Annotated in this window: 55 protein-coding genes and 2 pseudogenes; 27 read left to right on the forward strand and 30 right to left on the reverse strand. The window is 59.2% G+C overall.

All coding sequences use genetic code 11. The features are described from left to right. Window positions 1-120, forward strand: a 120-nt coding sequence (locus tag F8N43_RS26535; protein ID WP_150654586.1) for an NAD(P)(+) transhydrogenase (Re/Si-specific) subunit beta, incomplete at its 5' end; no start/stop codon positions are given. 82 nt (window positions 121-202) lie between these two features. Here F8N43_RS26535 and F8N43_RS26540 read toward each other — a convergent pair. From F8N43_RS26540 to F8N43_RS26565, 6 genes and pseudogenes are all read right to left on the reverse strand, one after another. Beyond that, entirely contained in the window at window positions 203-1306 is a 1104-nt protein-coding gene (locus tag F8N43_RS26540; RefSeq protein ID WP_150654587.1) for a GlxA family transcriptional regulator, read from the reverse strand. A gap of 613 nt (window positions 1307-1919) precedes the next feature. Beyond that, window positions 1920-2225 carry a winged helix-turn-helix transcriptional regulator gene (locus tag F8N43_RS26545; RefSeq protein ID WP_224787859.1) on the reverse strand — a complete coding sequence of 102 codons (306 nt, stop codon included), beginning with the start codon at window positions 2223-2225 and terminating at the stop codon, window positions 1920-1922. A 345-nt stretch (window positions 2226-2570) separates the two neighbouring features. Continuing rightward, window positions 2571-3638, reverse strand: coding sequence for an alkene reductase (locus tag F8N43_RS26550; RefSeq protein WP_150638974.1), 1068 nt, complete (start codon window positions 3636-3638; stop codon window positions 2571-2573). A 579-nt stretch (window positions 3639-4217) separates the two neighbouring features. Then, window positions 4218-4601: a winged helix-turn-helix transcriptional regulator gene (locus F8N43_RS26555; RefSeq protein WP_150638973.1), complete on the reverse strand. Its 384-nt coding sequence runs from the start codon at window positions 4599-4601 to the stop codon at window positions 4218-4220. Window positions 4602-4718: 117 nt separating this feature from the next. Further along, window positions 4719-4945: pseudogene (locus F8N43_RS29635) on the reverse strand (integrase); the annotation flags it as partial. A 328-nt stretch (window positions 4946-5273) separates the two neighbouring features. Beyond that, a complete protein-coding gene (locus F8N43_RS26565; protein ID WP_191630155.1) occupies window positions 5274-6161 on the reverse strand; it encodes a LysR family transcriptional regulator in 888 nt (295 codons plus the stop codon). Window positions 6162-6295: 134 nt separating this feature from the next. On the opposite strand from F8N43_RS26565, the gene F8N43_RS26570 reads away from it, so the two are divergent. Next, on the forward strand, window positions 6296-7042 hold the full coding sequence (locus F8N43_RS26570; protein WP_150638971.1) for an SDR family oxidoreductase: 747 nt from the start codon (window positions 6296-6298) through the stop codon (window positions 7040-7042). 81 nt (window positions 7043-7123) lie between these two features. Then, complete coding sequence (locus tag F8N43_RS26575; protein WP_150638970.1) at window positions 7124-7798, forward strand: glutathione S-transferase family protein; 675 nt, start codon at window positions 7124-7126, stop codon at window positions 7796-7798. A gap of 298 nt (window positions 7799-8096) precedes the next feature. Here the strand turns inward: F8N43_RS26575 and F8N43_RS29375 are convergent, their stop codons facing one another. From F8N43_RS29375 to F8N43_RS26595, 5 genes are all read right to left on the reverse strand, one after another. Continuing rightward, window positions 8097-8273: a hypothetical protein gene (locus tag F8N43_RS29375; RefSeq protein WP_191630156.1), complete on the reverse strand. Its 177-nt coding sequence runs from the start codon at window positions 8271-8273 to the stop codon at window positions 8097-8099. Then, window positions 8270-9268, reverse strand: a complete 999-nt coding sequence (locus tag F8N43_RS26580; protein WP_150638969.1) for an NADP-dependent oxidoreductase — start codon at window positions 9266-9268, stop codon at window positions 8270-8272. The genes F8N43_RS29375 and F8N43_RS26580 overlap by 4 nt, the downstream gene beginning before the upstream one ends. A 69-nt stretch (window positions 9269-9337) precedes the next feature. Then, a complete protein-coding gene (locus F8N43_RS26585) occupies window positions 9338-10207 on the reverse strand; it encodes an alpha/beta fold hydrolase (RefSeq protein ID WP_150638968.1) in 870 nt (289 codons plus the stop codon). An 84-nt stretch (window positions 10208-10291) separates the two neighbouring features. Then, window positions 10292-11080 carry an SDR family NAD(P)-dependent oxidoreductase gene (locus tag F8N43_RS26590; RefSeq protein ID WP_150638967.1) on the reverse strand — a complete coding sequence of 263 codons (789 nt, stop codon included), beginning with the start codon at window positions 11078-11080 and terminating at the stop codon, window positions 10292-10294. Window positions 11081-11134: 54 nt separating this feature from the next. Then, the gene (locus tag F8N43_RS26595; RefSeq protein ID WP_150654589.1) at window positions 11135-12235 is read right to left on the reverse strand and encodes an alkene reductase; all 1101 of its coding nucleotides are present in this window, start codon (window positions 12233-12235) and stop codon (window positions 11135-11137) included. Window positions 12236-12384: 149 nt separating this feature from the next. Between F8N43_RS26595 and F8N43_RS26600 the strand changes: the two genes are divergently transcribed. After that, window positions 12385-12972 carry a TetR/AcrR family transcriptional regulator gene (locus F8N43_RS26600; protein ID WP_191630158.1) on the forward strand — a complete coding sequence of 196 codons (588 nt, stop codon included), beginning with the start codon at window positions 12385-12387 and terminating at the stop codon, window positions 12970-12972. A 305-nt stretch (window positions 12973-13277) separates the two neighbouring features. Here F8N43_RS26600 and F8N43_RS26605 read toward each other — a convergent pair whose 3' ends face one another. After that, complete coding sequence (locus F8N43_RS26605; RefSeq protein ID WP_412072604.1) at window positions 13278-14369, reverse strand: methyl-accepting chemotaxis protein; 1092 nt, start codon at window positions 14367-14369, stop codon at window positions 13278-13280. A gap of 207 nt (window positions 14370-14576) precedes the next feature. After that, window positions 14577-14843, reverse strand: a pseudogene (locus tag F8N43_RS30055) (PAS domain-containing protein); the annotation flags it as partial. Window positions 14844-15016: 173 nt separating this feature from the next. Here F8N43_RS30055 and F8N43_RS26610 point away from each other — a divergent pair. The 4 genes from F8N43_RS26610 to F8N43_RS26625 all read left to right on the forward strand — a co-directional run bounded on the left by F8N43_RS26610 (window position 15017) and on the right by F8N43_RS26625 (window position 20296). Beyond that, entirely contained in the window at window positions 15017-16621 is a 1605-nt protein-coding gene (locus F8N43_RS26610; RefSeq protein WP_150633326.1) for a tetratricopeptide repeat-containing response regulator, read from the forward strand. Then, complete coding sequence (locus F8N43_RS26615) at window positions 16618-17310, forward strand: sensor histidine kinase (RefSeq protein WP_150633327.1); 693 nt, start codon at window positions 16618-16620, stop codon at window positions 17308-17310. The genes F8N43_RS26610 and F8N43_RS26615 overlap by 4 nt, the downstream gene beginning before the upstream one ends. A gap of 303 nt (window positions 17311-17613) precedes the next feature. Beyond that, window positions 17614-18855 carry a glutamine synthetase family protein gene (locus F8N43_RS26620; RefSeq protein ID WP_191630159.1) on the forward strand — a complete coding sequence of 414 codons (1242 nt, stop codon included), beginning with the start codon at window positions 17614-17616 and terminating at the stop codon, window positions 18853-18855. Between the two features lie 70 nt (window positions 18856-18925). Further along, window positions 18926-20296 (forward strand): MFS transporter, encoded by a 1371-nt coding sequence (locus tag F8N43_RS26625; protein ID WP_150633329.1) that lies wholly within the window; start codon window positions 18926-18928, stop codon window positions 20294-20296. 64 nt (window positions 20297-20360) lie between these two features. Here F8N43_RS26625 and F8N43_RS26630 read toward each other — a convergent pair whose 3' ends face one another. From F8N43_RS26630 to flgA, 4 genes are all read right to left on the reverse strand, one after another. After that, window positions 20361-21107, reverse strand: a complete 747-nt coding sequence (locus tag F8N43_RS26630) for a flagellar brake protein (RefSeq protein ID WP_150633330.1) — start codon at window positions 21105-21107, stop codon at window positions 20361-20363. A gap of 92 nt (window positions 21108-21199) precedes the next feature. Continuing rightward, window positions 21200-21667 carry a flagella synthesis protein FlgN gene (locus F8N43_RS26635; protein WP_150633331.1) on the reverse strand — a complete coding sequence of 156 codons (468 nt, stop codon included), beginning with the start codon at window positions 21665-21667 and terminating at the stop codon, window positions 21200-21202. A 48-nt stretch (window positions 21668-21715) separates the two neighbouring features. Beyond that, window positions 21716-22042 carry a flagellar biosynthesis anti-sigma factor FlgM gene (gene flgM / locus F8N43_RS26640; RefSeq protein WP_150633332.1) on the reverse strand — a complete coding sequence of 109 codons (327 nt, stop codon included), beginning with the start codon at window positions 22040-22042 and terminating at the stop codon, window positions 21716-21718. 167 nt (window positions 22043-22209) lie between these two features. Beyond that, complete coding sequence (gene flgA, locus F8N43_RS26645) at window positions 22210-22971, reverse strand: flagellar basal body P-ring formation chaperone FlgA (RefSeq protein WP_150633333.1); 762 nt, start codon at window positions 22969-22971, stop codon at window positions 22210-22212. 81 nt (window positions 22972-23052) lie between these two features. On the opposite strand from flgA, the gene F8N43_RS26650 reads away from it, so the two are divergent. From F8N43_RS26650 to flgE, 6 genes are all read left to right on the forward strand, one after another. After that, window positions 23053-23985: a chemotaxis protein CheV gene (locus F8N43_RS26650; RefSeq protein ID WP_150633334.1), complete on the forward strand. Its 933-nt coding sequence runs from the start codon at window positions 23053-23055 to the stop codon at window positions 23983-23985. 46 nt (window positions 23986-24031) lie between these two features. Continuing rightward, window positions 24032-24859, forward strand: a complete 828-nt coding sequence (gene cheR, locus F8N43_RS26655) for a protein-glutamate O-methyltransferase CheR (protein WP_150633335.1) — start codon at window positions 24032-24034, stop codon at window positions 24857-24859. A 366-nt stretch (window positions 24860-25225) separates the two neighbouring features. Further along, window positions 25226-25633 carry a flagellar basal body rod protein FlgB gene (gene flgB / locus F8N43_RS26660; protein ID WP_008029381.1) on the forward strand — a complete coding sequence of 136 codons (408 nt, stop codon included), beginning with the start codon at window positions 25226-25228 and terminating at the stop codon, window positions 25631-25633. A 3-nt stretch (window positions 25634-25636) separates the two neighbouring features. Continuing rightward, entirely contained in the window at window positions 25637-26080 is a 444-nt protein-coding gene (flgC, locus tag F8N43_RS26665; RefSeq protein ID WP_150633336.1) for a flagellar basal body rod protein FlgC, read from the forward strand. Between the two features lie 15 nt (window positions 26081-26095). Continuing rightward, window positions 26096-26830 carry a flagellar hook assembly protein FlgD gene (gene flgD / locus F8N43_RS26670; protein ID WP_150633337.1) on the forward strand — a complete coding sequence of 245 codons (735 nt, stop codon included), beginning with the start codon at window positions 26096-26098 and terminating at the stop codon, window positions 26828-26830. 32 nt (window positions 26831-26862) lie between these two features. Then, window positions 26863-28182 (forward strand): flagellar hook protein FlgE, encoded by a 1320-nt coding sequence (gene flgE, locus F8N43_RS26675; RefSeq protein ID WP_150633338.1) that lies wholly within the window; start codon window positions 26863-26865, stop codon window positions 28180-28182. A gap of 272 nt (window positions 28183-28454) precedes the next feature. Here flgE and F8N43_RS26680 read toward each other — a convergent pair whose 3' ends face one another. Beyond that, entirely contained in the window at window positions 28455-31349 is a 2895-nt protein-coding gene (locus tag F8N43_RS26680; RefSeq protein ID WP_150633339.1) for a ribonucleoside-diphosphate reductase subunit alpha, read from the reverse strand. 733 nt (window positions 31350-32082) lie between these two features. On the opposite strand from F8N43_RS26680, the gene F8N43_RS26685 reads away from it, so the two are divergent. Continuing rightward, entirely contained in the window at window positions 32083-32805 is a 723-nt protein-coding gene (locus tag F8N43_RS26685; protein ID WP_150633340.1) for a response regulator, read from the forward strand. Further along, window positions 32802-34412 carry an ATP-binding protein gene (locus F8N43_RS26690; RefSeq protein ID WP_150636109.1) on the forward strand — a complete coding sequence of 537 codons (1611 nt, stop codon included), beginning with the start codon at window positions 32802-32804 and terminating at the stop codon, window positions 34410-34412. The genes F8N43_RS26685 and F8N43_RS26690 overlap by 4 nt, the downstream gene beginning before the upstream one ends. A gap of 54 nt (window positions 34413-34466) precedes the next feature. On the opposite strand, the gene F8N43_RS26695 is transcribed toward F8N43_RS26690, so the two are convergent. Continuing rightward, entirely contained in the window at window positions 34467-35192 is a 726-nt protein-coding gene (locus F8N43_RS26695) for a 4'-phosphopantetheinyl transferase family protein (protein ID WP_224787860.1), read from the reverse strand. A gap of 168 nt (window positions 35193-35360) precedes the next feature. Then, on the reverse strand, window positions 35361-36152 hold the full coding sequence (locus tag F8N43_RS26700) for a dienelactone hydrolase family protein (protein WP_150636107.1): 792 nt from the start codon (window positions 36150-36152) through the stop codon (window positions 35361-35363). A 142-nt stretch (window positions 36153-36294) separates the two neighbouring features. Here F8N43_RS26700 and F8N43_RS26705 point away from each other — a divergent pair, with 142 nt between their 5' ends. Genes F8N43_RS26705 through F8N43_RS26715 form a run of 3 tightly spaced genes read left to right on the forward strand, consistent with a single transcriptional unit; the run spans window position 36295 to window position 38669 of the window. Next, window positions 36295-36600: a hypothetical protein gene (locus tag F8N43_RS26705; protein ID WP_150633344.1), complete on the forward strand. Its 306-nt coding sequence runs from the start codon at window positions 36295-36297 to the stop codon at window positions 36598-36600. 48 nt (window positions 36601-36648) lie between these two features. Continuing rightward, complete coding sequence (locus tag F8N43_RS26710; protein ID WP_008029360.1) at window positions 36649-37326, forward strand: response regulator; 678 nt, start codon at window positions 36649-36651, stop codon at window positions 37324-37326. Then, the gene (locus F8N43_RS26715) at window positions 37323-38669 is read left to right on the forward strand and encodes an ATP-binding protein (protein ID WP_150636105.1); all 1347 of its coding nucleotides are present in this window, start codon (window positions 37323-37325) and stop codon (window positions 38667-38669) included. The genes F8N43_RS26710 and F8N43_RS26715 overlap by 4 nt, the downstream gene beginning before the upstream one ends. 146 nt (window positions 38670-38815) lie before the next feature. Here the strand turns inward: F8N43_RS26715 and F8N43_RS26720 are convergent, their stop codons facing one another. Next, window positions 38816-39814, reverse strand: coding sequence for an AraC family transcriptional regulator (locus F8N43_RS26720; protein ID WP_150633346.1), 999 nt, complete (start codon window positions 39812-39814; stop codon window positions 38816-38818). 338 nt (window positions 39815-40152) lie between these two features. On the opposite strand from F8N43_RS26720, the gene F8N43_RS26725 reads away from it, so the two are divergent. Then, window positions 40153-41487 carry a dicarboxylate/amino acid:cation symporter gene (locus F8N43_RS26725; RefSeq protein ID WP_150633347.1) on the forward strand — a complete coding sequence of 445 codons (1335 nt, stop codon included), beginning with the start codon at window positions 40153-40155 and terminating at the stop codon, window positions 41485-41487. Window positions 41488-41631: 144 nt separating this feature from the next. Further along, complete coding sequence (locus F8N43_RS26730; RefSeq protein WP_150654592.1) at window positions 41632-42813, forward strand: CaiB/BaiF CoA transferase family protein; 1182 nt, start codon at window positions 41632-41634, stop codon at window positions 42811-42813. 119 nt (window positions 42814-42932) lie between these two features. Here the strand turns inward: F8N43_RS26730 and F8N43_RS26735 are convergent, their stop codons facing one another. Together F8N43_RS26735 and F8N43_RS26740 are read right to left on the reverse strand one after the other, a co-directional pair. Beyond that, the gene (locus F8N43_RS26735; RefSeq protein WP_150633349.1) at window positions 42933-43427 is read right to left on the reverse strand and encodes a SprT family zinc-dependent metalloprotease; all 495 of its coding nucleotides are present in this window, start codon (window positions 43425-43427) and stop codon (window positions 42933-42935) included. Between the two features lie 148 nt (window positions 43428-43575). Beyond that, complete coding sequence (locus F8N43_RS26740) at window positions 43576-44178, reverse strand: Yip1 family protein (RefSeq protein WP_150633350.1); 603 nt, start codon at window positions 44176-44178, stop codon at window positions 43576-43578. 282 nt (window positions 44179-44460) lie between these two features. On the opposite strand from F8N43_RS26740, the gene ttcA reads away from it, so the two are divergent. Next, complete coding sequence (gene ttcA, locus F8N43_RS26745; RefSeq protein ID WP_150636103.1) at window positions 44461-45285, forward strand: tRNA 2-thiocytidine(32) synthetase TtcA; 825 nt, start codon at window positions 44461-44463, stop codon at window positions 45283-45285. A gap of 124 nt (window positions 45286-45409) precedes the next feature. Next, on the forward strand, window positions 45410-46084 hold the full coding sequence (locus F8N43_RS26750) for a DNA-3-methyladenine glycosylase I (RefSeq protein WP_150633352.1): 675 nt from the start codon (window positions 45410-45412) through the stop codon (window positions 46082-46084). Between the two features lie 99 nt (window positions 46085-46183). Here F8N43_RS26750 and F8N43_RS26755 read toward each other — a convergent pair whose 3' ends face one another. From F8N43_RS26755 to arsC, 3 genes are read right to left on the reverse strand one after another with little or no spacing between them, the layout of a single operon-like run. Further along, window positions 46184-46609 (reverse strand): DUF2069 domain-containing protein, encoded by a 426-nt coding sequence (locus F8N43_RS26755; RefSeq protein WP_150636099.1) that lies wholly within the window; start codon window positions 46607-46609, stop codon window positions 46184-46186. A gap of 1 nt (window position 46610) precedes the next feature. Continuing rightward, window positions 46611-47207: an NAD(P)H:quinone oxidoreductase gene (gene wrbA, locus F8N43_RS26760; RefSeq protein WP_150634163.1), complete on the reverse strand. Its 597-nt coding sequence runs from the start codon at window positions 47205-47207 to the stop codon at window positions 46611-46613. Next, the gene (gene arsC, locus F8N43_RS26765) at window positions 47204-47557 is read right to left on the reverse strand and encodes an arsenate reductase (glutaredoxin) (protein WP_150634162.1); all 354 of its coding nucleotides are present in this window, start codon (window positions 47555-47557) and stop codon (window positions 47204-47206) included. Before arsC ends, wrbA begins: the two co-directional genes overlap by 4 nt. Window positions 47558-47671: 114 nt before the next feature. Between arsC and F8N43_RS26770 the strand changes: the two genes are divergently transcribed. After that, window positions 47672-48139, forward strand: a complete 468-nt coding sequence (locus tag F8N43_RS26770) for a TlpA disulfide reductase family protein (protein WP_150634161.1) — start codon at window positions 47672-47674, stop codon at window positions 48137-48139. Window positions 48140-48182: 43 nt separating this feature from the next. On the opposite strand, the gene F8N43_RS26775 is transcribed toward F8N43_RS26770, so the two are convergent. Beyond that, window positions 48183-48587 carry an META domain-containing protein gene (locus tag F8N43_RS26775; RefSeq protein ID WP_150634160.1) on the reverse strand — a complete coding sequence of 135 codons (405 nt, stop codon included), beginning with the start codon at window positions 48585-48587 and terminating at the stop codon, window positions 48183-48185. Beyond that, window positions 48587-49021: a hypothetical protein gene (locus F8N43_RS26780; protein WP_150634159.1), complete on the reverse strand. Its 435-nt coding sequence runs from the start codon at window positions 49019-49021 to the stop codon at window positions 48587-48589. The genes F8N43_RS26775 and F8N43_RS26780 overlap by 1 nt, the downstream gene beginning before the upstream one ends. A 134-nt stretch (window positions 49022-49155) precedes the next feature. Between F8N43_RS26780 and F8N43_RS26785 the strand changes: the two genes are divergently transcribed. Then, the gene (locus F8N43_RS26785; RefSeq protein ID WP_150634158.1) at window positions 49156-49539 is read left to right on the forward strand and encodes a hypothetical protein; all 384 of its coding nucleotides are present in this window, start codon (window positions 49156-49158) and stop codon (window positions 49537-49539) included. Window positions 49540-49544: 5 nt separating this feature from the next. On the opposite strand, the gene F8N43_RS26790 is transcribed toward F8N43_RS26785, so the two are convergent. After that, window positions 49545-50534, reverse strand: coding sequence for a 2-hydroxyacid dehydrogenase (locus F8N43_RS26790; RefSeq protein ID WP_150634157.1), 990 nt, complete (start codon window positions 50532-50534; stop codon window positions 49545-49547). Between the two features lie 100 nt (window positions 50535-50634). Then, window positions 50635-53388, reverse strand: a complete 2754-nt coding sequence (locus tag F8N43_RS26795; RefSeq protein WP_150654593.1) for a response regulator — start codon at window positions 53386-53388, stop codon at window positions 50635-50637. Between the two features lie 214 nt (window positions 53389-53602). On the opposite strand from F8N43_RS26795, the gene F8N43_RS26800 reads away from it, so the two are divergent. Together F8N43_RS26800 and F8N43_RS26805 are read left to right on the forward strand one after the other, a co-directional pair. Then, the gene (locus tag F8N43_RS26800; RefSeq protein WP_150634155.1) at window positions 53603-54325 is read left to right on the forward strand and encodes a response regulator transcription factor; all 723 of its coding nucleotides are present in this window, start codon (window positions 53603-53605) and stop codon (window positions 54323-54325) included. After that, the gene (locus F8N43_RS26805; protein WP_150654594.1) at window positions 54312-55736 is read left to right on the forward strand and encodes a sensor histidine kinase; all 1425 of its coding nucleotides are present in this window, start codon (window positions 54312-54314) and stop codon (window positions 55734-55736) included. The genes F8N43_RS26800 and F8N43_RS26805 overlap by 14 nt, the downstream gene beginning before the upstream one ends. Window positions 55737-55921: the final 185 nt, after the last annotated feature.

Raw genomic sequence — 55921 nt, forward strand, 5'->3', positions numbered from 1 at the left:
CGCTCGATGGCCAGCGGCTATGCCGGTCTGGACAACGAACTGTTCTACCTCGACAAAACCATGATGGTCTTCGGCGACGCCAAGAAAGTCATCGAAGACATGGTCAAAGCCGTCGAGTAAAACCTGCCTCAGCGCAGCACTAAAATGAAGCGCCTTCCCCTATTCTACGAACGTTACGCTTTCGCAGGATAGGGGTGAAAATTTATAGACGAACGCTGGCAAAAGTTGACTCGTTACGTGCCTGGCTCAAAGCTGACATCGAACCGGCCAACGGCGAGAGCACCAATGCTTGCGGCAGCGGTATCATCGCCACCTGCTGCGTGGTATTGGAACCGACGCGCTCGTCACGCGGCGGAATGCCGAAGTATTCGCGGTAGCACTTGGAGAAGTGCGGCGTGGACACGAAGCCACAGATCGACGCCACTTCGATGATCGACATCGGCGTTTGCTTGAGCAACTGTCGCGCACGGACCAGACGCAGTTTCAGGTAGTAACGTGACGGCGAGCAGTGCAGGTACTTCTGGAACAATCGCTCGAGTTGCCGACGGGACACGGCGACGTACACCGCCAGTTCATCGAGGTCGATCGGCTCTTCCAGGTTGGCTTCCATCAACGCGACGATTTCCTGCAACTTCGGCTGATTGGTGCCGAGCATGTGCTTGAGCGGCACGCGCTGGTGATCCTGTTCGTTACGGATGCGCTCGTAGACAAACATTTCCGAGATCGCGGCGGACAGTTCACGCCCGTGATCACGGCTGATCAAGTGCAGCATCATGTCCAGCGGCGCGGTGCCGCCGGAGCTGGTGAAGCGGTTACGGTCGAGGGTGAACAGGCGCGTGCTCATGGCCACGCGCGGGAAAGCTTCCTGCATCGAGGCCAGACATTCCCAGTGCACGCTGCAATCGAAACCGTCCAGCAGGCCGGCGCAGGCCAGGGCCCAGCTGCCGGTGCAGACCGCACCGAGGCGGCAGGCCTTGCGGGCCTGGCTTTGCAACCAGGATACGTGTTCACGGGTAACGGTGCGCTGTATGCCGACTCCACCGCAAACGATGAGCGTGTCCATTGGCGGGGCTTTGTGCATGGAAGCGTCGGGGGTGATTTGCAGGCCATCACTGGCCCAGACCTGGCCGCCATCGACGGTGAGGGTGGTCCAGCGATACAGCTCGCGACCGGACAACTGGTTGGCCATCCGCAGGGGTTCTACAGCGGACGCCAGAGAAATCAGCGTGAAATTGTCCAGCAGCAGAAAGCCGATGGATTGAGGTGCACGGTTCTGGGGTTGGGCCCCGGACTTGAACGACGTCATCGCAGTATCTCCTCACACAAAGCGGGTGAATGGCCTCAGGCAAAGGCTCTTTTTATTCTCCCATCCAAAAGTTGGTGGGTTTGTTCCTATTCAACTTGCAAAGGTCGTACCCGATTACATAGTTTTGAGCGGATCCAAAAACGACATCACCCAATGTCTCTATGCTGAGGGTTTGCAGGGCGAAAGCCCTAAGGAAAACGCCTGAGTTTGTACCTGCGTTCATCAACGTTGTGCACTTTCGAAGCATATACGCGAGAGATATCTATAAACGACAACTTACTTGTCACCGACATCCACATGTCGGTTTTTGAATAAAAATAATGACCAATGCCCCGATTTGGGTTGGCATAAGCGCCATGCGCGATAAAAGTGCTCTATGACCGGGACAATGCGTACCAGTAACCGGACCTAGGCCGATATATGTTGGCGCTGATGCGATTTTGACCCAAGCCGCCGGAAGTCATTGACCCATTCGAATACTCAGCAATCATGACCTTGCGTGGGATTTCAGAGGCTGCACATGGGTCAGCTAAAATCAGTACCCTGGGTCAAAATCGCATCAGCGCCAACACTTTGCACCACATGGTGGATGTCATGACGCCAAAGATTGGTACTAAGTAGCGATTGCCTGCTCGTCGTCGGTCCGGAGCTCGCCCAATACTGAGCGCACCGGACGAGGTGCACCGAGATGCAGGTAACGTAGTTCATCCATAAAGGCACTCCAAAGTGAAGGGCCGCCCTTTTCCAGCACCTCCGCGCGCAAAGATGCTTCCTTGCTCGGATGCGTATGCCGAACACCCCAGGCAGCCACATGCGCGAGCAGAGGCACAAGCTGTATTGCCGCTTCCGTGAGGCTGTAAATTCCTTTCTGCTGATGATTTGGATCCGGACATCTTGTCAGCAGGCCAGAAGCAGTCATTCGTGAATGGCCGTTTTCAACCGAGGCTGTGTAAAAACGTGTTGGAACAGGTATGACGGTCGGCGCCAGAACGAAAATCGCGCTCCTACAAAAATTTCAGGCCTGTTGGCTAGACAAACGCTGACAGATTTTACGTAGCAACGCAGACTTCAAAACGGTGCATTCGTTTTTACACAGCCAGGGCCGACTTCTGCCGATCGGGTAGGCTGGAGTAGGGGCGATTCACTTGGTGCTCTCAACCTCAGCCGTTCGATGAGCCGGCGTTGGTTCGACATCCATGATTGCGCCATGCTCGGTATCGATCAGATAGTTCACCGCCATTGCCCAGCTAAACCTCGTCGACCCCTAGGCCAGCGGCGGGTAGTCGGTATAGCCCTCTTCCGAACCACTGTAAAAAGTGGAGGCATCCGCGGTGGCCAGCGGCGCGTCCAGGAAGAAGCGTTCCGGCAGATCAGGGTTGCTGATGAACAGCGTGCCAAATGTGACTGCATCGGCCAGGCCGGTTTGCAGGGCCTGTTCCGCAGACTTCTGATCATAACCAACATTCAACACGAAAATCCCTGAGAACCGCTTGCGAGCCCCGGGCGCCAAGGGTTTCGCGCCTTCCGGCAGGGTCCCCGGTTCCATGAAATGCAGAATTCCAACGTTTTTCTTTTCCAGCGCCTCTACCGCGTACATGTAGGTCTGCTCGAGATTGGAGTCGCCCATGTCATTGTACGGAATGCGCGGCGACAGCCTGACCGAGATACGGGCCGGTCCGAAGACCTTGATTGCCGCGTCAGTGGCTTCAAGCAAGAACCGCGCCCGCTTCTCAACGGTGCCGCCATACTCGTCGGTGCGTTTGTTTGAGCCGTCTTCCAGAAACTGCGCGGGCAGGTAACCATTGGCACCGTGTACCTCTACACCATCAAAGCCCGCATCTTTCGCGGCCTGTGCAGCTTTTTCGTAGTCCGCAATGGTGGACTTGATTTCATCAATGGTCAGTTCGCGTGGGGTCACCGAGGGTTTGATGCCTTCTGGCGTGAACGCCTGGCTATTGAAGGGAACTGACGATGGCGCGACCGGGAGTTCTCCACCATGAAAATCAGGATGAGATGCTCTCCCGGTATGCCAGAGCTGGGCGAAAATGAGACCACCGGCTTCATGAACTGCCTGGGTTACCTTCTTCCAGCCCGCAATCTGTTCAGGAGTATAGATTCCGGGGGTATTCGTCCAGCCGACGGCCTGGGCGCTGATCTGGGTGCCTTCCGTAAAAATAAGGCCCGCCGATGCGCGCTGTGCGTAATACGTCGCAGTCAATTTGTTGGCCACCTGATCCTTGGATCGACCTCTTGTCATCGGCGCCATGAACACCCGATTCTTGAAAGTGAGTTCTTCGTTGTTCAAGGGGGTTAGAAGCTTAAAATTTTCCATACTTTCCTCAGAATAAATTTTATTGAATGTCCGCCCGCGCTTAACGATTTCTCAAGTGCGGCTTGACCAAAGAAATGCTCCCTGTCGGATGCTCGATTGGCTGGCTACAACCCCCCGGCAAGAGTGGCGAACGAAGGATCCGGTTCGGACCGCTCCCTTCAGTGAGGACAATTGACAAGGTATCAATAATAAACCTAGTGTCAATTAGGCACTATTCGTAGACCTAGTAGGTTTGAGGATACCTACTGTCAGGAAATAGTCGGCGGCGCATGAGCTGTCGAGCCGTCGACAGTGGCCTCGCGCGTAAGAGCAGTGGCGCTCTGCGTTCATGATCGAACAAGCCTGAGCAATCGATGTGAAGATTCGGTTGAAGTAGGTATCGAGATTGACTGCCCGCGCATGAAAGGCAAAAACTAGCGCACTGCCAACAACAAAAAGCGTTGGCAGAGTTCCATGCTTACCAGGTCGCACTGGTTCCACTGAGATCTTCGGTGTTTCTCAAGACATCGGATTACAAGTCCCGAAGCGCAGCATGGGCGGCCGACAACGCGTTCATGTAATCGAGTGAAACAGCCTTCCCTACGTACTTGTCGTTCCGATTGCAGCGGCGTCGAACTTCTGCCGGGCAGCATCAACCTCCGGCATCTTGGCGAGCGTCCATTCATGCAGTGCCCGAAAAGGTTGTTGCAGCGTGCGGCCCAGCGGCGTGACTCGATACTGCACCGCGACTGGCGAAAGCGAAATCACCTCGCGCGATACCAAGCCGTTGCGCTCCAGCCGGCGGAGACATTGAGTTAGCGCTTTCTGGGTGACGCCTTGCAGGCGACGACGGATCGCGTTGAAGCGTTGCGGACCGTCATCAAGCACGGCTAACACCATCATCGACCATTTATCAGCGATCTGGTCGAATAAAGCTCGGCTAGGGCAGTCGGACGAAAAACACAGCGGTTCGAGTTCAAGCATGGCGGTTTCCTTCTATATACCTAGGCGATCTCAGGCGCTAGATTGACGCCAAGTTTACTAGATATACTGAGCCTAAGAACGCTTTCTTCTGTTGTAGTGTTGGCGCTGATTGGAAACCGACACGTGCTCCCCATGACCTATGTCTCGTACTCGTCGCTTGGTTAAGTCACAGGCACGCAGCTTGTGTCGATAGCCAAATTGAACAGCGCCAAATCCCTCGTCTTCTCAGCAAGCTGGAGCCTTACTCGGATGGCCCAGATATCCCTGACTCGGAGCGGAGCTTTCTGTCCAACAAGTATCCCGTTATTCCATGGCTGATGCCGATATTTAGCAATGGTGTTCATGATGGTGTCCTCCACGTGGGTGGAGGACTAGGGTGGATCAGTCGCGCGGCACCGTTGTCGGATTCGGCCAGAAGCGGTCGGTGATCTAAATGAATAAATCTGCCCCCGTTTTCTTAACCGCATGAGATGAGCGTTGCACCTTGATTTAGAGATGCATCAAATCGGCGTTGGCAATAAATCAGGAGACTTGGCGAGGCAAGCCCTGCAGTCCGGCGTCACTACTTAAAGCCCCGTTGACGAGCAAGAGTTGTGAGTGTGCAGCGATTTTCGCCCAAGGGGCCGCCATGCTGATGGTTCTCCGCTCGCACCCTGGCCGTGGCCTAGGAGGCTATTTAGGTCGCTCATGGAATGCAGCAAAAATATCCGCCATAAAATCCATGAAAACGATGGCTCGCTGGGGCAGCAGCCGATTCGCTAAGTATACGATTTGGATCGGAACGGGTGGCGCCACGTATTCGTTAAGCAGTAATTGAAGATTGCCACTTCTCAGCCCTTCCTCATATAGCCATTGAGGCCCCTGCGCGATTCCCAATCCTGCATTGACGTACTCACGTATCGCCTCAGGGGAGTTGACACGCAGTCGTCCGGAGATCGGGACATCACTATCCTTAAACCGCCAGTTGGTTCCAGTGGATAGCAGGGTATAAATGAGGCAGTCGTGTTCCTTAAGGTCATCAGGCGAAGAGGGAGATCCATGTTTCTCTAGGTACGCACGGCTGGCAACGCACACACGCTCGAACCAGGCTAGTGGCCGGGCTCGCATTGCACTGTCCTCCAGGTGCCCAATACGAATCGCGAGTTCTGCGCCCTCGTCGACTAAATTGACGTAGCGATCATTGATTTGAAGATCGAGCGACAGTTCGGGATAACGCCCTAGAAAGCTCGCGACGTGCGGTACGATGAAGGTGTGAGCCAATGCGGTCGGGCAAGCGACGCGCAATAACCCAGACGGCGTTACGTTCCCTCTCAGTGAGGACTCTGACTGTTCCACTGAGTCCAGAATACGCCGCGCATCTGCGTAGTACCGTTCACCCTCGGGCGTGAGCATCAGCTTTCGCGTGGATCGGTGAAGCAGCCTGGTTTGCAAATGGTTTTCAAGAGCAGCGACGTAACGACTGACGTTCGGTTGCCCTAGTCCTAGATCACGCCCCGCAGCAGAAAAACTACCTGTCTCGACAGCGCGTACAAAACAGCTCATCAGCAACAACCGATCCATCACGCTCCTTTTCATGCAGATTTCGCATGAGATCTATTCTATTTGCCCATCTTATCAGTGCACTGACATGAATACATAGTTGCTCTCAGAAGGTCAGTCGTCCGGCTGGCCGCCCCGAAAGAGAGGAAATTTACATGTCCCGTTTACAAGGCAAGCGTACCCTCATCACTGGCGGTACGAGCGGCATCGGTCTGGAGACCGCCAAGCAATTTCTCGCCGAAGGCGCACGCGTGATCGTCACAGGCGTTAATCCTGAGTCCATGGCAAATGCTCAAGCTATTTTAGGTAGCGAAGTCCTGGTGCTGCGAGCCGACTCAGCTAGTGTCGCAGCCCAGAAGGAGCTGGCGCAGGCTGTTCAGTCTCATTACGGGCAGCTCGACGTTGCTTTCCTCAATGCAGGCGTATCCGTCTGGAGGCCAATCGAAGACTGGAACGAGGAGATGTTCGATCGCTCCTTCAACATCAATGTCAAAGGCCCTTACTTCCTTCTGCAAGCACTGCTGCCGACTTTCTCTAATCCTGCATCGGTCGTTCTTAACACCTCGGTAAGTGCGCACCTGGGCGCCGCGCGTTCATCCATTTATGCCGCAACAAAGGCTGCCTTTCTGAACATGTCGAAAACGCTCTCTAGCGAGCTTCTACCGCGTGGTGTTCGAGTAAATGCGGTCAGTCCTGGTCCGATCGACACGCCGCTGTACGACAAGGCGGGTATACCCGATGCCTACCGCGAGCAGGTCAATAAAGATATTGCTGCGACTATCCCATTTGGCCGTTTTGGCACGCCTGAAGAAGTAGCTAAGGCGGTGCTGTACCTCGCGTCGGACGAGTCTCGTTGGACGTTGGGAACAGAAATTATTGTTGATGGTGGTCGCTCGCTTTAACGAGATAGGCACGCCTTCGAGTCTGTACATCCCGCTTCCTGCCCGGAAGCGGGAGTTGTCGAAATAACAGTGGGTATTCAAATGTCGCAATCACAGCTCACGCTCGTTAGCCACGAGCTTTGTCCGTTTGTTCAGCGAGTGGCAATTTTACTCCTCGAAAAAGGGGCTCCATTTCAACGGGTTGATGTGGATTTGAAGGACAGGCCCAGCTGGTTTCTGGTCATGTCGCCAACGGGCAAAGTCCCGCTTCTTATGGTGCAAAAAGGCGATGAGGAAGCGACCGTACTTTTCGAGAGCGTCGCTATCTGTGAATACATCGAACAGGTGTATCCGGAGCCCGCTCTGCACCCGAAAGATGCGATTTCCCGTGCTCAACACCGTGCATGGATCGAATTCGCCACTGGTATGCTTGCTGATGCATGGGGATATTTGAACGCAACGGATCAGCAGACAGCGCTTGCTAAGTCTTCAGCGCTGAGGGGAAAGCTGGAGAGGCTTGGCGGTGAAAAGATGGAGGGGCCGTACTTCGCTGGCGAAACGTTCAGTATGGTGGATATTGCTGTAGCCCCAGTTTTCCGCTATTTCGACATACTGGGATTCGAACAAAGTCATTCATTGTTTGATGGACTTGGTCGCATTGCCGAGTGGCGTCATGCACTGGCCAATCGCGCTAGCGTTCAAGCGGCTGTCGCCGAGAATTATGCAGACCGGTTACGCAAACATCTGCTGGAGGTGAAGGCCATTTTAGTCAGATGAGTCATAAATATGAGTCCAGTCTCTCGTATGGCGGGACTTAGCCTGGTGCGACGGTGGAGTTGGGTCTCCTTTGCGAATTTGCAGGAGGCCCGCTTTCCTATTCTTCAGGAAAGTGCCTATGCAACGGATAGCGATCTGAGCTTTCGTTGGCGCTCCATATCCGCTTTTGGCCGTTTTCTGCCTGTCACAAGGGGCAGAAGCAGTCATCCGAGACTGCCACTCTCAGATAGCGAGTTGGCGTTTGCGGTAGTTGGAGCTAGCCATGCTCGCCCCCCCCATCCATGCAACCCGTTTCGTCCTACTGCTCCAGCATCAAACTGCGCCAAACGATCACTGGCGGTTCAACAGATACAACTTCCGGTTGCAACTCTTCCTGTTTCTGCAACTCTGGCGGAGTCACCACGGATGATGGCTGCTGATGCGGAAAAAGTTGCGCGGCCTCTGCGGTCGACTCATCGATAGGCAGCGTAGTCATTTGATCGTCACAACGACCTTGCCCTTGGCTCGTCCCTGCTCGACGTACTTCAATGCCTCTCCCGTTGATTCAAAGGTGAAGGAGCGGTCAACCACAGGTTTGATGATTCCGGCCTCAATGAGCGCGGTGATTTGTTGCAGTTGGGCGCCATTGGCCCGCATGAACACGAACGTGTAGCTGACGTCCTGCTTGCGTGCCTTGCGCCGAATACCGAGGCTCAGCAGGCGCATGACTTGCTTCAATGGCCAGGACAACCCTTGCTCCTGCGCGAACTGCGCAGTGGGTGGCCCTGAGATGGAAATGAGTTGGCCACCGGGCTTGAGGACCTTGAGTGACTTCTCCAGTACGTCCGCGCCGAGGCTGTTCAACACCACGTCGTAGTCGTGCAAGACACTTTCGAAGTTCTGCTGTGTGTAGTCGATCACCAGATCGGCCCCCAGCGCCTTCACCCATTCGACATTCGCGGTGCTGGTGGTGGTCGCGACAAAGGCGCCGAGGTGTTTGGCAAGTTGGATGGCGAGGGTGCCGACACCGCCGGAGCCGGCATGGATCAGCACTTTCTGGCCCTTTTTCAGTTGGGCGGTTTCGACCAGCACTTGCCAGGCGGTCAGTGCGACCAAGGGGATGGACGCAGCTTGTGCCATGTTGGTATTGGCAGGTTTCAGGGCGATCGCGTTTTCGTTCACGGCGATCAATTGGGCGAACGTCCCGATCCGCGCTTCGGGCGGGCGAGCGTAAACTTCGTCTCCCTGTTTGAACCGCTTCACTTGCGAGCCAACCTCAACCACCACGCCCGCCAGGTCATTGCCCAGTACTAGCGGAAATGAATAGGGCAGGATCAGTTTGAATTCGCCTTTGCGGATCTTCGAGTCCAGCAGGTTGACGCTGCTGGCGTGCACCTCAATCAAGACGTCGTGAGCACCCACCGCGGGGGCGGGCGCTTCGCCAATGCGCCCGGTGTTCTTGCCATAGCGATCAATTAAAAATGCCTTCATCGTTGTGCGGCTCTTGTCGGTTGGAATGAGGGGGGGGCGGAGCGTTTGCGGCGTTAATGTGCCGTGTTGTCAGGCATCAAGGAACGCCAGTGCCTTGGTCACAAAGTCAACGTAGTGCTGGAAAATGCCGCCGTGCCCGGCATCTTCATAAATGACCAGTTGCGCGTTGGGGATGCGGTTAGCCAGCGCAATCGAGTTAACGCTGGGCACCATGATGTCGTTGTCGCCGTTGACGATCAGCGTCGGCGTCCGCAAGCGCCTGAGGTTTTGGGGTGCCTGTTTGCCCCACGCGGTGATGGCTTTCAACTGCCGTAGGAAAGCTCTGGGCGTCGGGCCTTTGTCCCGATTTTTTTTGCGCTCTTTCAAGCGTTGCAAAAACAGCGATGCGGTTCGACGGCCATTGGGCGTCGAAGTAAAGAATAGGTAGAACTTGGGATCACGCAAGGTCAGCAAGCCTTTGAGCATCAATGGCCACGTCACCGAGCCGACCTTGTCGATACCGGTCCCGCCGGCCGGCCCGGTGCCGACGAGAATCAAGCGGCGCACCAATTCGGGCGCCTTCAGGGCAATGTCTTGAGCGACGAAACCGCCGAGTGAAAAACCGAGCACATCGACGGTCTCGAAACCCAGCGCGCGTATCAGTTGAATGGCATCGTCTGCCATTTCGCCGACCGTCAGTGGCGCGGTTCCACCGGAGCCGCCGATGCCGCGATAGTCGGTGGCAATGACGCGTCGTGTTTGTGCCAGGCCATCGATGATCCGGGGGTCGAAGTTGTCCAGCACCGCGCCCCAATGATTGAACAGTACGAGGGGCACGCCGGTCTTGAGGCCGATGTCGCGATAGGCGAAGGGAATGCCGTTGACCCGGATCGACTGATTCGTTGCGTTGACGAACGGCGTCTGCGAGCCCGCGGGGTTATTTGTTTTCGTGGGGGTCATGTCCACTCCGAACAAAGGCACGTAGTCGATGCAGTGCCTTGGGCACCTGCATCGAAACTTGCACGGGTGTTCGCTACAAAATGATCACTGTTGGGTCTGGTAGCGCTGGGCAACCGCAGACTGGCGGATTTGCTGCAGCAGGCCCTGACGTGCGGTCTGCAGGCCATCCCAGCGTTCAGCTTCATGCAGAGGCGGGATAGTCACCGGCTCACGCCGATCAAAACCGACCAGTGCGGCATCCACCAGATCGCTCACTTCCATGATTTCGTTCAAGGTGTTGATGTCGACGCCGGAGCGATCCCAGATCTCCGTGCGGGTGGCGGCCGGCAGCACGGCCTGCACGTAAACGCCCAGGGGCGAAAGTTCCAGGCTCAGGCCTTGGGAAAGGAACAGCACAAACGCCTTGGTCGCACCGTAGACCGACATGCCGAACTCCGGCGCCAGACCCACCACCGAACCGATATTGATGATCGCACCGTCGCCTGCTTTGGCCAGGCGTGGAGCGATGGCGCTGGCGAGCCGCACCAGCGCCGTGGTGTTGAGGGCGACCAGTTGCGCAACGCTGTCGGTGCTTTGGTCGATGAAGTTGCCGGACAGAGCGGCGCCGGCGTTATTGACGAGAATGCCGATACGGGCGTCGTCGCGCAGGCGTACTTCAACGGTTGTCAGATCGCCGAGGTGGGTTAGATCCGCCGGAATCACATCGACGGCGACGCCGTGTTCGCTGCGCAATCGGGCTGCAAGTGCGTCAAGGCGTGCCTGGTCGCGGGCGACCACGACCAGATCGTGGCCGCGTTGCGCGAAGCGCTCTGCGTAGACGGCGCCGATGCCAGTGGAGGCGCCAGTGATGAGAACGGTAGGGCGAGTGCTCATGGGGTCATCTCTCTTTCAGGATGTGTGAAAACAGAAAGCGCGGTCACTGATTGCTCAGCTTGCGGTGGCGCTCGATTCAGCCAACGTCGGGTAGTCGATGTAGCCTGCCGAGCCGCCGCCATAGAGGGTGGCGGGATTGAAGGCGGACAACGGCGCGCCGCTCTTGAGGCGCTCCACCAGATCCGGGTTGCCAATGAACGGGCGACCGAACGCAATCAGATCGGCCTGGTCTTCGGCGAGCCGCGAAATCGCCAGGTCCAGGTCATAGCCGTTGTTGGCGATGTAGGTATGTTTGAAGCGCTGGCGCAGGGCGCCGAAATCGAATGGCGCCACGTCACGCGGGCCGCCGGTCGCGCCTTCGACCACGTGCAGATAAACGACGCCGAGGGCGTCGAGTTGATCGACGACGTAATCGAATTGCGCCTGCGGATCACTGCTGGAAACGCCATTGGCCGGCGACACCGGCGACAAGCGCACACCGGTGCGATCCGCGCCGATTTCATTGACGACGGTGGCCGTTACTTCGAGCAACAGACGAGCACGATTTTCAATCGAGCCGCCGTAAGCATCGGTACGCAAGTTGGCGCTGTCCTTGAGGAATTGATCCAGCAAATAGCCGTTCGCGCCGTGAATCTCCACGCCATCGAACCCGGCGGTGACGGCGTTTGCCGCGGCCTGGCGGAAATCGGAGACGATCCCCGGTAGTTCGCTGATATCCAGTGCGCGCGGCTCGGAGACATCTTCAAAGCGGTTGTTGACGAACACTTTGGTGGCGGCGCGCAACGCAGAAGGGGCCACGGGAGCGGCGCCGCTTTCTTGCAGATCAACGTGCGACACACGGCCGACATGCCAAAGTTGCAGGAAGATTTTTCCGCCCTTGGTGTGGACGGCATCGGTCACTTTGCGCCAGCCATCTATCTGCGCCTGCGTGTAGATTCCGGGGGTGTCCTGATAGCCCTGGCCCTGTTGGGAAATCTGCGTGGCTTCGCTGATCAGCAAGCCTGCGCTTGCGCGTTGGCTGTAATAGGTGGCCGCGAACTCGCTTGGCACAAAGCCTTCGCCTGCCCGGTTGCGTGTCAGTGGCGCGAGGACGACACGGTTCGACAGCGTGAGAGCGCCAAGCGTGTAAGGGGTGAACAGATTCTGGTCGGTCATTTGGTCATTCTTCCGTGCCCGTTGATGGAGATCGGTTGTGCGTGCAATTAGGATGATGATCGAAATCTAAACTGTCAACAATTTTGATTATGATCAACATCTATGTATCATTGGCGCATGATTTCCCAGTGGACCATGAGGTATTGCACGTGAGAGTGACCAAAGCCCAGGCGCAGGCCAATCGGGAGCACATCGTTGAGACGGCCTCTGAGCTGTTCCGTGAGCGCGGCTTCGACGGCGTCGGTGTGTCGGATCTCATGGCGGCTGCCGGTTTCACTCACGGAGGTTTCTACAAGCATTTCGGTTCGAAGGCCGACCTGATGGCCGAAGCCTCGGCCAGCGGCCTTTTCAAATCGTTGGAAGGTGCTGAATCGCTCGATATTCCGGGCTTCATCGACGTCTATGTGACGAGGGAACATCGGGACGGACGTGGCAGCGGTTGCACCATGGCCGCGTTGTGTGGCGACGCGGCGCGTCAATCGGATGATTTGAAAGCGACGTTTGCCGAAGGGATCGAGCACACTCTGCAAACACTAGGGGACAAATATCCGACCAGGCCGGATGCCGCTTCAGGTGAGGGGAGAAAGAAAATGATCGACCTGTTGTCTCGTGCTGTCGGTGCGATTATTTTGTCGCGTGCCTGCCCGGATGATTCCGCACTGGCGGATGAGATCCTTGAGGTGTGCCGCGCTGAAATGTTTGCTTCGTTGTCGGTCAATGAAGTGGAAGCGGTGTAGAGGGGCGGTTCATTCAAAGCGTGTTTTTCGGTAGAACTTCGCTTTTGATGCTCGGATCCGAAAGTCAACTTTGGCAAAAGCAGCGGTTCATGAACGGCTACTTTTGGCCGGTCGCTGACTGTCATCATCGGTTGAATTAACAACCCAAAGCGGACTCGCCACGAAGCCTTAAATTCAAGCAGTTCTTGGCTCTTCGCGGTCAATGCGAAGCGCGCCAATTGCTCCCTCCGCCTCACCGTTAGATTTGATTAGTGCCTGGTATTTAAAGCCCCCCCTTGAGCGCGTTTTTTTAGAAAATTGATGGGTTATCGGTTAAATCGCTCGACCAATGAATACTGAGTTTTAGCGGTTTGGGTCAGTTCTTTGCTCAGTTCTGCCGAATGCCTGGCCTGTTCAGACGTCTGATCCGCCAGGTTGGCAATGGTCGTGATATTGCGGCTGATTTCCTCGGCCACGGCGGTTTGCTCTTCGGTCGCAGCGGCAATCTGTGTCGTCATGTCCGTGATGTTCGCCACCGCTTCACTGATCCCGACTAATGCATTATCTGCCTCAAGCACCCATGCCACACCTTCTTCGGCTTGGCGTTGACCGCTTTCCATGGATTTCACCGCATTGTTGGACGAGACCTGCAGCTTGGAAATCAGCTCATGGATTTGCGTCGTGGACTCCGTCGTGCGCTGCGCCAACTGGCGCACTTCATCGGCGACCACCGCAAAGCCTCGACCCATGTCGCCCGCCCGCGCGGCTTCGATGGCGGCGTTCAGCGCCAGCAGGTTGGTCTGGTCGGCAATGCCCTTGATCACATCGACTACCGTGCCGATTTCATTGCTGTCCTTGGCCAGTTGCGCGACTGTCAGCCCGGTTTCACCCACCACCACCGAGAGGCGCTGAATGGCTTCGCGGGTGTCCCGGGCCACGTCGCGTCCGCGTCCGGTCAACACATTGGCTTCCTGAGTAGCGTCGGCGGTTCGCTGGACGTGGCTGGCGACTTCCTGTGTAGTGGCCGCCATCTGATTGACCGCTGCCGACACCTGCTCGGTCTCGACCCGTTGGCGCTCAAGTCCACGGGAACTGTCGGTGGCGAGCCCGTCGGACCGGCCGGCCAGGCCGGTCAGTTGCTCTGCCGTATCCTGCAGCCGGGTGAGGCACGTCTTGAGCCGAGACGCCTGGCTGACAAACGCCGTTTCTAGGCGTGCCTGTGGGCCACGTTCGTCGCTGTACATTTTGGCTAGCAACGCGTCACAGGTTGAGGCCTCAGCTATTTCCAGCAGATGCAGCGCGCCACGGTTCTGCCGACTCGACACCCACAGTCCGAGCGGCACCGATACCCCGACAGCCAGGCTGATCGCCTCCGACATGCCGAGGAACACGCCACCCAATGCACCCACCAGGCCCATAGTCAACACCGGCAGCCAGGCGAGCAGGGCGGGTTGCCATTGATCACTGACCGGGACGGCCGACTTGCCCAGGCTGATGCGTTTATAGAGGGCTTCGGCGCGACGGATCTGTTCCGCCGTCGGCTTGACCCTGACCGATTCATAGCCCACAACCTCACGCCCCTCGAAAATCGGCGTGACGTAGGCGTTGACCCAGTAGTGGTCGCCGTTTTTCGAGCGATTCTTGACGATGCCCATCCACGGCTTGCCAAGCTTGAGCGCGCCCCACATATGGGCAAAGACGGCGGAGGGCACGTCGGGGTGACGAACGATGTTTTGAGGCGCACCGATCAGGTCGGACTTGTTGAAACCGCTGATCTCGACGAAGGCGTCATTGCAGTACGTGATGACTCCACGCGCATCCGTTGTCGAGATGAGCTTTTGTTGAGCCCCAAGGGCAATCTCGCGCTGCGTAACCGGCTGGTTGTTTCTCATCTGTATTGCTCCTATGCCCTAAGTAGGGGCATCGGCTGCAATATGAGAAAGGTTAATCTGAAATTTGCGCTGCCAGTACGCAAATGCATGCCCATTTCTTCAAGCAAATGCCCCTGCTGGCCGATAACCCGGACAGTCATGATCTTCTTCTTAAAATTGTCTGGAAATCTTCGATGCTGTCGTATCACCAAAAGCGTTTTCTGATCGTCGATGATTTCTCGGATTTTCGCAGTTCCGTCAGGTCCATGCTGCGTGAGCTGGGCGTCAAGGATGTGGACACCGCGGACACGGGTGAGCAGGCGCTGCGCATGTGTTCGCAGAAGTCCTACGATTTCATCCTGCAGGATTTTCACCTCGGCGATGGCAAGAAGAACGGTCAGCAGGTCCTCGAAGACCTGATGATCGAGAAGCTGATCAGTCATGAAGCCGTGTTCGTCATGGTCACCGCCGAGACCAGCCAGGCGATGGTGCTCAGTGCCCTGGAACACGAGCCCGATGCGTACCTGACCAAGCCGTTCAACCGTTCCGGCCTGGCTCAGCGCCTGGAGCGTCTGGAGCAGCGCAAGACCTTGCTCAAGCCGATCCTGCAGGCGCTCGATCGCGGTAAACCGGTTGAAGTGCTCAATGCCTGCATCGCTTTGTGCAAGCAGGACATCCGCTACTCGCCGCTGTGCCTGCGCTACCGCGCCGATGCCTTGCGCGACTTGAATCAGAACGAGGCGCTGGAGCGACTCTACGACGGCATCATTGCCGACCGGCCTTTGCCATGGGCGTTTGCCGGGCTGGGCCAGTTACTGTTCAAGAGGGGGCAGGTCAGCCAGGCCAAGGGCGTCTACGAAAAAGCCTTGAAAGTGTTCCCGATGATGCCGGCGCTCTATGACGGCATGGCTGACGTGCTGGTCGCCGAAGGCGACACCAAGGCTGCGCAGCGGGTGTTGGAGGAGGCGATTCGTTTGTCGCCGCTGGCCGTGCGCAGGCAAGCGTTGCTGGGCAAGTTGGCGATGACCAACGAAGATTTCGACACCGCGTCCAAAGCCTATCGTCAGGCCGTCAGCCAGGGCGCCCAATCCCGTTTCAAGGACGCCGAAAGCAACCTCGGCCTCGCCCATGCGTTGATCAGCAAGGGCAGCGAAAAGGGCCTGGATACCCGGACCCGGCTGGAAATCAACACCACGCTGAGTGCCGTGGCCAAGGAAAACCCTTCCGACCCGGGCCTGCAGATTCGTGCACGGCTGATGAAGGCCACCAGCCTGTTGCTCAACGACGCCGAAACTGCGGAAAAGCTCACCGAGCAAGCGATGTTGCGCCTCGATGGCATGGAGCAGTTCATGAGTGCCGAAGCGGCACTGTTGGTGGCCAAGCAACTGCAAATGCTCGGTCAGGCTGACGCCGGTGCTTCGATGCTGAAAAACTGCGCGGAAATCTATGGCGACGATCCGGCGGTGATGCAGGGCATCGCCAAACTGACCGACGACCCGAGCATCCTCAACTCCGGCAACGATGCGGCGGAGCTCAACCGTCAAGGCGTGCGGGTGTACAAGACCGGCAACCTGGTGGAGGCGCGGGCGGTGTTCCGTAAAGCCCTGGCGTTGCAACCGAAGAACATCAGTATTGCGTTGAACATGGCGCAATCGCTACTGCATGGCACCGATACCAGCGTGCCGTCGGCGGAGCTTGAAGAATGTCGCGCCTGCCTGAAAACGGTCGGCCTGATGCCCGACACCGATGCGCGGTATGCGCGTTATCAGAAACTGAAAATCAAGGCGTTCAGCGGATGAGCCAAGACAACCCGACACTGGATTTCTCCACGGTGATTGCTTCCACCGTGCACGACATGAAGAACTCTCTGGCGATGCTGATGCAGGCGCACAGCCAATGGCTGGCGCGCTTGCCCGACCCGGCGCGGCACACCCCGGAGCAGGGCGTGATCGAGTTCGAGTTCGCTCACCTCAACGGCATGCTGGTGCAGTTGCTGGGGCTGTACAAACTCGGCGTCAACCAGATGCCGTTGCAGCCCGCTTACCATGAACTGGATGACTTCATCGAAGCGCAATTGGCCTGCCATCAGGACGTGTTCGCCAGTCGCGGCATCATGGCGACTTACGAAGTGGACCCGCTGAGCCCGTTGGGTTTCTTCGACCGCGAGCTGATTGCATCGGTGCTGGCCAACAGCATTAACAACGCCATCCGTTACGCTCGTAACGCATTGTTGATCACGGTGAGCGACGAGGCCGGGCAACTGGTGCTGACCATCAACGATGATGGCGAGGGTTACCCGGCCGAGATGATCGAGCGTCAGGCCGATTACGTGCAGGGCATTAACCACAGCAGCGGCAGCACCGGCCTGGGTCTGTATTTCGCCGGTCGGATTGCTGCGTTGCATCAGCGCAACGGTATCGGTGGGCACACTGAAATCAGCAACGGCGGCCCGTTGGGCGGTGGCGTGTTCAGCCTCTATCTTCCCTGAGCGCAAGAATCCTGTGGGAGCTGGCGTGCCAGCGATGGCGTCCAGAAGATCGACGCAGAATCCAAAGGCCCCATCGCTGGCAAGCCAGCTCCCACAGAGGGCGAAGTTATTTGTAGGTTGAGTGCTTGATATTCCGAACACGCGGTGCCTATTTTGTACGGGTCGCCGTTCGCGGCTTGCACAACTACAAAGGATTGCGTCATGACAACCGATGGCCAGCGCTCACTCGCACAGCGACTGACGGGCATTGATGAGATTGAGTGTGTTACGCCGGACCTGAACGGCGTGCCCCGTGGCAAGGTTATGACGGCCGAAGGCTTTCTCGAGGGGCGGCGTTTGCAGATGGCGCGGGGTGTGCTGCTGCAATGCATCATGGGCGGATATCCGCCAGCGCGCTTTTACGGCAGCGATGACGGCGATCTGGCGCTGGTGCCTGATCCTGCGCAGATCCACCGCTTGCCCTGGAGCACGCAGCCGCGGGCCTTGGCCATTTGCGATGCCGACGAACTGACGGGCGAAGTCTCCTGTCTGTCGACTCGCAGTCAACTCAAGGCAGTTATCGCGCGTTACGCCGCCCTGGGGCTGGCGCCGGTGGTGGCCACCGAGCTGGAGTTTTTCGTCTTCGCACCCAACACCGATCCGACGCAACCGTTCCAGCCGCCGGTGGGCCTGGACGGTCGACGCGAGGACGGTCATTCGGCGTTCAGTGTCAGTTCCAATAACGGCTTGCGGCCGTTCTTCAGTGAAGTCTATGAATGCATGGCGGCCCTCGGTCTGCCGCGCGATACGTTCATGCACGAAATGGGCGTCACTCAGTTCGAGATCAACCTGTTGCACGGTGATCCATTGCTGCTGGCTGACCAGACCTTATTGTTCAAGCATCTGCTTAAAGAAGTGGCGCTCAAACATGGGCTGACAGTGGTCTGCATGGCCAAGCCGCTGGCACACACGCCAGGCAGTTCGATGCACATTCATCAAAGCATCGTCGAGATCGGCAGCGGGCGTAACGTGTTCAGCGACGCGGCCGGCGAACCGACGGCGACCTTCCGTCACTTCATTGGCGGCCAGCAGGCTGGCATGGCGGATTTCACCGCGTTGTTCGCGCCGAACGTGAATTCCTATCAGCGCTTGTGCCATCCGTTCGCATCACCGAACAATGCCTGTTGGTCCCACGACAATCGCGCGGCCGGTTTGCGTATTCCCGCCAGTTCGCCGGCCGCTCGTCGGGTCGAGAACCGCTTGCCGGGGGCGGATGCCAATCCGTATCTGGCGATCGCCGCGAGTCTGGCAGCAGGGTTGTATGGCATTGAAAACCAGTTGGAGCCGAGCGAAGCGATTCAGGGCGAATTCGAGGTGCCGGATAATCTTTCGTTGCCGTGTACCTTGCATGCCGCACTCGAGCGTCTGAAACGTAGCCAATTGGCGAAGGAACTGTTCGGCAAGGAGTTCATCGAAGGCTACGTCGCTTCGAAGACCATGGAGTTGACCAGCTTCTTTGATGAAATTACACCCTGGGAACGCCGTGTTTTAGCCGCCCAGGCCTGACGAACCTTCGTCTTCGGGCTATCTTTTCGGATAGCCCGTTTCTCACCGCAAGGAGCCGCTCGGAACGCCGATGCGCCAAATCTGGAAACCCTTTCGAGCGCTGTATTTTGCCTCGCTGATGATGTTGATCGGCTCCGGCTTGCTGAGTACTTACCTGGGCTTGCGCCTGGCGGCCGACCATGTCGACAGCCTGTGGGTCGGTGCGTTGATGGCGGCCAACTATTTCGGCCTGGTGCTGGGGGGCAAGATCGGTCACCGGTTGATTGCCCGGGTCGGGCATATCCGTGCCTATTCGGCCTGCGCCGGGATTGTCGGCGCCGCAGTGTTGGGCCACGGTCTGGTGGACTGGCTGCCGGCGTGGTTATTCCTGCGGGTCATCGTCGGTCTCGGCATGATGTGCCAGTACATGGTCATCGAAAGCTGGCTCAATGAGCAGGCCGAAGCCTCGCAGCGCGGGGCGGTGTTCAGCGGTTACATGATCGCTTCTTATCTTGGCCTGGTGCTGGGGCAATTGATTCTGGTCATGCACCCGGGCCTCGGTCTGGAGCTGTTGATGCTGGTCGCCCTGTGCTTTGCCCTGTGCCTGGTGCCGGTGGCCCTGACGCGGCGGATTCACCCGGCGCCCCTGCACCCGGCGCCGATGGAGCCGCGGTTCTTTATCAAGCGCGTGCCGCAGTCATTGAGCACGGTGCTGGGGGCGGGGCTGATCATCGGTTCGTTCTACGGTTTGGCGCCGTTGTATGCCTCGCAGCAAGGGTTGTCCACGGAGCAGGTCGGTCTGTTCATGGGTAGCTGTATTTTTGCCGGCCTGCTGGTGCAGTGGCCGCTGGGCTGGTTGTCCGACCGTTATGACCGGGCGCTGTTGATCCGCTGTTTTGCGCTGGTGCTGGCCGTTGGCGCGTTGCCGCTGGCGGTCATGAAACAGGTGCCGCTGGAGGTGTTGTTCATCACCGGTTTTATCTGCTCGCTGGTGAAGTTCTGCCTGTACCCGCTGGCGGTCGCGTTTTCCAATGACCACGTCGAGGCTGACCGGCGGGTGTCACTGACGGCGATGTTGCTGGTGACCTACGGCGTCGGTGCGAGTATCGGGCCGTTGGTTGCCGGGGTACTGATGAAGATGTTCGGCAGTCAGATGCTCTATGCCTTCTTCAGTTTCTTCGCGTTGGTGCTTGTGTGGCGGATCCGCCCGAAAGCGGTGACCAATCTGCATCAGGTCGACGATGCGCCGCTGCATCACGTCGCCATGCCGGACAGCATGTCGAGTTCGCCGCTGGTGGCTTGCCTTGATCCGCGGGTCGATGAACAAGTGGTGCAGGACCAGATGCAAACCCCGGTCAATCCTGATGCCGCTCCTGAACCGGAGGCCGAGACACCCGCCACTCCACCTGCGGAGGACCCTGACTCGGGCCGCGAGCAAAGCTTCACCGAGGCCAGGCCTTAAAACCCAGGCATAAAAAAACGGGCAGTCACCGCAAGGGACTGCCCGTTTTTCATGCCGATTCGAATTACAGGTCGTCTTTGTCGAAGCGTCGTGCTTCGCGCTGAAGCTGATAGACGAACCGCTCGACCTGGCGCTGCACCAGGCCACTCATGTTGTGAAAGCGGATGCCGGCGAAGGTGGTGGAGATTCTTTCTTCAAAGTGCAGGTAACGCAGTTCGACCGGCGCCGTCATTTTGCCAAAAGGCAGGGCGGCGGAGAAGCGGTCGTAGACCTGGCCCAGTTGCAGGCTTTCGGTGATGTCACCTTCAAAGCGCAACTTGCAGCCCGTGGCAGAGATGTCCAGCAGCTTGCCGCTGATCGGCGCCTTGAGCTTTTCACCGTCGAGATCGACGTTGACCAGTTGAGCCAGCTTCAAGGCTGCGCGAAAAGCGTTGCGACGCTGGTGATAAACCACTTCATCTGGCAGCGGGCCACGATAGCAGCGGCTGTCACCGGACTCGTCGATGGTCAGTTGACCGTTGCTTTCCCAGGCTATGCGCACGCCTTCGTGAAAGCCTTCGACCTTGAATGGTTCGCCGGCCAGCATGAAGCGTTCACCGTCACGCGGGATCATTTCGTCGAGCGCAATGGTACCGCGCTCGCGGTCCACGTCCACCAGATAGCTCTGGAAGCGCTGGGTGCGCTCGTGGAACGTGATAATCAGCGGATCATGGCTGTCTTGTAGTTGGCGCAGGTTGCCGGAGATTTCCAACGGTGTGGTAAGCACCTTGGGTGGCTGCGGGGCATCTTCCGCGTTTAAGGCATTGGACACGGTTCATCAATCTCCAGACAAAATATGACTACGGCTGGCCATTATATTGCCAGCATGTTGCTAGTCTTGATAGGGCGTGGTCATTTGCGGGCTCAAGCCTGACTGAGCGGGCGCGGCTTCGCAAGCTTGGCGGTTGATCCGCGGGCATCATAAAGCGCTGGCGGTTCACCGCCGGTGAGGATTTTCAGCTGATTGGCCGTGGCGGCCTGCTGGACCAGGATTGACTGGCCATTATTGGCGTTCGCCGCCTGGCATTGAGCCAGTAGATCGGTCAGCACATCGCTTTGGGCCAGCAACTGCTCGCCAATGCTCGAGTGGCTGGCTAATTGCTCCAGGCCGTCGCGATTGGTGGGCAGGTTGAGGCTGGCGAGGATTTCACTGCGCTTGCGGCCATGCTGTTCAAGCAGAATGATCAATGCCTGTTTCTGCGCCAGAATTTCTTCGAGCAGTGGCATGTCGCGACCGTGCAAGGCGAGGGACTCGGTTTGCAGTAACTCGAGCAAGTGTTGCGCCGGAGCAAAATCGTCGGTGATCAGTTGCAGTAAATTAGTGTCGTGCATGGCTGGCCTTGGGTTTTAAGCGTCCAAAAGCCTGGCGCGGGCCGTGGCCTAGCGCTGGGCTTCGAAGTTGAGCAGTTTGCTGGCTACACGGTTGCTGTCGACTTTATAGCTGCCATCGGCAATCGCTGCTTTCAACTCGGCCACGCGGGCTTTGTCGACGGCAGGCTGATCGCGCAGCTTGTCAGTGACCTGTTGCAACTGTTGAGCCTCATGGCTGAGGTGTACCGATTCCCCGCTTTTGACGGCAGTGGCCTGTTCGGCCGGGGTAGTCAGCGGCGCGGATTTGCCGGCTTCGGCGGTTTCCTTGGCAACGCTGGTACGTGTACTGCCCGTAAGTGACGAGGAGCTGTTCAAACGGCTGAAATCGATGACCATGGTAAAAAACCTCTGAGTATTTGGACGCTTGCCATGTTTTCGGCTCTCCCTGTGAAAACTTTAGACTCATTTATCAAATGAGCCCGCATGCGCCAGCACTTCTCCTGCATGCGGCACAGTTTAGGGAACAGCCTCGGCCAACGCCACATCTTCACGAACAGAGAATCCTACATGGACACTTCCACCTGACCCGGCGCGGTCACTTGCGCCTTGATGACCCTTCTCGAATTGAGGTTTTTCACGCGTATCTGCTCGGCCATGCCGCCATTGGACAGGGCCTCGCCGGGCATTCGCACGCTGAGCGTACCACTGCGAGCGGTAATCACCACCTGATCGCCTTTGCGAATGACTTCCGCCTGTTCGAGATGGACGAGGGTAATTACCTGATCGGTGACCATTGGTCGGGTAAGTCGTTGGCCGATCGCCTGGTCGACAGACGTGAGGTAGCCCTGGCCAAGCAGGCTGATGTCGCGCTCGCGCAACATCACGTCATCGGGCTCGACAATCCCGGTGCGGCGCAGGGGCCGGGTGACGGTCACAACATCGCGAAACAGGCGGACTTGAGCGGGTACGAAGACCGTCCAGGGTGATGAGCCCTCGCAGCGAACCTTGACCGTTACCCGTCCCAGCGGCTTGGCCGGGCTCTCGAGGCTGGCTGTCAATTCCTTGTCGCACATGGGCATGCGCAGACGCGAGTCGAGCTGGTTTACCTGGATTTCGTAGCGACCTTCCGTTTGACTGGTAGCCAGGTAGTCTTCTACGGTGAATTCAAGAAAGCCCTGGGTGACGCCGATAAGCATGTCAGGCAAGGTAACCGCGTCAGCAAGGGCAGGGCTGCCAGCGTTGAACAGGCAAACGGCCGGCACCGCACAGAGCAATCTGCGGAAGAAGGATGTCAGGCGTCGGAAAAATGTCGGTTCTGTGTTCATAAGAGTTAAAAAGCAAGCGCCGTGCCGTTTAGTGATGAATGTGCGTCGCAACACACTTAGCGTTGGTGTAGGAGTCTGGGCATGGCTGGTGTAATGGATTCGGTAAACCAGCGCACGCAACTGGTAGGGCAGAATCGCCTGGAGCTGTTGTTGTTCCGTCTCGACGGCCAGCAGCTGTACGGGATCAACGTGTTCAAGGTTCGCGAGGTGCTGCAATGCCCCAAGCTGACCCTGATGCCCAAGTCCAGTCCTGTCGTGTGCGGTGTGGCAAATATTCGGGGGGCGACCATTCCGATCCTTGATCTGGCAATGGCGACCGGTTCCGGGGCGCTTAAAGATCAAAGCAATCCCTTCGTGATCATCACGGAGTACAACACCAAGACCCAGGGTTTCCTGGTGCGCTCGGTGGAACGCATCGTCAACATGAACTGGGAGGAGATTCATCCGCCTCCCAAGGGGACCGGGCGCGATCATTACCTGACGGCTGTGACTCGGGTCGACAATCAGTTAGTCGAAATCATCGACGTCGAGAAAGTGCTGGCGGAAGTGGCGCCGACGCCGGAAGCGATTTCCGTCGGCGTGGTCGATGTCGAAACCCAGCACAAGGCGCTGTCGCTGCGGGTGCTGACGGTCGATGACTCGTCGGTGGCGCGCAAGCAGGTCACGCGTTGCCTGCAAACGGTCGGTGTCGAAGTGGTGGCGTTGAACGACGGACGGCAAGCGCTGGATTACCTGCGCAAGCTGGCCGACGAGGGCAAGAAGCCGGAAGAAGAGTTCCTGATGATGATCTCCGACATCGAGATGCCGGAGATGGACGGGTACACGCTGACGGCCGAGATCCGCAACGACCCGCGCATGCAAAAGCTTCATATCATCCTGCATACTTCGTTGTCGGGTGTGTTCAATCAGGCGATGGTCAAGAAAGTCGGTGCCGATGACTTCCTGGCCAAATTCCGTCCTGATGACCTGGCATCCCGGGTAGTCGACCGGATCAAAGCAGCAGATATCAGCTAGGGGCCTTCTGCCCCTGGTGGTTAATACGATTTAAGAGGCGGCATCATTGTCTACGGGTAATTTGGATTTCGAACAGTTCCGGGTCTTCCTGGAAAAAGCCTGTGGCATTTTGCTCGGTGAAAACAAGCAGTATCTGGTCTCGAGCCGTCTCAACAAACTGATGGAACAGCAAGGCATCAAGTCTTTGGGTGAGCTGGTTCAGCGCATCCAGACCCAGCCGCGCAGCGGTTTGCGCGAGATGGTGGTGGATGCCATGACGACCAACGAAACCCTGTGGTTTCGTGACACCTATCCGTTTGAAGTCTTGAAGAACAAGGTGCTGCCCGAAGCCATCAAGGCGGCTCCGGGGCAGCGCTTGCGAATCTGGTCGGCGGCCTGCTCTTCGGGTCAGGAGCCGTATTCGCTGTCGATGTCCATCGACGAGTTCGAGCGGGTCAACATGGGCCAGTTGAAGATGGGCGTGCAGATCGTTGCCACTGACCTGTCCGGCACCATGCTGACCAACTGCAAGACTGGCGAGTACGACAGCCTGGCCATCGGCCGCGGTTTGTCGCCCGAGCGTCTTCAGCGTTATTTCGACCCGAAAGGGCCGGGGCGCTGGGCCATCAAGGCACCCATCAAGAGTCGGGTGGAGTTTCGCTCGTTCAACCTGCTGGACAGCTACGCGAGCCTCGGCAAGTTCGACATCGTGTTCTGTCGCAACGTGCTGATCTACTTCTCCGCCGAGGTGAAGAAAGACATCCTGTTGCGCATCCACAGCACGCTGAAGCCGGGCGGTTATCTGTTCCTCGGGGCGTCCGAGGCGCTGAACGGTTTGCCGGACCATTACCAGATGGTCCAGTGCAGTCCGGGGATCATTTACCAGGCGAAGTGATGGCTTGGCGGTATCAAAAAAACGGGAATCCTCAGGGGCTCCCGTTTTTTATGCCTGATGATTTCCCGCCAACACCGCTAAACCCTGTGGGAGCGAGCCTGCTCGCGATGGCGTCGTGTCAGCCAACATCAATGTATGTGTTACACCGCTATCGCGAGCAGGCTCGCTCCCACAGGGGATGGCGGTGTTCTTGAAAGGGGTGATAAGCGGCAGAAAAGCGGCAGGCGGCGGAAACCCGTTGCCGCTTTTCTGGCATTGCCGCTTTGCCCCTGCCCGCAAAGCCCCGGTTTACGGGGTTTTACAAATTGGCACGCCGCTTGCTATGTCCATCGTACGAAAAATCAGGTCACCCGAAGGTTTCCCGACATGAGCATCAGCTTCGATAAAGCGCTCGGTATCCACGAACAAGCCCTGGGCTTCCGCGCTCAGCGTGCCGAAGTCCTGGCCAACAACATTGCCAACGCCGACACCCCGAACTACAAGGCCCGGGATCTGGACTTCTCGAAAGTGCTCGCTGAGCAGAACGAGAAAACCAAGAGCGGCACGTTCGCCTTGAACATGACCAACAACCGTCATATCGAAGCCGAAGGCATGGGCAATGGCGACGAGTCGCTGCTGTATCGCACGCCGATGCAACCGTCGATCGACCAGAACACCGTGGATGCTCAGCTGGAACAGTCGAACTACGCGGAAAACGCGATCAACTTCCAGGCCAGCTTCACCCTGCTCAACAGCAAATTCAAAGGGCTGATGTCAGCCCTTCGCGGAGAGTAAGTCATGTCCCTATCCAGTGTTTTCAACATTGCCGGTAGCGGCATGAGTGCGCAAACCACGCGCTTGAACACCGTGGCCTCGAACATCGCCAACGCCGAGACCGTTTCGTCGAGCATTGACCAGACCTACCGCGCGCGTCACCCGGTGTTCGCCACCATGTTCCAGGGCGGGCAGAGCGGCGGCAGCGATTCGCTGTTCCAGAACCAGGAGGCAGCCGGTCAAGGCGTGCAAGTGCTGGGCGTCGTCGAAGACCAGAGCAATCTGGATGCGCGTTACGAGCCGAACCACCCGGCGGCCGATGCCAAGGGCTACGTCTACTACCCGAACGTCAACGTGGTGGAAGAAATGGCCGACATGATTTCCGCGAGCCGTTCGTTCCAGACCAACGCCGAAATGATGAACACCGCCAAAACCATGATGCAGAAGGTCCTGACCCTCGGTCAGTGATAAGGGGCGACTCAGATGAGTGTTACCGATACCACCAGCAGCCTTAGCCTCAAAGACATCCTGGCCAACTCTTCGATCAAGACCAACACCAGTGCCGACGGTCTGGCGGCCGCCACGAACAGCGCCACCGGCAAACAGGCCCTGGGCAAGGACGCGTTCCTGCAGTTGCTGGTGACACAACTGAAGAACCAGAACCCGCTGGAGCCACAGGACAACGGCGAGTTCGTTGCCCAGCTGGCGCAATTCAGCAGCCTGGAAGGCATCACCACGCTCAACACCACCGTGGGCGGTCTGGCGAACAACCTGGCGGGCAGCTTGAGCTCGTCCCAGGCGTTGCAGGCGTCGTCGCTGGTGGGCCGTTCGGTCATCGCGCCGGGCGACAAGGCGGTGGTCGACACCACCAAGAGCTTCACCGGTACAGTTGCCGTGCCTGCCGAGGCCGATCCGGTCAAGGTCAAGATCACCGATGCCGAAGGCAAGGTGATCCGCACCATCGACCTGGGCAAACAGAAGGCCGGCAACGCCAGCTTCATCTGGGACGGCAAGAACGAAGCCGGTGAAGTGGCCAAGGCGGGTACGTACACCTTCGGCGCCACTGCGACTTACGACAGCAAGGCGACTTCGCTGGTCACCTACCTGCCGGCCACCGTCACCAGCGTGACCATCAGCCAGACTGGCGGTGAGTTGATGCTCAATCTGGCCGGGCTGGGCAGCGTTGCCCTGTCCAAAGTACAAACCATTGGTATGTAAGAGCCGACTAACCCGGCACAAAGGAGTGGAATATGTCTTTCAATATCGGCCTTAGCGGTCTCTATGCAGCCAACAAACAACTGGACGTGACGGGCAACAACATCGCCAACGTCGCGACCACCGGTTTCAAATCGTCCCGTGCGGAATTCGAAGACGTTTACTCGGCCACCAAGCTGGGTTCCGGCAGCAAAACCATCGGTAACGGCGTACGCCTGGCCAACGTTTCCCAGCAGTTCACCCAGGGCGACATCAACAACACCGGCAACGTGCTGGACATGGGCATCAACGGTTCCGGCTTCTTCGTGCTGAACACCAACGGCTCGCTGTCCTACACCCGTGCCGGTACGTTCAAGGTCGACAAAGACGGTTACGTTACCAACACCGATGGCACTGCACGTCTGCAGGGCTACGGCGTGGATGCCAATGGCAAGATCCTCAACGGTGTGTTGACCGACCTGCGTATCGATACCTCGAACCTGGCGCCGAAAAACACCTCCACGGTGTCGTCGACGATCAACCTGAATTCCACCGCACTGGAAATCAATCAGGCGCTCGTCCCGTTCGATCCGACCAAAGAAGCCTCTTTCACCAAGCAGTTCGGTACCAAGGTGTACGACACTCAAGGTAACGAGCACACCATGGACCAGTACATGGTCAAGACGGGTGCGAACACCTGGAAAACCTACACCCTGATTGATGGTCGCAACCCGGATGGCACCGACCCTAGCCCTACCGCGGTTCCGTTGAACCCGCCGGTCGCTTCGACCATGGTGTTCGATACGTCGGGCAAGCTGGTTTCGGTCACCACACCGGCCGTTCCGTTGCCGATCGTCAGCCCTGACCTGAAGGTGACTGGCTGGGTTCCCGGCACCGTGACCAATGGTGTGTGGCAAGCCAACGGCGCTACTTCCGGCGTCATTACGGTCTCCATGGACAAAACCACGCAATTCAACGCCGATACTGCGCGTTCGATTCCTTCGCAGAACGGTTACGCCACCGGTCAGATCACCAACCTGACCATCGACGGCAGCGGCGTGATGCTCGCCAACTTCAGCAACAGTCAGACCAAGGCCATCGGCCAGATCTCCCTCGCCAGTTTCACCAACGAACAGGGTCTGCAGCCTGTCGGCGGCACCAGTTGGAAAGAAACCTTCGCGTCGGGTATCCCGGGCTACGATGCACCGACCACCGGTACGTTGGGCGAGATCCACTCCAACTCGCTGGAAGAGTCCAACGTCAACCTGACCAGCGAACTGGTCGACCTGATCAAGGCGCAGAGCAACTACCAGGCGAACGCCAAGACCATTTCGACCCAGAGCACCATCATGCAGACCATCATTCAGATGACCTGATGCAGGTTGGCTGATTGCTGCACAAAGAACCCCTCGCAAGAGGGGTTTTTTTATGGCCGGGATTTTGTGTTGTGTGCCGGGTGTTGGGTTGTTTGTGATGGCGCCATCGCGAGCAGGTTATGTGCGCAGATGATCAAATGTGGGAGCTAGCCTGCTGGCGATGGCGTTATACCAGTCACCACATTCCTCAGGGCAAAAGAAAACCCCTGACCAATCCAGAGGACTGATCGGGGGTTGTCGGGTAAGCGCCTCGCGGCGCCTACAGGCTCAGCTTATTGGCAAGCTTCGCAATCCGGCTCGTCGATGGCGCAAGCCTTCGGTACTGGAGCAGGGCCGGCAGGAGCAGCCAGGACCGAATCTTCACCGTGGTTGCCACCGCTGGAAACAGCGTTCAGCTTGCCGGTGTTGATGGTCGACTTCTCGGTGCTGGTCGCGGCCAGGGCACGGAGGTAGTAAGTGGTTTTCAGACCACGGTACCAGGCCATGCGGTAGGTCACGTCCAGTTTCTTGCCCGAGGCGCCAGCGATGTACAGGTTCAGCGATTGAGCCTGGTCGATCCACTTCTGGCGACGGCTGGCCGCGTCAACGATCCACTTGGTGTCCACTTCGAAAGCAGTCGCGTAGAGCTCTTTGAGTTCTTGCGGGATGCGTTCGATCTGTTGAACCGAACCGTCGTAGTACTTCAGGTCGTTGATCATGACCGAGTCCCACAGACCGCGAGCCTTCAGGTCGCGAACCAGGTACGGGTTGATCACGGTGAATTCGCCCGAGAGGTTCGATTTCACGTAGAGGTTCTGGTAAGTCGGTTCGATCGACTGCGAGACGCCAGTGATGTTGGCGATGGTCGCGGTCGGTGCGATGGCCATGATGTTGGAGTTACGGATGCCTTTCTGTACACGGGCGCGAACCGGTGCCCAGTCCAGGGATTCGTTCAGGTCAACGTCGATGTACTTCTGGCCACGCTGCTCGATCAGGATCTGTTGCGAATCCAGCGGCAGGATGCCTTTGGACCACAGCGAACCCTGGAACGTCTCGTACGCGCCGCGCTCGTCGGCCAGGTCGCAGGAGGCCTGGATCGCGTAGTAGCTGACCGCTTCCATCGACTTGTCGGCGAACTCGACGGCAGCGTCGGAACCGTAAGGAATGTGCTGCAGGTACAGCGCGTCCTGGAAGCCCATGATGCCCAGACCGACCGGACGGTGCTTGAAGTTGGAGTTCTTCGCTTGTGGCACCGAGTAGTAGTTGATGTCGATCACGTTATCGAGCATGCGTACGGCGGTGTTCACGGTGCGTTCCAGCTTGGCGGTGTCCAGCTTGCCGTTGACGATGTGGTTCGGCAGGTTGATCGAGCCCAGGTTGCAAACGGCGATCTCGTCCTTGTTGGTGTTCAAGGTGATTTCGGTGCACAGGTTCGAGCTGTGGACCACGCCGACGTGCTGCTGCGGGCTGCGCAGGTTGCACGGGTCTTTGAAGGTCAGCCATGGGTGGCCGGTTTCAAACAGCATGGACAGCATTTTGCGCCACAGGTCTTTGGCCTGGATGGTCTTGAACAGCTTGACCTTGCCCGGGTACTCGGTCAGGGCTTCGTAGTACTCGTAACGCTCTTCGAAGGCCTTGCCGGTCAGGTCGTGCAGGTCCGGAACCTCGGATGGCGAGAACAGGGTCCATTTGCCGTCATCGAAGACACGCTTCATGAACAGGTCAGGGATCCAGTTGGCAGTGTTCATGTCGTGGGTACGACGACGATCATCACCGGTGTTCTTGCGCAGCTCGATGAACTCCTCGATGTCCATGTGCCAGGTTTCCAGGTAGGCACACACAGCGCCCTTGCGCTTGCCACCCTGGTTGACGGCAACGGCGGTGTCGTTCACCACTTTCAGGAACGGTACGACGCCCTGGGATTTGCCGTTGGTGCCCTTGATGTAAGAACCCAGTGCACGAACCGGGGTCCAGTCGTTGCCCAGGCCGCCGGCGAATTTCGACAACATGGCGTTGTCGTGGATCGCGTGGTAAATGCCCGACAGGTCATCCGGCACGGTGGTCAGGTAGCAGCTCGACAGCTGTGGACGCAGGGTACCGGCGTTGAACAGGGTCGGAGTCGACGACATGTAGTCGAAGGACGACAGCAGGTTGTAGAACTCGATCGCACGGTCTTCTTTGTTCTTCTCTTCGATTGCCAGGCCCATGGCCACGCGCATGAAGAAAATCTGCGGCAGTTCGAAGCGGATGCCGTCCTTGTGGATGAAGTAACGGTCGTACAGGGTTTGCAGGCCCAGGTAAGTGAACTGCTGATCGCGCTCGTGGTTGATCGCCTTGCCGAGTTTTTCCAGGTCGAAGGTGGCCAGGACCGGGTTCAGCAATTCGAATTCGATACCTTTAGCGATGTAGGCAGGCAAGGCCTTGGCGTACAGGTCGACCATTTCGTGGTGGGTCGCGCTCTCGGCGACGCCCAGGAAGTTCAGGCCTTCGGCACGCAGGGTGTCCATCAGCAGGCGGGCGGTCACGAACGAGTAGTTCGGCTCACGCTCGACCAGGGTACGGGCGGTCATCACCAGGGCGGTGTTGACGTCGGTCAGGGCCACGCCGTCGTACAGGTTTTTCAGGGTTTCGCGCTGGATCAGGTCGCCGTCGACTTCTTCCAGGCCTTCGCACGCTTCGGTGACGATGGTGTTCAGGCGACCCATGTCCAGAGGAGCAAAGGTGCCATCGGCGCGGGTGATGCGGATCGACGGGTGAGCGTTGACCGCTTCTTCTGCCGGGGCGTGGGCAGCGCGCTCTTTCGAACGACCGTCACGGTAGATCACGTAGTCGCGAGCCACTTTCTGCTCGCCGGCACGCATCAGGGCCAGTTCGACCTGGTCCTGGATTTCTTCGATGTGGATGGTGCCGCCCGACGGCATGCGACGCTTGAAGGTCGCGGTGACTTGTTCGGTCAGACGGGCAACGGTGTCATGGATTCGCGACGAAGCGGCAGCGGTGCCGCCTTCAACTGCGAGAAACGCTTTGGTGATCGCGACGGTGATTTTGTCATCGGTGTAAGGAACGACAGTGCCGTTACGCTTGATCACGCGCAGTTGGCCAGGCGCGGTGGCGGACAGATCCGAAGTCGAATCAGCGGCCTGCGGCAAGGTGCCCTGCGGGTTCTCGCGAGTTGTGTCGGTTTGCATGGGGGTGTGTCTCCACATTCTCTATGTTTGTTTGAGCACCTTCATGGTGCCCACCGTTCTGTCCTGAAGCACTACAACCGACGGGCGTCGGGCATAACAACTTCGGGACAGTAGGAAAAAGGCTAATGATGCCGCGTCCCTGCCGAAGTCTTTGGTAACGAACCTGAGCTCGTCACCGGATTCCATTCCGGGTAGCAGCAATGACTGCAACACCCGTACCGTTCTGGCCATTCAAGCCTGAAAAAACGGTGCCGTCCGCATGAGCGGTTTGGGCTTGTAATTTGACACTTGGTTCAACCGGAAACAGGCAATAAAGCACTTGAGTTCCGGGTGTGAAATGTGGTTGGGCTTTTAGGTCAAAACCCTACATGTAGGGTTTTTTTGGCGCCGGGGTACAAGATAGTGCGTTTTGGAAGGTGTTGCAACGTACTACCTGTGGATAAACCTGTGTGTAAATTGTGTGTGAAATTTGGAACCGGCGTGCAGGCCGCGACCTAGCTGGAGCGCGCCCTTTTTAACGGGAATTCTGCCGCTGAAAACAGTCGCGCAGATTTTTAAGGGCGCGAACCCTATCACAAAAAACCGGGTTGTCCGAACGCATTTGCCGGCTTGTGTTATCGACGAGCGACGTTTATACAATCGGCCAATGGTTATGCATTCTTATCCTCCCCAATCATTACAAAAAGACGGGCGGATCCTTCCTTATAAGTGTTGTTGGCAAGCAGAGGTCACCGTGGAGCAAGAAGCCTGGCAGGTGTTGATTGTGGAGGACGACCAGCGTCTGGCCGAACTGACTCGCGAATACCTGGAAGCCAATGGCCTGCGTGTGTCGATCGAAGGCAACGGCGCCCTGGCGGCCGCGCGCATCATCAAGGAGAAACCGGACCTGGTGATCCTCGACCTGATGCTGCCGGGCGAAGACGGCCTGAGCATTTGCCGCAAAGTCCGCAGCAAATATGACGGACCGATCCTGATGCTCACCGCGCGCACCGACGACACCGATCAGATCCTCGGCCTCGATCTGGGCGCCGACGACTATGTCTGCAAACCGGTTCGACCGCGTCTGCTGCTGGCGCGTATCCAGGCTCTGTTGCGGCGCAGTGAAGCGCCTGAAGCCGTCCCGGAAAAACAACGTCGTCTGCAGTTCGGCCCGCTGGTGGTGGACAACGCCTTGCGTGAAGCCTGGCTGCATGACAACGGTATCGAGTTGACCAGCGCCGAGTTCGACCTGCTCTGGCTGTTGGTGGCCAATGCCGGGCGCATCCTCTCTCGTGAAGAGATATTCACCGCCTTGCGCGGCATCGGCTATGACGGCCAGGACCGCTCCATCGACGTGCGCATCTCGCGCATTCGGCCGAAGATCGGCGATGACCCGGACCATCCGCGACTGATCAAAACCATCCGCAGCAAAGGTTACCTGTTCGTGCCGGAAGCCTGCGTAGACCCGTCGCTGTGAATTCGATCTTCCTGCGTATCTATGGCGGCATGTGCGCGGCGCTGATTCTGGTGGCCGTGCTCGGCGTGCTGGCGCTGCACATGCTCAACCAGGTGCGCAGCGAGCAGTACCGCGAGCGCCTGGCCCACGGTACGTTCTCGTTGATGGCCGATAACCTGCAGCCGATGAATGAAACCCAGCGTCATCGCGCCTTGCTGGTGTGGGAGCGCCTGCTCGGTATTCCGTTGGCGCTGAAGACTTTTGCCCAGACCGACCTCGATCTGACTCAGCGCACCCGCGTGCTGCGCGGTCAGGCGCTGGTGGAGCAGACCGGTCCGCATGCAGCGAAGGTCTATCGACTGATCAGCGACAAGGAGCAACTGGTGCTCGCGGGGGAGGTGCAGCAGATCAGCGAGCAACTGGCCCGAGCGACCATTTACCTGCTCGCCGATGAACTGGTGCGGGTGCCGGTGGCCGAGCAGCCCAAGCGTCTGGCGCAGTTGAAAGAAGACAAAGGGTTTGGTTTCGACTTGCGGCTGGTCACGGTCGGCGAAGCGGACATGGACGAAGACCAGAGCCGTCGGGTGGCCGAAGGCGATACGGTGATGGCCCTGGGCAAGGGCGGCGATTCGATCCGGGTGTTTGCCGGCATGGTCGGCACGCCGTGGGTGCTGGAAATCGGTCCGTTGTATCAGATGAATCCTTACCCGCCGGAGTGGCTGGTGCTGATCGCTGCCCTGGGCTTGAGCCTGATCGGCTTGATCGTCTATCTCTTGGTGCGGCAACTGGAGCGCCGCTTGCGCGGGCTCGAAGCGGCCGCCACGCGCATCGCCAAAGGCAGCCTGGAAACCCGTGTGCCGGCGCGCGGCGCCGACTCGGTGGGGCGCCTGGCCTCGGCGTTCAACGGCATGGCCGAACACCTGCAGCAGTTGCTGGCGATCCAGCGTGAACTGGTACGCGCGGTGTCCCACGAATTGCGCACGCCCGTGGCGCGCCTGCGTTTTGGCTTGGAGATGATCGGTTCGGCGACCACGCCGCAGGCGCTGGAGAAGTACCGCGAGGGCATGGACCACGACATTGAAGACCTTGATCGTCTGGTCGACGAGATGCTGACTTACGCGCGGCTGGAACAGGGTTCGCCGGCGCTGAATTTCCAGCGGATTGACCTGGATGCGTTGGTCAATCAAGTGATCGAAGAGTTGGCGCCCTTGCGCGCCGACGTCACCGTGCAGCGCGGTTTGTGCCTGTCGGCTGCCGATTGCGATGACGCCTGGGTCGAGGCCGAACCCCGTTACCTGCACCGGGCGATCCAGAACCTGGTGAGCAACGCCATGCGCCATGCCTCATCGCGGGTGACCGTCAGCTATCAGGTCGGGCAGCAGCGTTGTCGGGTGGACATCGAAGATGACGGGCCGGGGGTGCCGGAATCCGCGTGGGAGAAAATCTTTACGCCGTTCCTGCGTCTCGATGACAGCCGAACGCGTGCTTCGGGCGGGCATGGATTGGGGCTGTCGATCGTGCGGCGGATCATTCACTGGCATGACGGGCGAGCGTTGATCAGCAAGAGCAAGAGCCTGGGCGGTGCTTGCTTTAGCCTGAGTTGGCCGCGCAATCAGGAGAAGCGTTGAGACCCTCGTTGTCTGGGATGGCCTCATCGCGGGCAAACCATGCACCGCAAATCCTCAGGCCTTGATACTGACCAGACTCAACAATTGCCCATCCTTGACCCCGAACTGCGCATCCAGCTCGGTGCCATGGCGCCATTCACTGGAAAGATCCGTCAGTAATCGAAGTCGCACCTCACCGCGCTCGGTCCACTCCAGCACCTCGGCATGCTCGAAGTAGAAGCGCTGCCGAACAATCGGATACAGCGCCTTGAACAGGCTCTCCTTCACCGAAAACGTCAGCGTCACCCGCAGCGCCACTTGATCGCGATGGCCTGCGGTCATGCGCTGTAACTCGGGCGGGGTGAGAATTTCCCCGGCCAGTCGTTCGGCCCGTTCAGGGTTGAGCAGGTTTTCCAGGTCCATCCCCAAGCCACGCCAGTGGGTTTTCTGCGCGACAATCGCCGCCGCCCGGCCGGTGCTGTGGGTGATCGAGCCGCAGATGTGCGCGGGCCAGACCGGTGCCCGGTCTTCGCCAATGGCCGGGATAAAACTCAGCCCTTCCAACTGCTGCAACGCGGCGCGGGCGCAAACCCGGCCTGCGAGAAATTCGGCCTGACGCTTGGCGACCGAACGCTGGATGGTCGCGGGCGGCTCGATGGCGCTGCGTTGAAAGTCATCGACGGCCAGGTGCGAAGGATCGAAGTGCGTGCTCATCAGCACCGTATCGGGCAGCACGAACGGCAGTGGCCAATGGGCGTCGAGTGGGGTGCAGCAGGCGGGTAGGGCGGGGACGGGTTTCATGTCGGGCATTTTGCCGGGTTGCCCTCTGGCTGGGTAGTGCAAAGGTTTGGATCGACGGCGCGGCCATCGCGAGCAGGTCGAATCGTCGCACCGTCGCTCCCACAATTTGAAATGCATTCCAATGTGGGAGCGAGCCTGCTCGCGATGGCCGCGCTGCGGTCTATCGGATCAACCAAATATCTTTTTGAAAAACGCCTGCATATCCGCCCACGATTTTTCATCCGCCGCTTTGTTGTAACCAATATCCGGTCCGCCATGATCGCCATGGCCCAAGCGATCCGCATCCGGATTACTGAACCCGTGTTTGGCGCCTTCGAGGCTGACGAATTGATAGTCCGCCCCGGCCTTGTCCATCTCGCGCTTGAACGCCGCAACGTTCTCCGCCGTCACCATGCTGTCCAGCGCACCATGCTCCACCAGGACTTTCGCTTTAACGCTGCCCGGCGTCGCCGGTGTCTTGGTCGCCAGCGCCCCGTGGAAACTCACCACACCCGCCAGCGGCAAACCCTGACGTGCCGCATTCAGCACCACGCCGCCACCGAAGCAGTAGCCAATCGCGGCGATTTTATCCGGATCGGTTTGCGGTTGTTTTTTCAGCAGATCCAGCCCGGCCTGAAACCGCGCACCGGCAGCGTCGCTGTCTTTCATCGCCGCTTGCATGAAGGCCATGGCGTCCTTGGGATGTTCGGTGTTTTTGCCATCGCCATACATGTCGATGGCCAGGGCGCTGTAGCCCAGACCGGCGAGGTCACGGGCGCGGCGCTTGGCGTAATCGTTGAGGCCCCACCATTCGTGCACCACCACAACGCCAGGGCGAGGGCCTTTAATTGCGTCGTCGTAAGCGTAATACCCGATCAGCTTCGTGCCGTCGGAGCTCTGGTAGGGGATTTCCTGAGACTGGATGGTCGCCTGGCTGAGCCCGCTCACGGCCAGCAAGAATAGGGCAAGGAATACACGCATGGTCGGATCTCCTGCAAAAAGTCGTCAACACAGCCTAGTCGATCTGGTTCAGCTCAGGTTCAGAGTGCGTTCAGGGGGAGTTCAGGGGCCGGTGCGTAATGTAGCGTCGTACCCAAAGCACCTGCGCATGAGGACATTCCCAATGACTGGCTTTAAAAACCTGCTGCTGGCATTCACCGTTTTGAGCGCGAGCACCGCGGCGTTCGCTGCCGACGATAATGTCGCCAGCCTTGCTCTTGGGAAGACCGGCGAGAGACCGAAAAAGTCCCTCGTCCTGCACAGCGTCAGCACCAACGGCGTGGTCAGTCATGACAGCGCCTGGAGTGCGCAGCTCGGCCAACCAAACCACCAGACCGATTACTGCGCCACTTACGCCAACGTGTCGGTCTCTCACAATGGCATTAAACTCCGTCAGGAGGACCTCATGGGCCGCTATGATCTGTCTTGAACTACGCCGTTGCACCTCAGCAGAGGTTGATTTGCCCGGGAGAGCGTTATGAAATTGCTGGTCGTCGAAGATGAAGCGCTGTTGCGCCATCACCTGCAAACCCGCCTGACGGACAGTGGCCACGTGGTCGAGTCCGTGGCTAACGCCGAGGAGGCGCTGTACCAGACCGAGCAGTTCAACCATGACCTGGCGGTGATCGACCTCGGCCTGCCGGGCATGGGCGGGCTCGACCTGATCCGTCAACTGCGCTCCCGGGGCAAGACCTTCCCGATCCTGATCCTCACCGCGCGCGGCAACTGGCAGGACAAGGTCGAAGGCCTCGCCGCCGGCGCCGACGATTATGTGGTCAAGCCGTTCCAGTTCGAAGAGCTGGACGCGCGGCTGAATGCCTTGCTGCGTCGCTCCAGCGGTTTCACCCAGTCGACCATCGTCGCCGGGCCGTTGCTGCTGGACCTCAATCGCAAACAGGCGTCCCTCGATGAACAACCTCTGGCGCTGACCGCGTACGAGTACCGAATCCTCGAATACCTGATGCGCCATCACCAGCAAGTGGTGGCCAAGGACCGCTTGATGGAGCAGCTCTACCCGGATGACGATGAGCGCGATCCGAACGTGATCGAAGTGCTGGTCGGCCGTCTGCGCCGCAAACTCGAGGGGCCTGCCGGTTTCAAGCCGATCGACACCGTGCGTGGCCTTGGCTACCTGTTCAATGAGCGCTGCACTTGATTCGTTCGCTTCGTGTCCGTTTGATGCTCGCCGCCACGATCCTGGCGGTGTTGTTCATGCTGGCGTTGCTGCCGGCCATGCAGGGCGCGTTCAGCCTCGCGTTGCAGGATTCCATCGAGCAGCGCCTGGCGTCGGACGTCACCACACTGATCTCCGCCGCCCGGGTCGAGGGCAACCACCTGCAGATGCCGGCGCAGCTGCCCGATGAGCGCTTCAACCTCACCGACAGCCGTTTGCTCGGCTACATCTACGACCGTGAAGGTCACCTGGTCTGGCGCTCGAAGGGTACCCAGCAAGAGAACATCAACTACACACCGCGTTACGACGGGCGCGGTAACGAGTTCGCGAGGATCCGCGAAGCCAACGGTCAGGAATTCTTCGTCTATGACGTCGAAGTCAAACTGCTCGGCGGCAAAAGCGCGGCGTTCAGCATCGTTGCGCTGCAACCGGTGCGCGAGTACGAAGTTACCCTCGAAGGGCTGAGGGAAAATCTCTATCTGGGTTTCGGTGCCGCTTTACTGGTGCTGCTGGCGTTGCTGTGGATTGGTCTGACCTGGGGCTTGCAGGCATTGCGCCGGCTCAGTCAGGAACTCGACGAAATCGAAAGCGGCACCCGCGAAAGCCTCAGCGAACAGCACCCGCGTGAACTGTTGCGCCTGACCGGCTCGCTCAACCGCTTGCTGCACAGCGAGCGCGAACAGCGCAGCCGCTATCGCGATTCCCTCGACGACCTGGCCCACAGCCTGAAAACCCCGTTGGCCGTGTTGCAAGGCGTCAGCGAAGACATGGCGCAGCGCCCGGCGGATCGCGATCAGGCCTGGCTGCTGCAAACCCAGATCGAGCGCATGAGCCAACAGATCAGCTATCAATTGCAGCGCGCCAGCCTGCGCAAAAGCGGCCTGGTGCGTCATCAGGTGCGGCTGCGGCCGGTGCTGCAAAGCCTCTGCGATACGCTGGACAAGGTCTACCGCGACAAGCGCGTACGGGTGGCCTTCGATCTGCCGGAGCAATGCTACGTGCCGATCGAGCAGGGCGCCTTGCTGGAAATGCTGGGCAACCTGCTGGAAAACGCTTATCGCCTGTGCCTCGGTGAAGTGCGCATCAGCGTGCGCGAAACCCTCAGCGGCGTCGAGTTGTGCGTCGAGGATGACGGGCCGGGTGTGCCGCCGGATCAGCGTGCGCGGATTCTGCAGCGCGGCGAACGGCTGGACCGTCAGCATCCGGGGCAGGGCATCGGGTTGGCGGTGGTCAAGGACATCATCGAGAGTTACAACGCGAAGCTGACCCTGGGCGATTCGCCGATGGGGGGCGCGGCGTTCCGGATTCATTTTCCGGTGGTTTGATCTGAATTCTTTAGCGTTCGTTCGGGCCCCATCGCGGGCAAGCCCGCTCCCACAGGGATCTCTGCGGACACAATATTTGTGAACGACGATACAACCTGTGGGAGCGGGCTTGCCCGCGATGAGGCCAGCAGATTCACTACAAAAAATCAGCTCTCTTGAGCGCGATAAGCGCCCGGTGTCAGGCCGGTCCACTTCTTGAACGCCCGGTGAAACGCCGAAGGCTCGGAAAACCCCAACTGTTCAGCGATCTGTTGCAACGACAGGTCCGCACGCCCCAAGTGATAAATCGCAATATCCCGGCGCAACTGATCCTTCAACTCCTGAAAACTCGAACCCTCTTCGCGCAAATGCCGGCGCAGCGTCTGCGGGCTGATGTGCAGGTGCGCAGCCACCGCTTCCAGGTCTGGCCAGCGCGCACTGTCGCGGCTGAGCAAGCGGCGCAACTGGCTGCTCAGGCTGTCGCCGTCATCCGGGCGTGACAGCAGGTCGGCGGGGGAGCGTTCGAGGAAATGCTTGAGGGTCCGCTCGTCCTGCAACAGCGGCATGTTCAGGTAGCGACTGTGGAACAGCAGGCTGCTCTGCGACGCGCAAAACTCCATCGGGCAGGGGAACAGCAACTCGTATTCGGCGCCGTGCTCGGGCCTCGGGTAGCTGAAGGTGGCCTGTTCCAGACGAATGCGCTGGCCGATCAGCCAACTGCCGAGGCGATGCCAGACCATCAACTGGCTTTCGGTGAGGAAATGGTCCGGGTCCTGAAACTTGGAATCGTCCAGGCTCAGGCGGATCATTTCGTCTTCGCGGGTCAGGGTCAGACGCGGCCCACCGGGGAATAGGCTGTAAAACAATAAGCCGCGATGCAGCGCCTTCTCCAGATTGCGGCAGTGAATCACGGCGTGGCACATCATCGCGAAGCTGCCGGTTTTGCTCGGGACCGGCCCGAAGCCGAGGTATTCGTCGTCGAGTGCCAGCCACAATCCCTGGATCAAACGGGTGAACTGCTCAGGCGCAATGCGCGCACGCGGTTCTTCCAGCAACTCGGGGCTGATCCCGAGTTGTTGCAACAGGTTTGAACAGTCATGACCCAGCCGACGCGCGCCACCGAGGGCGGCACGGGCGAAATGACTGGCAATGGTGCGTTCGCGCATAGAAGGCAGGTCCGTCTATTGAACGACGGATGGTAGTCGTCGGGGCCGGCAATGGACAAGGCGGATATCCGCCAAATTGCAGGACGAGGTCGGTCGGATGGGCGGAAATCCGCCACCGTTTTGTAAGGCGTCCATGGCACGGTGAACCTGTAACCCCTGATGTCAAAAGGCTCGCAGGGGATTTGGCGAAGGTGGCACGCCGCTTGCGATACAACGAGCAGATGCCTGCCGTCGCGCAGCTCGAAAAAACAAATCCCTCCAGTGCAGGAGGGTTCGCAATTCAGGTGTCATGGGCAACAGATGGATGTTGTCACCGGGCACTCTTGAGGAACTTTGCAATGACGACTCGTCAGCCAATATACAAATCCCTGTATTTCCAGGTGATCGTTGCCATCGCCATCGGCATCCTGCTTGGTCACTTCTACCCGCAGACCGGTGTGGCCCTCAAGCCGCTGGGTGACGGGTTCATCAAACTGATCAAAATGGTCATCGCGCCAATCATCTTCTGTACGGTCGTCAGCGGTATCGCTGGCATGCAGAACATGAAATCGGTGGGCAAGACCGGCGGCTATGCGCTGCTGTACTTCGAAATTGTTTCCACCATCGCGCTGTTGATCGGCCTGGTCGTGGTTAACGTCGTGCAACCGGGAGCCGGCATGCACATCGACGTGACCACCCTGGATACCAGCAAAATTGCTGGCTTCATCTCGGCCGGTAAAGACCAGAGCATCGTCGCCTTTATCCTTAACGTGATCCCGAACACCATCGTCGGCGCATTCGCCAACGGCGACATCCTGCAAGTGCTGATGTTCTCGGTGATCTTCGGTTTCGCCCTGCATCGCCTGGGTGCTTACGGCAAGCCGGTGCTGGATTTCATCGATCGCTTTGCTCACGTGATGTTCAACATCATCAACATGATCATGAAGCTGGCGCCAGTCGGTGCCTTCGGCGCCATGGCGTTCACCATCGGTGCCTACGGTGTCGGCTCGCTGGTGCAGCTGGGTCAGTTGATGATTTGCTTCTACATCACTTGCATCCTGTTTGTGGTGTTGGTGCTGGGCGCCATCTGCCGCGCGCACGGTTTCAGTGTGCTGAAGCTGATCCGCTACATCCGTGAAGAACTGCTGATCGTACTGGGCACTTCCTCCTCGGAATCCGCTCTGCCGCGCATGCTGATCAAAATGGAACGCCTGGGTGCACAGAAATCCGTTGTCGGCCTCGTGATCCCGACCGGCTACTCGTTCAACCTCGACGGTACTTCGATCTACCTGACCATGGCCGCTGTGTTCATCGCTCAGGCGACTGATACCCCGATGGATCTCACTCACCAGATCACATTGCTGCTGGTGCTGCTGCTGTCCTCCAAAGGTGCGGCCGGTGTGACCGGCAGTGGCTTCATCGTGCTGGCGGCCACCTTGTCGGCTGTGGGTACTCTGCCGGTTGCCGGCCTGGCGCTGATCCTTGGTATCGACCGCTTCATGTCCGAAGCCCGTGCACTGACCAACCTCGTTGGTAACGCTGTTGCGACCCTGGTCGTGGCCAAGTGGGTGAAAGAGCTGGATGAAGACAAGCTGCAAGTAGAGCTGGCTTCCGGTGGTCGCGGTATCTCCGACACTCGTGAAGAAGACGACCTGGGTGTGGCCGAAGGCCCAACCCCAAGCAACGTCAAGTAATACGCGTTGTCATGAAAAAACCCGCTTCGGCGGGTTTTTTCTTGCCTGGAGTTTGAGCGTAACGGTCACAGTTGCTGACACATCAGGTGATTGCTGCAATGCGATTGGCTGCCTAGGCTGGAGGCATCGCACTGGAGATCACACATGCTCGGTCCACTGGCATCACTCAAGGTTCTGGATTTCTCGACATTGTTGCCGGGGCCGTTCGCCTCGCTGTTGTTGGCTGACATGGGCGCCGAGGTACTGCGCATCGAATCGCCGACCCGCATGGACCTGTTGGGCGTGCTGCCACCCCATGATCAAGGCGTGTCGGCCAGCCATGCGTACCTCAATCGCAACAAGCGCAGCCTGGCGCTGGACCTCAAACAGCCTGAGGCGCTGGCGGTGATCAAGCAGCTGTTGCAGGACTACGACATCGTCCTGGAGCAATTCCGCCCCGGCGTAATGGACCGTCTGGGCCTGGGCTATGAAGCGCTGAAGGCGATCAACCCGAAGTTGATCTACGTGTCGATCACCGGTTACGGGCAAACCGGCCCCTACGCGCATCGCGCCGGCCACGACATCAATTACCTGGCGCTGGCGGGTCTGGCGAGCTACACCGGCCGCGCCGATAACGGCCCGCTGCCCTTGGGCATGCAGGTGGCGGATGTCGCCGGAGGTTCGTTGCACGGGGTGATTGGCTTGCTGGCGGCGGTGATCGCCCGCCAGCAAAGCGGGGTGGGGCAGCATCTGGATGTGAGCATGACTGACTGTGCGTTCAGCTTGAACGCCATGGCCGGTGCCGGGTACCTGGCCTGCGGCGATGAACCGGGTCGGGAGGACCAGATGCTCAATGGCGGCAGCTTCTACGACTATTACCGTTCGCGGGATGGCCGCTGGTTGTCGGTTGGCAGTCTGGAACCGCCGTTCATGAAGCAACTGTGCACGGCGCTGGGTCTGGAGGAGTTGGCGACGCTGGGCCTGTCGCCTCAGCCCGCCCAGCGAAAGAAGCTCAAGGACGCGCTGCAGACTGAATTCGAGAAGCACGACTTTGCCGAATTGTGTGCGCTGTTTGCCGAACTCGATGCGTGTGTCGAACCGGTGTTGACCTTGGGTGAGGCGGTTCGGCATCCGCAGTTGCAGGCGCGGGAATTGGTGACCGATGTGCCGCGAGGGGATGGCACGAGCCAGGCGCAGATGGCGTGTCCGTTGAAGTTCTCGGACGGGTTGCCCGAGCCTCGGCATATTGGTGCGGCGCTGGGGCAGCATACGGATCAGGTGTTGGGGGAGTTGGGGTTTGGTGTCGAGCGGATTGAGGAACTGAGGCGTGCCAAAGTGATTCTCTAGTGCCTGTCAGGCCGCCATCGCCAGCAGGCTGGCTCCCACAATGGATCTATGGCGTATCGATGATCCCTGTGGGAGCCAGCCTGCTGGCGATAAGGTCGGCCCAAACACCACAAATCCAGCTACTCGACCCGCATCTCCCCACTGAACACCAACGTGCTGCGGCATCGACGACACAAATACCGCCGCCCCTGCCGCACCAAACCATGGCGCTGCGCCGAAAACGGAAAATCACTGTCAGCACACGGGCATTTGTAGATGTAGCGCGTCACGCTGCGGCGTTTGACGTCGTAGGTGTGGCAGCGATTGGGCGGCAGTTCGTACACGCCCCGCATGATCAGTTGCCACTCTTCGCCGTGGGGCTGGATGCGATCGCCAAACAGCTGATGAGCGATCAGGTGCGCGACTTCATGGGCGACGGTCTGCTTGAGGAAGTCTTCAGTGTTTTCGCGGTACAGCTGCGGATTGAAGCGCAGCAGGTTCTCGTGCAAATGCGCGACACCGGCTTTTTGCCCGCGCAGCTTGAGGCTCACCACGGGGCGTTTGAAGGTTCGTTTGAAAAAGGATTCGGCTAGTTGGAAACAGTCTTCGACGCGGGTATTGAGTGGCTCGGGCATGCTTGATGGATCTCCAGAGACGTCGAGTATGCCGCAACGCTCGGGCCTTGCGAATCGCTCAGGCGCCGAATGGTCGTTACCTCCACATTGAAAGGCCGCCTTGCGGCGGCCTGTATTGGCAGATCTTGTTTTTGGGTGGAGAGCGTGACTAATTCGTGTAGACCGGCCCCACGCCGAGTCCCCAGACAATAACCGTGAACGCCATGATGGCAACCAGTACCACCAGACCGACGGCGAGCACCGAACTTGAAAACAGGAATCCCTCGTCAGATGGAATGTTCATGAAAGTCGGAAGCCCCACATACAGCAGGTACACCGTGTAGCAAATGGCCGCCGTTCCGACGACCATCCCCAGCCACATGTGTGGGTACAGCGCCGCCAGACCGCCAATGAACAGCGGGGTCGCGGTATAGGTCGCAAACGCAACGCATCGGGCCAGACTCGGGTTGGCGTCATAGGTGCGGGCCATCCAGTGGATGAACGCGCCCATCACGGCAACGCCGCCGAGCATCGCCACGTACGACATGATCGTCATCCATAGCGCGCTTTCCTGCGTCAGCATCACCGGCGCCCGGCTGCCGATCACCCAGCCGACCTGCGTGGTGCCGATAAACGCCGACACGGCGGGGATCGCCGCCAGAATCAGCGTGTGGGTCAGGTACATGTGGCTGATGCTTTCCTCTTGGTCGCCACGGATTTCTTTCCATTCCTGGTCGGGGTGGGTGAAGAGCCCCACTACGTGATGGATCATGCCAGTCACTCCTCTTGTTTTTACCGTCGCCCCCCAGTGGAGCGCCTACAGGCCAAAGTGGCCACGTAAGAAAGGTCTGGATATGTGTGCGACCTTATGTCGCAGTATAGAAAGGTCTTAACCACGCAGGTGATAGGGGCTTAGAGCAAATCGCGCTGTAAACAAACCTGTTAATCGCCACAGGGACTGTAGGCGACAATCCCTGCGGGAGCGGGTACTTCGCCGACGCCGGGTTTTTGCGTAAAATGCCGGCCTTTCGTCACACCTCACGGATTCCGCGTCATGGGCACTCTCACGGTCAACCAGAACAAACTGCAAAAGCGCCTTCGCCGACAGGCCGGCGAGGCTGTTGCCGATTTCAACATGATTGAAGACGGCGACAAGGTCATGGTCTGCCTGTCCGGTGGCAAGGACAGCTACACCATGCTCGACGTGCTCCTGCACTTGCAGAAGGTCGCCCCGATCAAGTTCGAGATCGTGGCCGTGAACATGGACCAGAAGCAGCCGGGTTTCCCTGAAGACGTGCTGCCGGCTTATCTGAAAACCTTGGGCGTCGAGTATCACATCGTCGAGAAAGACACCTACTCGGTGGTCAAGGAACTGATCCCGGAAGGCAAGACCACCTGCTCGCTGTGCTCACGCCTGCGTCGCGGCACGCTCTACACCTTCGCCGATGAAATCGGCGCGACCAAAATGGCCCTCGGTCACCACCGTGACGACATCGTCGAAACGTTTTTCCTCAACATGTTCTTCAACGGCTCGCTCAAAGCCATGCCGCCGAAACTGCGTGCCGACGACGGCCGCAACGTGGTGATCCGTCCGTTGGCCTACTGCAACGAAAAAGACATTCAGGCCTACTCGGACCTCAAGCAATTCCCGATCATCCCGTGCAACCTCTGCGGTTCCCAGGAAAACCTGCAGCGTCAGGTGGTCAAGGACATGCTGCAAGAGTGGGAGCGCAAGACGCCGGGCCGTACCGAAAGCATTTTCCGCAGCTTGCAGAACGTGATCCCGTCGCAATTGGCGGACCGCAACCTGTTCGACTTCACCAACCTCAAGATCGATGAAACGGCGGCTTCGCGCTTCGTCAATGTTGTAAACCTCTAAACGCAATCACTGTGGGAGCCAGCCTGCTGGCGAGAGCGGTGGGGCAGACGTTGACTGTCCCGCCGCCATCGTCAGCAGGCGGGCTCCCACAAGTGGTCTATTTACTTACTCGTCAGGAGAGGGCATGCGCGATTACAAGTGGCTGCACGAATACTGTCTGAACCGCTTCGGTTCCGCAGCTGAACTGGAAGCCCATCTGCCCGTTCCCAAGACCCCGGCGCAATTGCGCAAGATCAGCGACGACCGCTACCTCTCGACCATGGCGCTGCGCGTGTTCCGCGCCGGGCTCAAACACAGCCTGGTGGACGCCAAGTGGCCGGCCTTCGAAGAAGTGTTCTTCAAGTTCGACCCGGAAAAAGTCGTGCTGATGAGCGCCGAACACCTTGAACGCCTGATGCAGGACGCGCGGATCATCCGCCACCTGGGCAAGCTCAAGAGCGTGCCGCGCAACGCGCAGTTCATCCTGGACGTAGCCCACGAGCAGGGCAGTTTCGGCGCATTGATCGCCGATTGGCCGGTGACCGATATCGTCGGCTTGTGGACCTACCTGAAAAAACGCGGCCATCAATTGGGCGGGTTATCGGCACCGCGCTTCTTGCGCATGGTCGGCAAGGACACGTTTGTGCCGAGCTATGACGTGGTGGCGGCCTTGAATGCGCAGAAGGTCGTCGACAAAGTGCCGACCAGCCTGCGAGATCTGGCCACGGTGCAGGGCGTGTTCAACCAGTGGCATGAGGAAAGCGGCGGGCGGCCGATGAGCCAGATCTCGATGATGCTGGCGTACACCGCCAATCATTGAAACCGAGTTTTTCCAATCGCGAGCAGGCTGGCTCCCACATTGGATCTGTGGCGTACACAAATCCCCTGTGGGAGCTAGCCTGCTAGCGATTGCAATCTGTCAGGCGGCGGAGATCTCGCCCTCGCCAGCCAATTTGCGATTCAACTGAAACCGCCACCGCACATACAACAGTGCCGAGCAGAACACCGCCAGGCTCGCGCCCATTTCCAGCAAACCAAACAGCTGTCGGTTCGGGTCGTACGCCGCCAGTGCCCCCTTGATGAAATACAGGTTCACCACAAAACACATCCACGAATGCCCGCGTGCGCTGCCGACAATCATCCCCGGCGCCAGCAACAGCAACGGCACCAGTTCGATCAGCAGAATCACCCACGGCCGCGCACCGTGCAGGTCGGCGACCACCAGGTAATAGGCGCAGAGCAATCCCACCAGGCCGAAGTAGCACAGCAGGCTGATGACGCGCATCGCCCGAACCCGTGGTTCGAGCCATTCGATGGAAGGCAGAATCTTCGGCTTTTTCGCCATCTCAGCTCACCAACTTTTGTGCAGTCTTCGCCAGCCGCAGACCCAAGGCCCGGCACAGCGCCACTTCATGTTCATTCAAACCGAGTTTGCCATCGGCGCCAGCGTGATGACTGGCGCCATACGGCGTACCGCCGCCACGGGTTTCCAGCAACGCCGACTCGCTGTACGGCAGGCCGGTGATCAGCATGCCGTGGTGCAGCAACGGCAGCATCATCGACAACAGCGTGGTTTCCTGACCGCCGTGCAGGCTCGCGGTGGAGGTGAACACGCCGGCCGGCTTGCCGACGAGGGCGCCGGTCAGCCACAGGTTGCTGGTGCCGTCGAGGAAATACTTGAGCGGCGCCGCCATGTTGCCGAAGCGCGTCGGACTGCCGAGTGCCAGGCCCGCGCAGTTCTTCAGGTCGTCGAGGCTGGCGTACAGCGCGCCTTCGTCCGGGATGTCCGGCGACACCGCTTCGCATTCGGTAGAGATCGCCGGCACGGTGCGCAGGCGCGCTTCCATCCCGGACTGCTCGACGCCGCGGGCAATCTGCCGCGCCATTTCATTGGTCGAGCCGCTGCGGCTGTAATACAGAACCAGAATGTACGGTGCGCTCACGGCAGCAACTCCAGCACGTTCTCCGGCGGACGGCCGATGACGGCTTTGTCGCCAACTTCGAGAATTGGTCGCTCCATCAGTTTCGGGTGCGCAGCGATGGCGGCGATCAATTGCGCCTCGCTCAGGCTGGCGTCGGCGAGGTTGAGGGTTTTGTACTCGTCCTCACCGGTGCGCAGCAATTGCCGGGCGCCGATACCGAGTTTACTCAGCAGGCCCTGGAGTTGCGCGGCGTTCAGCGGCGTCTCCAGGTAGCGCACCACGGTCGGGGTCAGGCCACGGGCTTCAAGCAGTTCGAGCGCACCGCGGGATTTCGAGCAGCGCGGGTTGTGGTAAAGCGTCAGATCGGTCATGTGCGGGTCGCATCTTGCGTAAGGTGGCGGCTATTCTAACTGTGCAGCGCGTAATCCAGAACCTTGGGAGGCGATGGGTCGCAGGCGCATTCAATTTTTAACAAGGATCACGACATGACAAGGCGACTGGCAGCGGCATTGGCGATCATCGGTTCGCTGATGCTGGGGGGCTGCGGCAACGACTATGGCATTGATCAGAACGGCCATAAAGTCGCCGCCGAGCGTCTGGACAAACAATGGCTGGTGCTCAATTACTGGGCCGAATGGTGCGGCCCGTGCCGGACCGAAATCCCGGAATTGAACGGGCTGGCCGAACAGCTGAAGAACAAGAAGATCGGCGTGTTCGGGGTCAATTTCGACAACGTGCAGGGTGAAGAGCTGAAAAGCGCCAGTGAGAAACTGGGCATCAAGTTCACGGTATTGGCTTCGGATCCGGCGGAGTTGTTCGAACTGCCGCGCAGCGAGGCATTGCCGGTGACGTACATCATCGACAACAAGGGCAAGGTGCGGGAACAGTTGATGGGTGAACAGACGGCGGCGGGGGTGATGGCGAAGCTTGAGGCGTTAAAAGCGACTAATTGATACGCGGACCTGTAGGAGCCGGCAAGCCGGCTCCTACAAAGGGTTAACCCTCTTCAAGCCACCAACGCAACGGCTTGCCTTGCACCGGCCAGAAGCGCATCTGCTCGATCGGCGACACATCCCAGCGCTGCACGTTTTCCAGGGCCTGGAGGAAGCGCTTTTCCTGTTCCATCAACGCCGGCGCGCACAGTTTGCGAGTGCTGCCGACCTTGCCGAAACTCAGCCTGTCGCCTTCGAGCGTGTACGGTGCAAACCAGTGGTTGCAGCCGCCGTTGCCGTAGGCCCGGCCGTCTTCGCCGAGGGTGATGGTCAGGTGGCTGTAATCCATCAGCGGGCGTTCGCCGATCCATTCCAGGATGTAGCTGCGGTTCTGCTGCAATTGGACCGGCTCGGCGGCGCAGCCCAGCAGGCTGGCACCGACCATCGCGGTCAGAGCAAGGCGTTTCATCACGCAGGCTCCTGGCATTTCGGGCACAGGTGCTTTTCGCCGATGGCGGTCCAGCCCAACTCGGCGATTCGCGCGGTGGCGGCAGGTTTTTCAGCCTTGTTACCCAGTTTGGCATCGACCGCGAACTCAAAGCTCAGCTCTTTGGCGCAGCTGTCGCAGTTGACTTTCCAGGTATGGATCGCCAGTTCACCGAACACCGGACCACTGGCCACCGCGACCCATTGCCCGGGTGGGTTGATCAAATGGCGAACGGTTTCGACGGTCAGGCGCATGGACAAGTCCTTGCTGCCTTTAAGGGTCACTACCAGCACGTCGTTGTTACGAATCGAGCCGCCGTTGCCGGTGACTTGATAACGCCCCGGCACAAGGGCGCGGCATTCGGTGAGGGTGTGTTGCGGGTTCATCAGGCTATAGCGGAAATCGTGTTCGACCATGGGTCCTCCAAATATGCGCGGTATGCTAGCACGGGCCTGCACGCAGCATGGCGCGAGCAGATGACCTTCGATCAGGTTCAAATGACCTGGGGACTCATGGCAAACTGCCGCTTTTGCATTTCTAAGGATTGGACATGGCGTTAATCGAATGTTTTGAGTGCAAGCAACGCATCAGCTCAACAGCGCCTGCCTGTATTCATTGCGGTGCGCCGGCAGGAACGGCGCACGCGGCCACTTCGACGCAGGCTCCGCTTTCTTTCGGGCGGTTACCGAGCAATGAAAGCGTGCCCAGGGTGACTCCGGCCGCGTTCGGGCGTAAACGCAAGACCGATGTCGAGACTCAGGTTACTGCGCCGACGCTCAATGGTCCGCGTCCAGTAGAACTCTGGCTGAAACTGATGATTTTCTTTCTGCCGCCGTTCTTTGTCTGGTTCCTGCTGCGTCGCGGGCATTCAGTGGGACAGCGTTTGCTAGGCTTCGGTTGGCTGGCCTTGATGATCCTTTTGTCCAAGGCCTGATCCGGTCAGACGTCGATCTGATTCTGCGGCGTACCGGCTGCCCAGGCTGCGATGTTTTGCAGCGTCGTCGCGGCGATCGCGCCCAAGGCTTCACGGGTCAGGAAGGCCTGGTGCGCGGTGACGATCACATTCGGGAAGGTCAGCAGGCGCGCCAGCACATCGTCCTGCAGGGGCAGGTCGGAACGATCCTCGAAAAACAGCTGCGCCTCTTCTTCATAGACATCCAGTCCCAGATAACCGAGTTGGCCGTCCTTCAGCGCGTCGATCAGCGCCGGCGTGTCCACCAGGCCGCCGCGACCGGTGTTGATCAACATGGCGCCGGCTTGCATGTGCGCCAGTGATTCTCGGTTGATCAGGTGTTTGCTGTGCTCATTGAGCGGGCAATGCAGGCTGATGATCTGCGACTCGGCCAGCAGCTCGGGCAAACTCAGATAACGTGCGCCGAGGGCTTCGACCTGCGGATTGGGGTAAGGGTCGTAGGCCAGTAGCTGACAGCCGAAACCGTTCATGATTTTCGCGAAGGTCGCGCCGATCTGTCCGGTGCCGACCACGCCGACAGTCTTGCCCACCAGGTCGAAACCCGTCAGCCCGTGGAGGCTGAAGTCGCCTTCGCGAGTGCGGTTGTAGGCGCGGTGCAGATGTCGATTGAGCGCCAGGATCAACGCCACTGCGTGCTCGGCCACCGCGTGGGGGGAGTAGGCCGGAACCCGTACGACCGACAACCCCAGACGCTTCGCTACTGCCAGGTCGACATGGTTGTACCCGGCCGATCGCAGGGCAATCAGGCGTGTGCCGCCCGCCGCCAGGCGTTCGAGCACCGGGGCGCTGAGGTCGTCATTGATGAAGGCACAGACCACTTCGTGATGGTCCGCCAGTGCTACCGTGTCGACGCTTAGTCGCGCCGATTGAAAGTGCAGCTCGATGCCGGCGGGGAGGTCGGCGCCGAGAAAACTCTCGCGGTCGTAGGTCTGGCTGCTGAAAAGAATCGTACGCATATTTTTCTCCTTGCCCCGATCCTGTGGGAGCTGGCAAGCCAGCTCCTACAGGGATTGCGGTGAGACTAGCGCTGATGGTGATCAGTGCCATTGCGTTGCATCAAGCATTTATACGGGCATGCGCGGCCAGGCGATTGATGGCCCGGTCGAGGTCTTCCAAGGCCCGGGGAGCTTTCGGGTCCTGTTGCTTGAGCAGGGTTTCGCTGCGTTGGCAGGCCGCGCGCAGCTGCGGCACGCCGCAATAACGGGTAGCGCCGTGCAGGCGATGCACCCGTTCGATCAAGGCATTGTGGTCGTTGGTCTCCCGGGCCACGCGGATCGCTTCGCGGTCGGCCTCCAGCGATGCCAACAGCATCGCCAGCATGTCCGCTGCCAGATCCGCCTTGCCCGCCGCCAGCCGCAACCCTTCTTCGTGATCCAGCACCTGCAACTCGTGGCTGCCACCGTGACTGTCGCTGGAACGCTCGGGTCCCTGATTGCGCAGCGCCAGGCCGGTCCACTTCAACACCACCTGCGCCAATTGCCGCTCGCTGATTGGTTTGGTCAGGTAATCGTCCATGCCACTTTGCAGCAGTGCGCGTTTTTCGTTGGCCATCGCGTGAGCGGTCAGCGCCACGATCGGCAGCGGCGTGCAATGCCGTTCGCTTTCCCACTGGCGAATGGTTTCGGTGGTCTGGCGCCCGTCCATGCCGGGCATCTGCACGTCCATCAACACCAGATCGAAGGTCTCGGTCTGCACCGCTTTGACGGCGGCATATCCGCTTTCCACCGCAAGCACCTTGGCGCCGAGGTCTTCGAGCAGGGTTTGCACCAGCAACAGATTGGCCGGGTTGTCGTCGACGCAGAGTACCTTCGGCGCACGGCTGGACACCGGCTCGCCAGGGTCGCTGCGCAGTTGACGCGGATTGACCAGATCAGACAAGGCCCGGCGCAGCTTGCGCGTGCAGGCCGGTTTGGCCTGGAGCTGGCTGTGCGGGTTCGGCACCGAGAGGTGGAACAGCGTCTGTTCGGTGGTCGGGCACAGCACCAGCACTTTGCAGCCAAGGTGCTCCAGGTCCCAGATGTGCTGGTTGAGGCGCTCCGGCGGCATGTCGTTGCTGGTGATGCCGAGCACGGCGAGGTCGATCGCCTGATCGGTCTGATGCGCGCCGGTCACGCCATTGGTCAGGCTTTCCAGGGTATTGAACGGTGTGACTTCCAGGCCACAGTCTTCCAGTTGATGCTGCAACGCCTGACGGGCCAGTTCGTGGTTTTCCAGCACCGCGACCCGGCGTCCGAGCAACGGCGGGCCGGGCAGGTCTTCGGCATCGTCACGGGTTTTGGGCAGGCTCAGGCTGATCCAGAATTCCGAGCCTTCGCCCGGCGTGCTGTCGACACCGATCTCGCCGCCCATCTGTTCGATCAGACGCTTGGAAATCACCAATCCCAAACCAGTGCCGCCGGGTTGCCGGGACAGCGAGTTGTCGGCCTGGCTGAAGGCCTGGAACAACGCGCGTACGTCCTCGTTCGACAGGCCGATGCCGGTGTCCTGAATGCTGATGCGCAGTTGCACGCTGTCTTCGTGTTCTTCTTCGAGCATGGCGCGGGCGACGATGGTGCCTTCGCGGGTGAACTTGATCGCGTTGCTCACCAGGTTGGTGAGAATCTGCTTCAGTCGCAGCGGATCGCCGACCAGCGACAGCGGCGTATCGCGATAGACCAGGCTCACCAGCTCCAGTTGTTTGGCGTGGGCGGCCGGGGCGAGGATGGTCAGAGTGTCCTGGAGCAAATCGCGCAGGTTGAACGGAATATGGTCGAGCACCAGTTTTCCGGCCTCGATTTTCGAGAAGTCGAGGATCTCGTTGATGATCCCCAGCAGGCTGTCGGCGGATTTCTCGATGGTGCCCAGGTAATCGAGCTGGCGCGGGGTCAGCTCGCTTTTTTGCAGCAGGTGGGTGAAACCGAGAATGCCGTTGAGCGGCGTGCGGATTTCATGGCTCATGTTGGCAAGGAATTCGGATTTGATCCGGCTCGCTTCCAGGGCTTCTTTACGCGCCAGGTCCAGTTCGATGTTCTGGATTTCGATGGTTTCCAGATTCTGGCGCACGTCTTCGGTGGCCTGGTCGATGCTGTGTTGCAATTCTTCCTGGGCGTTTTGCAAAGTGCCGGCCATGCGGTTGATGCCGGACGCCAGTTCATCCAGCTCCTGACTGCCGAGCGGCGGCAGGCGGGTCTCCAGGTGACCGTCCTTGAGCTGTGCCACCGCTTGCTTGATCTGGCTCAGCGGCCGATTGATCGTACGGCCCATGCGCAATGCCAGCAGCGCCGCGCCGGCGAGCCCCGCGCCGATCAACAGCAGGCTGGCGAACAGGCTGCGATAACCGCGCAGCAGCATGCCGTTGTGAGAAAGTTCGAGTTCGACCCAGCCCAGCAGGCGGTCAGCTTCATCGGGTATCAGGTCACCGGCCATGTTGCGGTGTTTGCCGAACACCGGCAGCAGATAACGCGTCGCATCGTTGCCGCTACGGCGCAGCATCTGCGAACCATTGCCCAACGGCGCCGGATTGAGCATGGTCGGGCCGGCATGCGCCAGTGACGCGCGGTCCGGGGCGAGGAACGTCACCGCGCGCACGTCGGGCGTTTCCAGCGATTGGGTGGCAATGCGCTCCAGCAGTTCAGTGTCCTTGTGGCTCATGGCCGGCGCGACAAGGGGCGCGAGCTGTTCGGCGATCATTTCGCCACGCTGCATGAGTTGGGTTTGCAGGTCGGATTGCTGCATCCAGGTGAAATAGCCGCCCAGCACCAGGGCCATCAGGCTGGTCGGAAGCAAGGTCAGCAACAGCACGCGGCCTTTTATTCCCAGTTTCTTGAGCACGCATCTCTCCTGCATCCAGCCATTTAAGAACCTGCACGTACATCCGGTACACGCCACTTGCGCAGTGTAGCGATTTGCTTGCGGGCAATCCTCGTAAAATTGATGTCGTCATTCGTCGGGCAGTCCATCGCTTTTACGTGGCCGGCAAACCTTGGGTTGCCCACGGCGAGGCAATCTTGAATAATCGCCAACTGAGAATTATTTGCAGATACTCATGACTCCCATCTCTGTTGGCCATCCCCGAATCCTCTCCATCGAAGACGACCTGGTGCTTGGTGCTTATGTGCACGAGCAACTGGGCCGCAACGGGTTCCAGGTGACCTGGTGCCAAAACGGCCAGGAAGGCCTGGCGATGGCTCGTGAGCAAGCCTTCGATGTGGTGCTGATGGACATTCTGCTGCCGGGCATGAACGGACTGAACGTGCTGACTCAATTGCGCCAGAGCCATTCAACCCCGGTGGTGCTGATGTCGGCGCTGGGCGCCGAAGCTGATCGCATCAGCGGTTTCCGCCTCGGCGCCGACGATTATCTGCCCAAGCCCTTCAGCATGGCCGAGTTGCGCGTGCGCATCGAAGCGATCCTGCGGCGCGTGGCACTGGATCGTCGCCCCGCACCCGCGCCGGTTGCCCTGGCGGCGGACAGTCTGCGTTTCGACGATGAATGCGCCGAGGTGTTCTATGGCGAACACGCCGCCGGCCTGACCCGCAGCGAGTACCGGTTGCTGGAGACCCTCCACCGCAACGGCGATGAGGTGCTGAGCAAAGCCTTCCTTTATCAGCACGTGCTGCAACGGGGCTACGCGGCTCACGACCGCAGCCTCGACATGCACATCAGTCAGATCCGTCGCAAGCTCAAGGCCATCGGCTACAGCGAGCGGGAAGTGCGCACGGTGTGGGGCAAAGGCTATGTCTTGAGCGCTGATCATGAAGTGGTCTGACCTGCCGGGCAGGCATTCGCTGTTCTGGAAACTCGCCTGCCTGCTGGTGGCATTCTGTCTGCTGATGATCTGGCTGAGCTGGTCCTGGGGCCGCTACATGGAGGAGCGCAACCAGTTCCTGTCGGACGAGGCCCGAGGCACACTGACGGGGTATGCCGCCGAAGCCGAACAGGCGTGGCAGCAGGGGCAAAGTGCAGGCGTCGATGCCTGGCTGCAGGAGATGCGACAACGCGAAGCGGGCTGGGTGGGCGTGATTGGCGGGGATCTACAGTCGTTGAGCAGCTACGCGCTGACGGACCCGGAAATCCAGCACCTGACTTTTCTGCGCGGCCTGGACTGGCCCATTCACAAAAAACGCCTGCCGTGGCTGCGCGTGCCGTTTCCCGGCGACTCATCCGCCGGCAGCCTGGTGATCGAACTGCCCCAGCGATTCATGCCGGGGCGCTACCGCGTGTTCTGGCGTGTGATCACCAACGGCGTGATTCCCGGATTGTTCACTTTGCTGTTGTGTGTCGGGCTGTATCGATTGCTGGTGGTGCCCCTCAATCAATTGCGCGAGCAGGCCAATGCATGGCGCGCCGACCAATTGGGCGTGCGCCTGTCGAGCCGCACGACCAATCGTTCCGATGAACTGGGTGAGCTGGGCCGCGCGTTCGATCACATGTCCGAGCGCCTGCAAAGCACGGTGGCCCTGCAGCAACAACTGCTGCGCGACCTGTCCCACGAATTGCGCACACCCTTGAGCCGTTTGCGCGTGGCGAGCGAGGGCGAGCAAAGCCTGACGCAACTACGCGAACGCATTGGCCGCGAAGTCGATGGCATGCAACGCTTGGTCGAAGACACGCTGCAACTGGCCTGGCTCGACACCGAGCGCACGCCCTTGCCCGACGAGGCGATCCAGATCCAGGCGCTGTGGGAAATGCTCACGGAAAACGCCTGCTATGAAAGTTGTTGTCCCACCGACCAATTGCAGTGTGCAGTGGATTCATCCAGCTGGGTGCGCGGCAATCTCAACACGCTGGCTCAGGCCCTGGAAAACATCCTGCGCAATGCCATTCGCCATTCACCGAAGGGTGGGATTGTGCGTCTGGATGGACGGCGCGACGGTGATTACTGGCACCTGTGGCTCGAGGACGAGGGGGGTGGGGTGGCGGAAGAGGATCTGGAGCGGATCTTCTCGCCCTTCACCCGGCTTGATGGTTCGCGCCCCGGAAATGGTGGGTTCGGGTTGGGGTTGAGCATTGCGCGGAACGCGGTGCAGCGGCAGGGCGGGCGGCTTTGGGCGGAGAACAGCGGGGCCGGGTTGCGGCTGAATATGCGGTTATTGGCTGATGATGGTGTTGTCAGTGATGACGCCATCGCGGGCAAGCCCGCTCCCACAGTGGATGTGTGTCGGCCACAGTTTGTTTGAACAATCCCCGCACCCTGTGGGAGCGGGCTTGCCCGCGAAGAGGCCCTTCGGGTCACCCTCACGAAAAAGTTTCACCGCTGGTGAGGCAATTATCCTGGTCGCACATTCCAGGCCTTGAATGTCACCTTTTTGAGGTGAAAGAGCAGTGTGAGTGGGTGTTCTTAGTTATATGTCGGAAGTGTCCT

The organism is Pseudomonas fluorescens (assembly GCF_902498065.1).
GTDB lineage: Bacteria > Pseudomonadota > Gammaproteobacteria > Pseudomonadales > Pseudomonadaceae > Aquipseudomonas > Aquipseudomonas fluorescens_BJ.

What these genes read in the sequence shown, in the direction of transcription:
- F8N43_RS26735 (WP_150633349.1), bottom strand. Translation starts at nt 43,427, where the DNA reads ATGCCCGAGCCACTCAATACCCGCGTCGAAGACTGTTTCCAACTAGCC.
- F8N43_RS26595 (WP_150654589.1), bottom strand. Translation starts at nt 12,235, where the DNA reads ATGACCGACCAGAATCTGTTCACCCCTTACACGCTTGGCGCTCTCACG.
- flgM (WP_150633332.1), bottom strand. Translation starts at nt 22,042, where the DNA reads ATGGTCATCGATTTCAGCCGTTTGAACAGCTCCTCGTCACTTACGGGC.
- F8N43_RS26570 (WP_150638971.1), top strand. Translation starts at nt 6,296, where the DNA reads ATGTCCCGTTTACAAGGCAAGCGTACCCTCATCACTGGCGGTACGAGC.
- F8N43_RS26755 (WP_150636099.1), bottom strand. Translation starts at nt 46,609, where the DNA reads ATGGCGAAAAAGCCGAAGATTCTGCCTTCCATCGAATGGCTCGAACCA.
- F8N43_RS26800 (WP_150634155.1), top strand. Translation starts at nt 53,603, where the DNA reads ATGACTCCCATCTCTGTTGGCCATCCCCGAATCCTCTCCATCGAAGAC.
- flgC (WP_150633336.1), top strand. Translation starts at nt 25,637, where the DNA reads ATGTCCCTATCCAGTGTTTTCAACATTGCCGGTAGCGGCATGAGTGCG.
- F8N43_RS26575 (WP_150638970.1), top strand. Translation starts at nt 7,124, where the DNA reads ATGTCGCAATCACAGCTCACGCTCGTTAGCCACGAGCTTTGTCCGTTT.
- F8N43_RS26580 (WP_150638969.1), bottom strand. Translation starts at nt 9,268, where the DNA reads ATGAAGGCATTTTTAATTGATCGCTATGGCAAGAACACCGGGCGCATT.
- F8N43_RS26605 (WP_412072604.1), bottom strand. Translation starts at nt 14,369, where the DNA reads ATGGGCCTGGTGGGTGCATTGGGTGGCGTGTTCCTCGGCATGTCGGAG.
- F8N43_RS26615 (WP_150633327.1), top strand. Translation starts at nt 16,618, where the DNA reads ATGAGCCAAGACAACCCGACACTGGATTTCTCCACGGTGATTGCTTCC.
- F8N43_RS26710 (WP_008029360.1), top strand. Translation starts at nt 36,649, where the DNA reads ATGAAATTGCTGGTCGTCGAAGATGAAGCGCTGTTGCGCCATCACCTG.
- F8N43_RS26725 (WP_150633347.1), top strand. Translation starts at nt 40,153, where the DNA reads ATGACGACTCGTCAGCCAATATACAAATCCCTGTATTTCCAGGTGATC.
- F8N43_RS26770 (WP_150634161.1), top strand. Translation starts at nt 47,672, where the DNA reads ATGACAAGGCGACTGGCAGCGGCATTGGCGATCATCGGTTCGCTGATG.
- F8N43_RS26555 (WP_150638973.1), bottom strand. Translation starts at nt 4,601, where the DNA reads ATGCTTGAACTCGAACCGCTGTGTTTTTCGTCCGACTGCCCTAGCCGA.
- F8N43_RS26700 (WP_150636107.1), bottom strand. Translation starts at nt 36,152, where the DNA reads ATGCGTGTATTCCTTGCCCTATTCTTGCTGGCCGTGAGCGGGCTCAGC.
- F8N43_RS29375 (WP_191630156.1), bottom strand. Translation starts at nt 8,273, where the DNA reads ATGACTACGCTGCCTATCGATGAGTCGACCGCAGAGGCCGCGCAACTT.
- F8N43_RS26540 (WP_150654587.1), bottom strand. Translation starts at nt 1,306, where the DNA reads ATGACGTCGTTCAAGTCCGGGGCCCAACCCCAGAACCGTGCACCTCAA.
- F8N43_RS26625 (WP_150633329.1), top strand. Translation starts at nt 18,926, where the DNA reads ATGCGCCAAATCTGGAAACCCTTTCGAGCGCTGTATTTTGCCTCGCTG.
- F8N43_RS26590 (WP_150638967.1), bottom strand. Translation starts at nt 11,080, where the DNA reads ATGAGCACTCGCCCTACCGTTCTCATCACTGGCGCCTCCACTGGCATC.
- F8N43_RS26610 (WP_150633326.1), top strand. Translation starts at nt 15,017, where the DNA reads ATGCTGTCGTATCACCAAAAGCGTTTTCTGATCGTCGATGATTTCTCG.
- ttcA (WP_150636103.1), top strand. Translation starts at nt 44,461, where the DNA reads ATGGGCACTCTCACGGTCAACCAGAACAAACTGCAAAAGCGCCTTCGC.
- F8N43_RS26550 (WP_150638974.1), bottom strand. Translation starts at nt 3,638, where the DNA reads ATGGAAAATTTTAAGCTTCTAACCCCCTTGAACAACGAAGAACTCACT.
- F8N43_RS26545 (WP_224787859.1), bottom strand. Translation starts at nt 2,225, where the DNA reads ATGACTGCTTCTGGCCTGCTGACAAGATGTCCGGATCCAAATCATCAG.
- arsC (WP_150634162.1), bottom strand. Translation starts at nt 47,557, where the DNA reads ATGACCGATCTGACGCTTTACCACAACCCGCGCTGCTCGAAATCCCGC.
- F8N43_RS26620 (WP_191630159.1), top strand. Translation starts at nt 17,614, where the DNA reads ATGACGGCCGAAGGCTTTCTCGAGGGGCGGCGTTTGCAGATGGCGCGG.
- F8N43_RS26585 (WP_150638968.1), bottom strand. Translation starts at nt 10,207, where the DNA reads ATGACCCCCACGAAAACAAATAACCCCGCGGGCTCGCAGACGCCGTTC.
- flgA (WP_150633333.1), bottom strand. Translation starts at nt 22,971, where the DNA reads ATGAACACAGAACCGACATTTTTCCGACGCCTGACATCCTTCTTCCGC.
- F8N43_RS26705 (WP_150633344.1), top strand. Translation starts at nt 36,295, where the DNA reads ATGACTGGCTTTAAAAACCTGCTGCTGGCATTCACCGTTTTGAGCGCG.
- flgB (WP_008029381.1), top strand. Translation starts at nt 25,226, where the DNA reads ATGAGCATCAGCTTCGATAAAGCGCTCGGTATCCACGAACAAGCCCTG.
- F8N43_RS26790 (WP_150634157.1), bottom strand. Translation starts at nt 50,534, where the DNA reads ATGCGTACGATTCTTTTCAGCAGCCAGACCTACGACCGCGAGAGTTTT.
- F8N43_RS26775 (WP_150634160.1), bottom strand. Translation starts at nt 48,587, where the DNA reads ATGAAACGCCTTGCTCTGACCGCGATGGTCGGTGCCAGCCTGCTGGGC.
- F8N43_RS26680 (WP_150633339.1), bottom strand. Translation starts at nt 31,349, where the DNA reads ATGCAAACCGACACAACTCGCGAGAACCCGCAGGGCACCTTGCCGCAG.
- F8N43_RS26565 (WP_191630155.1), bottom strand. Translation starts at nt 6,161, where the DNA reads ATGGATCGGTTGTTGCTGATGAGCTGTTTTGTACGCGCTGTCGAGACA.
- F8N43_RS26780 (WP_150634159.1), bottom strand. Translation starts at nt 49,021, where the DNA reads ATGGTCGAACACGATTTCCGCTATAGCCTGATGAACCCGCAACACACC.
- F8N43_RS26720 (WP_150633346.1), bottom strand. Translation starts at nt 39,814, where the DNA reads ATGCGCGAACGCACCATTGCCAGTCATTTCGCCCGTGCCGCCCTCGGT.
- F8N43_RS26695 (WP_224787860.1), bottom strand. Translation starts at nt 35,192, where the DNA reads ATGAAACCCGTCCCCGCCCTACCCGCCTGCTGCACCCCACTCGACGCC.
- F8N43_RS26740 (WP_150633350.1), bottom strand. Translation starts at nt 44,178, where the DNA reads ATGATCCATCACGTAGTGGGGCTCTTCACCCACCCCGACCAGGAATGG.
- F8N43_RS26730 (WP_150654592.1), top strand. Translation starts at nt 41,632, where the DNA reads ATGCTCGGTCCACTGGCATCACTCAAGGTTCTGGATTTCTCGACATTG.
- F8N43_RS26635 (WP_150633331.1), bottom strand. Translation starts at nt 21,667, where the DNA reads ATGCACGACACTAATTTACTGCAACTGATCACCGACGATTTTGCTCCG.
- F8N43_RS26805 (WP_150654594.1), top strand. Translation starts at nt 54,312, where the DNA reads ATGAAGTGGTCTGACCTGCCGGGCAGGCATTCGCTGTTCTGGAAACTC.
- F8N43_RS26785 (WP_150634158.1), top strand. Translation starts at nt 49,156, where the DNA reads ATGGCGTTAATCGAATGTTTTGAGTGCAAGCAACGCATCAGCTCAACA.
- flgE (WP_150633338.1), top strand. Translation starts at nt 26,863, where the DNA reads ATGTCTTTCAATATCGGCCTTAGCGGTCTCTATGCAGCCAACAAACAA.
- F8N43_RS26650 (WP_150633334.1), top strand. Translation starts at nt 23,053, where the DNA reads ATGGCTGGTGTAATGGATTCGGTAAACCAGCGCACGCAACTGGTAGGG.
- flgD (WP_150633337.1), top strand. Translation starts at nt 26,096, where the DNA reads ATGAGTGTTACCGATACCACCAGCAGCCTTAGCCTCAAAGACATCCTG.
- F8N43_RS26750 (WP_150633352.1), top strand. Translation starts at nt 45,410, where the DNA reads ATGCGCGATTACAAGTGGCTGCACGAATACTGTCTGAACCGCTTCGGT.